Raw genomic sequence first — 57,671 nt, forward strand, 5'->3', positions numbered from 1 at the left:
CAGTAGTTTTTCAAGTCCTGTTTGGTCTTGTGCAAATACAATATCGAGCTGTTCAACTTGGCTTTCAATGCCTTTGTTTGGTGTCACGCTAAAGCCTGCTTCAGTTGCTTTAACTTGGTACTTTTGCCATTGTGCTGGGTCTTTTGAAGTTAACAACACAAACGGTGTTGAATCAATCAAGCTGTTTGTGTTCATGATAGTCACTTGCTCAGCAAAGCTGTCGAAGTAATAGGTTTTATCACCATTTGATATAAACAAGGTATCGTCTGGGCTGGCTTGTTGCCAGCGGATCATCATAGGTTGTTGTAAGGCAATATTGCCCTTCCCTTGCATGATTGACTCACCTTGGTCGTCATTTACTTGCTGTACAAACTGCGCTTGAAAGCTTTTTAATTCGGCAAGTTTGTCTTGTAGTGCTTGGCTGTCACTGGCAATTGCTGTTGTAGATAAAACACAACTTATCGCAACTGCTAAATATTTAAGTTTCTTCATTTAATTTGCTCCACTATTGGGCACTAAAACATCGCGAGCGCCGTTATGTCCTGGTGCACTCACAATACCCGACGTTTCCATTTGCTCGACTAAACGTGCTGCGCGGTTATACCCTACACGCAACTTACGTTGTACACTTGAAACCGACACTTTGCCGGTTTCAATCACAAATGATACGGCTTCATCATAAAGCGGATCTGATTCTTCATCCGCGTTTTCGCTGGCTTCGCCCGGCAGTAAAATTTCTTCTGTGGCATCGCCGTTAAGTATTTCGTCTACGTAGTTTGGTTTACCACGTTTTTTCCAATCATCAACCACCGCATGTACTTCGTGGTCATCTACAAATGCGCCGTGTACACGCACAGGTACGCTGGTGCCTGGCGGTAAGTACAGCATGTCACCCATACCGAGTAGGTTCTCTGCGCCTTGTTGGTCTAATATGGTACGCGAGTCAATTTTACTTGATACCTGAAACGCCATACGCGTTGGTATATTCGCTTTTATTAAACCCGTTATTACATCAACCGATGGGCGCTGCGTTGCCAGTACTAAGTGAATACCCGCAGCACGGGCTTTTTGTGCAATACGTGCAATCAACTCTTCCACTTTTTTACCAACAATCATCATCATGTCGGCAAACTCATCAATCACTACAACAATGCTTGGCAGTTTATCAAGCTCATCGGGGCCTTCTTTCATGCCGTCAGTGTCTTTAAATAATGGGTCTAGAATTGGGTAACCCGCTTCTTTGGCTTCCATTACCTTTTGGTTATAACCTTTTAAATTACGTACACCTAACGCTGACATTAATTTATAGCGACGTTCCATCTCGCCTACACACCAACGTAACGCATTGGCTGCTTCTTTCATGTCTGTGACAACTTCACACAGTAAATGTGGGATACCTTCGTACACTGAAAGTTCCAACATTTTCGGGTCAATCATGATCATGCGCACATCATCAGGGCCTGATTTATACAGTAAGCTTAATATCATCACATTAACGCCCACTGACTTACCTGAACCAGTTGTACCCGCTACAAGTAAGTGCGGCATTTTGCCTAGGTCGGCACAAATTGGCTCACCCGCGATGTCTTTACCAAGTACCATAGTTAGCGGTGATGGGTTTTGCTCAAACTTTGGTGCGTCAATCACTTCAGATAAACGCACTATTTCACGGTGTTTATTTGGCAGTTCAATCCCCACGTAGGTTTTACCTGGGATGACTTCAACAACACGCACGCTCACAGCTGATAGTGAACGGGCTAAATCTTTAGCAAGGCCGGTGATTTTAGACACCTTAATACCAGGTGCTAAATCAAGCTCAAAACGAGTCACTACAGGGCCTGGGTATACCCCGACTACCGCTGCTTGTACATTAAAATCAAGTAATTTGGTTTCAACTAAACGTGATACAGCTTCAAGCTCTTCAGGCGAAATTGGGTTTTTCGCTTTGTCAGGTCTGTCGAGCAAATCAAGGGTTGGGAGCGGCGCACTTGGTGGCTCTTCATCAAGTAATTGTTCAAACTTTTCTTTCGCTGTAGGTGGTGGCTGATACGTGCTTTTTGGCTTAGGCATAGGTCTTGCTGGTGAAACAACCGTTGTAACTGGTTTTTCAGGCTCAGCCACATGGCTTTGATCCAGTGCGTTTAATGCAGCAGCAGTATCCATTGGCTCATCGTCTATGGCGCTAAAGTTAATTTCTTGGTCAAGAATATCATCGAGATCATCAAACGCATTATGCTGTGGCTGGCTCTGCATTTGGTCTGCTGTAAAACGTTTTGGGGATTGCTCTGTTTTGGGAGCATCATTAAATGTAATCGCGTTGGTTTGCGCTTGAGTTTCATCTGCAATTACTTCGTCATCAGCTTCAATGGCTTCACGCTCACGATTTAGCCAACCACTAATTTTAGCCACTATATACTTGTAAATTCGGACCACCCAATCGCCCAAAAAGTCAACGAACTGCACCCAGGATACACCCGTAAGCAATGTTAAACCTGCAAAAAAGAAGCACAGTAACAGTATAGATGTACCGGTGAAGTTAAACGCTGGCATCATAGCGCCCGCAATTACATCTCCTACTACCCCACCCGATGAAAAGTTATAGATATCGTCAAAATTTATACTGCTAATTGCTGTGGCAGAGGTAATAAATAAAGCAAAGCCAATCACTCTTAACGCAAGCGTGGTGTAATCAAGCTGAAAAATTTTGTGAGGTTGTTTAAACAATAAATAGCCAAATACTTGAATTGCAGCAGGCACTAAATAAGCCAACCAACCAAAGGTGAGTAATAAAATATCAGCTATCCAAGCACCTGCGGCGCCTGTTACATTATTTACTTGATGAAATTCACCTGTTTGCGACCACGAAGGATCCGCAGGATCAAAGCTAATTAATGCACATAATATGAATATTGCAGCAAAGCTGCTGATAATTAGCCCTGTTTCTAATAGTCTTTGTACACCGTTTAGGCGCATAATTCCCTATTCCTCATTTTTCTTATTTCAGTATCTTCATTGCCCAGCAATAGAATACCTTAGCAGGAAATACTTTTTGTTGCACTTTATCATATACACTAACTGCTTAGCCGATTATGAACGGCTTTTTCGATTTAAGCGATATAGGGGCGAATGATGACGCCTTGCTCACCTTTTACTTCTTCCATCACAACATATGTACGACTTTCACTGACATTAGGTAACTTCAAAAGTATATCACCAAGCACGCCACGGTATTCTGACATATCATTAACGCGTGTTTTAAGTAAAAAATCGAAATTACCTGATACCAAATGACATTCTATGATTTCATCGTGCTTTTTAACCGCCGCGCTAAATTCATCAAATACATCTGGCGATGTTTTAGTAATGGTCACTTCAACATACACCGATAACCCCTGTCCTAACTTAGCTGGGTCAACAACTGCTTTATATCCTACAATGTAACCTTCGCGTTCAAGTTTTTTTACGCGTTCTAGGCAGGGCGTGGCACTAAGACCAACTCGTCGGGCCAGTTCAACGTTAGAAATACGTCCATCAAGTTGTAATTCCATTAAAATTTTACGGTCAATTCGGTCTAATAATTCATGCATAGGGCTAACTAGTTTTTTACACTGTTTAAACTTTATATTTAGATTATATCACTAGATTGCACCTTAAAAAAGGTGAGACACACTGGCTCATGATGAATATAATAGTGAAAAATTTTATCCCGTTCCAACAAGGCAAAGATTATGATTATTGGTGTACCTAAAGAAATTAAAAACCATGAATACCGTGTAGGTATGGTTCCTGCGAGTGTTCGTGAATTAGTAAATCACGGCCACCAAGTGATTGTTGAAACTAATGCAGGTATGGGCATTGGTTTTACTAATGAAGACTACACCCTTGCTGGTGCTGAAATTCTACCAACAGCTGCTGATGTTTTCGCTAAAGCAGAAATGATTGTAAAAGTAAAAGAGCCACAAGCTGTTGAACGTGCAATGCTACGTGAAGACCAAATTCTTTTCACTTACCTTCACCTGGCACCGGATCTTCCACAAACTGAAGACCTTGTTAAGAGCAAATCAATCTGTATCGCTTATGAAACAGTCACTGATTCTCGCGGTGGTTTACCACTTCTTGCTCCTATGAGTGAAGTAGCTGGTCGTATGTCTATTCAAGCTGGCGCACAAGCACTTGAAAAATCAAACCACGGCCGCGGCATGTTATTAGGTGGCGTGCCGGGTGTTGAGCCTGCTAAAGTTGTTGTTATCGGCGGCGGCATGGTTGGTCGTAGCGCAGCACAAATGGCTGTAGGCCTAGGTGCTGATGTTGTAGTACTTGATCGTAATATCGATGTACTACGTGCACTTGACGCACAGTTTGGTAATAAAGTTAAAGCTATTTACTCAACAGCTGATGCACTTGAAAAACACGTACTAGAAGCAGATCTTGTGATCGGTGGCGTTCTTATCCCAGGTGCTGCTGCGCCTAAGCTTGTAACAGCAGAGCACATCAAAGCAATGAAGCCTGGCGCTGCTATTGTTGATGTTGCAATCGACCAAGGTGGCTGTATCGCAACTTCTAAAGCAACCACTCACGCTGATCCTACTTACATCGTTGATGAAGTTGTTCACTACTGTGTTGCTAACATGCCGGGTGCTGTTCCACGTACATCTACATTTGCACTTAACAATGCAACATTGCCTTTCATCATTAACCTTGCAAACAAAGGTTATAAGAAAGCATTGTTAGATGACGCTAACTTCCTTAGAGGTCTTAACGTAATTAAAGGCCAAGTGACTTACAAAGAAGTAGCTGAAGCATTCAACATGGAATATGTTGACCCACGCACTGCAGTAGAAAATGCGTAACTAGTATTTTACCGCTTATACCTGAGTCATTATTAAGGTATAAGCATTAAAAAAGCAGCTAATTTAGCTGCTTTTTTTATACCTCGCTACCTAAGCTAAGTTAGATAAAGCGCTTAATTATAAAGTCGACTTTTACCCGCTTAGCCTGCCCTAATAACTTTTTAACAGGTTGAGGGTAGTCTTCCATCGTTTCTAAATCTTCAGGCCCATTTAAACGACGACAATGTTTAAGTATTTCTGCTTTTTCATTATCAATCGCAGGCATTAAAGATTGCTGTGGGTCTTCTAAGAAAATGCCATTTTCAATATCTAAGCCCCACGCACGTGGGTTTAGGTTATGCCCACTCAATAAATGATATTGGCGATCAGCACAAATCCCTTTCAGGTGAAATGAGTTACTTTCATGCTTCCATAAATAGACGTTTAAGTTGCCATTTGTAATATGACGCTTCTGAGATTTTAAAAACTTAAGTAAAATAGTCTCATATAAATACGGTAATGCACCAATTTTACTAAAAGGTTCACTAGGGGGCAGATAAAAATCGTTTGCAGTTTTATCGCCCACCACAATTGTTACTTCCTTCCCCTGCTTTAATAAACGCCTAAGCGAACGCATTAATGGAGCAGGAAAATTAAAATATGGGGTATAAAGCACAAGCTCTCGCTCAGCCGTATCAAATAATGCTTTAATTACTCTATTAAGCTCATTGTTACGACGCCCTAGCCCCAAAAATAACCTCACACCCAGTGGTTGATCATTTTCTTTTTCGGCATGTTCATAATGCGTTTGCTTTAATGTACGCATAAGTTGCTTTTGCGCGAGTTTAATATCATTAAATTTAGTCAGTGGTCGCGTGTCAATACGCGGTACGGCTTCTGAACTAAGTAATTCCTGTTCAATAAAATCGACAACGGCATTACATAAAGGAGCTTGCTTCACTAAAAAATAACGATCTAACCTATATCGCTCGCTATGTTGCAAGTACACATTATTTAAGCTTGCGCCGCTATAAAGCAATGTATCGTCAATAACAAAGCCTTTTAAGTGCAGCACACCGAACAATTCTTTGGCTTTTACTGGTACACCATAAACTTGCACATTCGATTGATACTTTTGTTGATAATCACAATATAAACTCGCATTCCCGTCAGACTTTGCAGCGCCAATTAACCCGCGTTGGGCACGATGAAAATCAACAAGTACTTTTATTTCAAGATCCGGATTGGCTAATGATGCTTGATGTAGTGCCTCAAGAACCTCGCGTCCTGCTTCATCGTCTTGCAAATAAAGCGCAGTAATATAAATACGTGTTTGTGCGCTCGCGATTAAAGCAAGTAATTGTGTTCGATATTGTTGTGCATTGGTTAAGACGTTAACGTCTTTTGAAGTCAACCCAAATGCGGGTTTTTCCTGCCAAAATAACATAGTTGCCTATTCATTTAGGTCACCCTACTTTAGGGTCACAAATCAAAATTAGCTAAAACATACCAAAAAAAATCAATTTGGTCATGAATTAACGATAGTAGTTAGATTATTAGTGGTTCAATAGTTTATATTTCATACAAAACCGTCATTTTGTACACACCTAGTACACAATATTTGACAGCTGTGTGATTTGCTCAAAAAAATAATCAGCGCTTTTATTTACTTCCCCCTTGTTTCTCTTAAAATCGGGCACATTAATACGCTATAAAAACGTTTAGGATATAAAACATGAGTGAAGCAAAACATTGTAAGTTATTAATTTTAGGCTCTGGCCCTGCAGGCTACACTGCAGCGGTTTATGCAGCACGTGCTAATTTAAACCCTGTACTTATTACAGGTATGCAGCAAGGTGGACAACTTACAACGACAACTGAAGTTGAAAATTGGCCTGGCGATGCTCATGGTTTAACGGGTCCTGCACTTATGGACCGTATGAAAGAGCATGCTGAACGTTTTGAAACTGAAATCGTGTTTGACCACATCAATAAAGTAGATGTGTCAAAACGTCCATTTACTTTAACAGGTGATCAAGGCACATATACCTGTGATGCGCTAATCATCGCAACCGGCGCGTCAGCTAAATACCTAGGTTTAGAGTCTGAAACAAACTTCCAAGGTCGTGGTGTGTCAGCGTGTGCTACTTGTGATGGTTTTTTCTATAAAGGCCAAAAAGTAGCGGTAGTTGGTGGTGGTAATACAGCCGTTGAAGAAGCGCTTTATTTATCAAATATTGCAGATGAAGTTCATGTTATCCACCGTCGTGACAGCTTCCGTAGTGAAAAAATACTGGCTGACCGTCTAGCTGAAAAAGCAGCAAACGGCAATGTGGTTCTGCATTACAACCGCACACTAGACGAAGTACTTGGCGACCAAATGGGCGTGACTGGTATTCGTATTAAAGATGCAAATTCAGATGCCACTGAGGAACTTGATTTAGCAGGTGTATTCATTGCAATCGGTCACAAACCAAATACCGACATGTTTGTTGACCAACTTGAAATGAAAGACGGCTATTTAGTTGTTGAATCAGGCTTAAACGGCAACGCAACTCAAACAAGCGTACCGGGTGTTTTTGCAGCTGGTGATGTGTCTGACCACATTTATCGCCAAGCAATTACCTCTGCTGGTACCGGCTGCATGGCAGCATTAGACGCAGAGCGCTTTTTAGATAATCTTTAGTTTAGACTCTAAATTTACTAAAGGCTGATTTTTCAGCCTTTTTTATTTCTAAATAAAATTTTTAATTGCCACATTAATTTCACAATGGATATAGCCCAATATACATATTGTAACTTCGGCCATTCACGAGATTTATAGTGAAGATTCATTTTATATAATATAATTAATGGTGGAAGTACGGTAGGATCTAAAGCCGTGCAATGATTACCGTCAAAGTAACGCAAGTAAAACGAACTATAATTATAGTTGGGCATAAAAGCTTTGTTCATTTGGGCATTACTCGTAACTGGAAATCAGTTAAAATGCTCAGCTTCATATCAAGTAAATATACCGAGAGTTTTCTATGAGTTTGTATACACAATATATGGAAGAAATCCAAACCCGTAAAACGGAACTTGGATTAAACCCAAAACCAATCGACAGCGCAGATTTAGTATCTGAATTAATTGCTCAAATAAAAGATACCAATAATGAGCATCGTAAAGATTCTTTGCATTTCTTTATTTTCAATACATTACCAGGAACAACAAGTGCAGCGGGCGTTAAAGCACAGTTTTTAAAAGAAATCATCCTTGGTGAAGAAGTAGTAAAAGAAATCACTCCAGACTTTGCATTTGAGCTTCTTTCACACATGAAAGGCGGTCCTTCAATTGAAATGCTACTTGATTTAGCATTTGGTGATGACGCTAAAATCGCAGCTCAGGCTGCTGAAGTTCTTAAAACACAAGTATTTTTATACGATGCAGATATGGCGCGTATTAAAGCGGCATACGAAGCAGGCAATGCCATTGCTAAAGAATTATTAGAAAGCTTCGCAAAAGCTGAATTCTTTACAAAATTACCTGATATCGAAGAAAAAATTGAAATTGTTACGTACATCGCTGGTGAAGGTGACATCTCAACAGATTTACTATCTCCTGGTAACCAAGCGCACTCTCGTGCTGACCGTGAATTACATGGTAAATGCATGATCACACCTGAAGCACAACAAGAAATTGTTGAGCTGCAAAAGAAACACCCTAATGCTAAAGTAATGCTGATTGCTGAAAAAGGCACAATGGGTGTTGGTTCATCGCGTATGTCAGGTGTTAATAACGTAGCATTATGGGCTGGTAAACAAGCAAGTCCTTATGTTCCTTTCATCAACATCGCCCCTGTTGTTGCGGGTACTAACGGTATCGCACCCATCTTTTTAACCACAGTTGATGTAACCGGTGGTATTGGTCTTGACCTTAAAAACTGGGTTAAAAAAATCGATGCTGATGGTAATACAGTGACTGATGCAAACGGTGATGCTGTTCTTGAAGAAGCATACTCAGTTGCAACAGGTACTGTTTTAACAATCGATACTAAAGAGAAAAAGCTTTATAACGGTGATAAAGAGCTTGTTGATGTATCATCAGCATTTACTCCACAAAAAGTTGAGTTTATGCGAGCTGGTGGTTCTTACGCAGTTGTATTCGGTAAGAAAATCCAAACATTTGCTGCTGAAACACTGGGCATTGATACTCCGCTTGTTTATGCACCTTCAAAAGAAATTTCACATGAAGGCCAAGGTTTAACTGCGGTTGAAAAAATCTTTAACCGTAACGCCGTAGGTGTACTATCAGATACACCTCTTCACGCAGGTTCAAATGTTCGCGTTAAAGTAAACATTGTTGGTTCGCAAGATACAACGGGCCCAATGACATCTCAAGAGCTTGAAGCGATGGCTGCTTCAACGATTTCACCTCTTGTTGATGGTGCATACCAGTCTGGTTGTCATACTGCGTCAGTATGGGATAGCAAAGCGCAAGCAAATATTCCAAAACTAATGGCGTTTATGAATAAGTTTGGTCTTATCACTGCACGTGACCCGAAAGGCGTTTACCATGCAATGACTGACGTTATCCATAAAGTACTAAACGACATTACCATTGACGATCGTGCAATCATCATTGGTGGTGATTCACATACTCGTATGTCAAAAGGTGTTGCGTTTGGTGCCGATTCTGGAACTGTTGCTGTTGCACTTGCAACAGGCGAATCAGCGATGCCAATTCCTGATTCAGTTAAAGTGACCTTTAAAGGCAAAATGGCTAAGCACATGGACTTCCGTGATGTGGTACATGCAACGCAAGCGCAAATGCTGAAGCAATTTGGTGGCGAGAACGTGTTCCAAGGTCGTATCATTGAAGTTCATATTGGTACTTTGATGGCTGACCAAGCGTTTACCTTCACTGACTGGACTGCAGAAATGAAAGCGAAAGCGTCAATCTGTATTTCAAACGACGAAACATTGATCAAGTCAATTGAACTTGCTAAAACACGCATTCAAATCATGATCAATAAAGGCATGGATAACGAAGCACAAACGCTGCAAGGTCTTATCGATTTAGCTGACAAGCGTATTGCGGGCATCCAATCTGGTGAAGAGCCGGCTCTATCTCCAGATGATAACGCTAAATACCACGCTGAAGTTGTGGTTGATTTAGACCAAATCGTTGAGCCAATGATTGCCGATCCAGACGTAAATAACGATGATGTTTCTAAGCGTTATACGCACGATGTGATCCGCCCTGTTTCTTTCTACAATGACAAGCCTGTTGATTTAGGCTTTGTTGGTTCGTGCATGGTGCACAAAGGCGATATGAAAATTATTGCTCACATGCTACGTAACCTAGAAAAGAAAAACGGTTCAATTGAATTTAAAGCACCATTAGTTGTTGCGCCACCAACATATAACATTGTTGATGAGCTTAAAGCTGAAGGCGATTGGGATATCCTAGCTAAGTACGCTGGTTTTGAGTTTGACGATGCAAAACCTAAAACAGCGGCACGTACTAAGTATGAGAACATCTTATACCTAGAACGCCCAGGTTGTAACTTATGTATGGGTAACCAAGAGAAAGCAGAACCAGGCGATACCGTTATTGCAACGTCAACACGTCTTTTCCAAGGCCGTGTAGTAGCCGATACATCTGAGAAAAAAGGTGAATCATTGCTAGGTTCTACGCCACTGGTAGTACTTTCTACTGTGCTTGGTCGTTTCCCTACTATGGAAGAGTATCAGTCTTCAGTTGAAGGCATTGATCTAACATCATTCACACCAGTAGAAGAAGCAATGACAACTAAATATGATGCTGCGCAAGCAGTACCAGTTAAAGTTGTTAGCTAATTAGATTGAGTTAATGGTTAAAGTAAGCGCGTTTTTACAACGCGCTTTTTTTATGTCTAAAATTTGTTGTTTGTGATTTTAAAGCAACAAGTTACAATTTATTTGCTCATGTAATAATTAGAAACGATGATATGACAAAGCAACTCTATCAATTATCCCAAGACCATTTTAATTTTCCTGATCCACAGCATGCTCTCGATGATCCAGATGGCCTGCTAGCTGTAGGAGGCTGTTTATCTGTTGCGCGGTTAAAAAACGCTTATAGTCAGGGGATTTTTCCGTGGTTTAGTGACTACGAGCCAATTATGTGGTGGTCGCCGAGTGAGCGTGGCATTATCGAGCTTACTGATTTTCATGTCAGTAAGAGTTTGCGTAAGCATTTACGTAAAAACCCCGTTAAGGTAACGATTAACACCGCTTTTGATGAGGTGATTGAAGCATGCCAACAACAACGGATTGACGTTGAAGGTACGTGGATCACAGATGATATGCTCAATGCCTATAAACAAGCCCATTTAGACTCTCTAGCCCACAGTGTTGAGGTGTGGGATGACGGCAGCCTTGTTGGTGGTTTGTACGGCATAATGCAAACTGGGGTGTTCTGTGGCGAGTCTATGTTCCATCATCAGGCCAATTGTTCAAAGCTTGCAATGTGGGCGCTGGTGAATTGGCTAAAACGCCACGACGCTCATTTCATTGATTGCCAACTGGAAAACCCCTATTTATTGTCTTTAGGTGAAAAAGTTGTACCTAGATCTGATTTTTTAACTAAACTTGAACAAGCAGCAAGTTACAAAATTCCAACTACTATGTGGCAAGCCCAGGAGCTTACGGCAATTTATGACTGAACATCTTCCAGCACGTTTAGGCTTGAGCCAACAATTTGATTGCAGTTATTTAGGCGACCGCCAAGAGCAATTACTGGTTATTTTAGACCCAAGTTGTTACAGCAGTAGTAAATTTGAATCGTTACTTGGTTTAGGCTTTCGCCACAGTGGTGACCAAATTTACCGCCCTCACTGCCCAGCATGCAGTGCTTGCAAGTCTGTACGTGTTTTAGCTCAGGACTTTTCGCCATCAAAATCGCAAAAACGTAAACTTAATAAAGCAAAAACACGCTTTACAATAAAATATTCAGAGCAAGAGCGCCCCGAATATTATCCACTCTATAGCAAATACATCACCGAACGCCACCAGAATGGTTCGATGTTTCCACCTGAACAATCACAGTATCAAAGCTTTTTATTTTGTCATTGGCTGCCCATTACCTTTATTGAGCTTTGGGATGATGAGACACTGGTTGCGGTTGCGGTAACTGACTGTATGAACAAGGCTATATCTGCTATTTATACTTTTTTTGACCCTGACTATGAGCACTTCAGTGTTGGCACTTTAATGATCTTAGAACAAATAAAGTTCGCAAAAACGTTTAATAAAGAATATGTCTATTTAGGTTACCAAATAGACGAATGCGCTAAAATGCGATACAAAACACAGTTTTTACCTGCCGAAAATAGAGTTGGAGACATCTGGCTGGCCATTTAATTTACAAAAATAGCCGCTGTAGCTTTACTTATTGGTGTATTTTGGGCAAAATCTGCATCGTTTAACTATTAAAGAGGTGTTACGCTAAACATGGCGAAAGAAGACGTAATCGAAATGCAAGGAACGGTCCTTGATACTTTACCAAATACAATGTTCCGAGTTGAGCTTGAAAATGGTCACGTAGTAGTGGCTCACATTTCAGGTAAAATGCGTAAAAATTATATTCGTATTTTAACCGGCGATAAAGTTACCGTAGAAATGACCCCATACGATTTATCGAAAGGTCGCATCGTATTCCGTGCTCGCTAAGTTAGTGCGTTAACGAAATATCAAGTTTTTAGCTAAGTTGATTAAGTAACTTAGTTACTTGCTACATTAGCTTTAAGCGTTTATTAAATGTAATGGAAAGCAACTCGCTGACTATTACATTTAATAAACAAAAAGCCCAGCATATGCTGGGCTTTTTGTTGTCTGCACAATTGCAGTGATTATGCTGGTGTTAAATCGGTTTCAAAATCAAAACGCAATTTTTTATCTTTCAGTGACACTTTAACAGTGCCCCCTTCAATTAACTCACCAAACAAAATCTCATTAGCCAATGGCTTTTTAAGCTGCTCTTGAATAACACGCCCCATTGGTCGTGCACCCATAGCTTTGTCATAACCTTGGTCCGCTAACCATTCACGCGCTTTAGATGTAAGCTCAAGGTTAACCGATTTTTTATCAAGCTGAGCTTGCAGCTCAACAATAAACTTATCGACTACTAATAAGATCACATCACGCTCTAGGTGGTTAAACCAAATAATATTATCTAAGCGGTTTCTAAACTCAGGTGAGAATACTTTGTTGATCTCGCTCATTGCATCATGAGAATGGTCTTGCTCAGTGAAACCAATCGACTTACGCACAGTCTCTTGCACCCCAGCATTTGTTGTCATGACCACCACCACGTTTCTAAAGTCCGCTTTACGGCCATTATTATCAGTTAACGTACCGTGGTCCATTACCTGTAATAAAATGTTGTAGATATCAGAGTGGGCTTTTTCTATTTCATCAAGCAGTACAACTGAGTGTGGGTTTTTAATAACCGCTTCAGTGAGCAGGCCACCTTGTTCAAAACCAACATAGCCAGGAGGTGCACCAATTAAACGGCTAACTGCATGACGCTCTACATACTCAGACATATCAAAACGAATAAACTCAACGCCCATGCATTTAGCAAGCTGTTTAGTGACCTCTGTTTTACCTACACCAGTTGGCCCTGCAAACAAGAACGAACCAACCGGTTTGTCTTCATTTGATAAACCTGAGCGGGATAAGCGAATAGCAGAAGTAAGCGCATCAATTGATTGATCTTGACCAAACACCAACATTTTGAGGTTACGATCAAGGTTTTTAAGCGTTTCTTTATCGCTTGATGACACACTTTGCTGCGGAATACGCGCCATTTTGGCGACAATGGATTCTATATCCGCTACACCAATGGTTTTTTTACGTTTAGAACTAGGCTGTAAACGTTGATTAGCACCAGCTTCATCAATCACATCAATAGCTTTATCCGGAAGATGGCGCTCATTAATGTATTTAGCACTAAGCTCAGCCGCCGCCTTTAACGCTTTTTGTGTATAACGAATACCATGATGTTCTTCGTAACGCTCTTTTAAGCCATTGAGAATTTTGGTGGTATCAGCCACGCTTGGCTCAAGGACATCAATCTTTTGGAAACGACGAACAAGAGCACGGTCTTTTTCAAAGATGTTTTTGTATTCGTTATAAGTTGTAGAACCCATACAACGCAGTTTACCACTTGATAATAACGGCTTAAGTAAGTTAGAAGCGTCCATAACGCCACCAGAGGCCGCTCCAGCACCAATTATGGTATGAATCTCATCGATAAATAAAATTGCACCTGGTTGCGCCTGAAGCTCTTTAAGCAAAGCTTTAAAACGCTTTTCAAAGTCGCCACGGTATTTTGTACCGGCAAGTAGCGCGCCCATATCTAACGAATAAACGACTGCATCAGCTATTACGTCGGGTACTTGTTCGTTTACAATGCGATACGCAAGGCCTTCAGCAATGGCGGTTTTACCCACCCCTGCTTCACCAACTAGTAACGGGTTATTCTTTTTACGACGACATAAAACTTGAACTGTACGTTCGACTTCGTTATCACGACCAACAAGGGGGTCTATGTTTCCTTCCTTTGCCTGCACATTTAAATTAGTGGTGAAGTTATCAAGCTTTGAAGGTTCTTCCCCTTGCACTTCTTGCACTTCTTCGTGAATATCATCTGCCTCTTCGCCACCAATGTCATCGTCTGACTTGCCGATACCATGTGAAATAAAATTCACAATATCTAAACGAGAAACATCTGATTTTTTCAGTAAATAAACAGCCTGGCTTTCTTGCTCGGAAAAAATAGCCACGAGCACGTTTACTCCAGTGACTTCGTTTTTTCCCGACGACTGCACATGGAATACTGCACGTTGTAACACTCGCTGAAAACCAAGAGTAGGCTGCGTTTCACGCTCCTCTTCTAAATCGGGAATTACTGGCGTTGTTTCGTCAATAAATTCTGATAGCTCTGTTTTTAGCGCTGCCATATCAATTGAACACGCATTTAGCGCCTCACTTGCAGACGGGTTATCTAGTAGCGCGAGCAAAAGGTGCTCTACGGTCATAAATTCATGACGGCGAGTGCGTGCTTCACGAAATGCCGCATTTAAAGTTAGTTCTAAATCTTTGTTTAGCATTGGCAACCCCTTAATGAGATATTAATTATATACCGTTGTGATGGGTACTTTGTTCACCCTACCTTGGTATTATTCCTGCTCACAACTACATAGCAGTGGATGCTCGTTATCACGTGCATAACGGTTTACTTGTTCAACTTTTGTTTGTGCTACATCTGCAGTGTAAACCCCACAAATTGCACGCCCGTTTTGATGAACTTGAAGCATCACATCTGTTGCTCTATCGCTATCCATATTAAAAAACGTCACAAGTACTTCTATTACGAAGTCCATTGGCGTGTAGTCATCATTATTTAAAATGACTTTATATTTTCGCGGTGGTTGTAGCTTTTGCTTTTCACTATCGCGAACTGTGTCTAAAACACCTGAATCTTTCATGCCACTCATAATTAAATATAGTCTTGTCTTTGGAACTCAAGCAAACTTGAATAAAAAAATAAATAAAATGTTAAAAAATAGTTTAAATCACTTGACTGATAGTATAAATAAACTACAGTCAGATATAGATTGATTAAACCTTAGTCAGTCTATCAAATTATACGGTTTAGAATAACTAAATTAGTCAACTTATAGAAGGATGTAGAAGTATGGCTTGTGGTAAAGTCAAATGGTTCAATAACGCCAAAGGTTTTGGTTTCATCGTAGAAGACGGCTGCGAGAATGATATTTTCGCTCATTACTCAACGATTGTAATGGACGGATATAAAACACTTAAAGCTGGTCAAGATGTAACATTCGAATTACAGCAAGGTCCTAAGGGCCTGCACGCGACTAATATTGCTCCTAACGAAGAGTTAGCGTAGTTGTTACAGAAGTTCGACACTACAAGCGAGCGTTCTGAAAAGTTCCTCGCTTAACCCCCCTCTTTTTTAATATTCAATTTTGCTATTAACCATTTTTTTTAAACTAACAAAACGGTTAAAACCATCTAAAACTCTTGAATTATTGCCCAATCGCCCCAATAGTGTATTTGTTATGATATTTCAGGCAATGTTGGCTCGCCCTTAACGACGAGTACTCTAGCCCTTTTACGCCAATCTTGGTACACTCTGACAGCTTAAAATTTGCATTTATATGCTATTAAAGCTCATAACACTATGCTAATGGCTAATTTATTTATCGCCAATAAAAGCATATAAATACGCATCCACAGTCCGTCAGGTGTGGTTATTGATTTGCAGTATTAACACCTAACAGACTGATCATTGCCAACAGGTGATGATATTCTTGCATTGTTGAATATGGCTTTATGCCTACTATCTAGGAATGATGATGACATCAAAAATTATCTATACTAAAACAGACGAAGCTCCGGCACTCGCAACATACTCTTTACTACCAATTATTCAAGCATACACGAATGCCGCTGGTGTTGAAGTTGAAACACGTGACATCTCATTAGCTGGTCGCGTAATTGCTAACTTCCCTGAGTATTTAACACAAGAGCAGCGCATTGGCGATGCACTTGCTGAGCTTGGTGAGCTTGCTAAGACACCTGAAGCTAACATCATCAAATTACCGAATATCAGTGCATCTGTTCCACAGTTACGTGCTGTTATCAAAGAATTACAAGAAAAAGGGTATGCGCTTCCAGAATACCCAGCTGAACCAAAAACAGACGAAGAAAAAGCAATTCAAGCGACTTACGATAAAATCAAAGGCAGTGCAGTAAACCCTGTATTGCGTGAAGGTAATTCAGATCGTCGTGCACCAGGCTCTGTTAAAGAGTATGCACGTAACAACCCACATTCAATGGGTGCATGGAGCAAAGAGTCTGCTTCTTATGTTGCAAGCATGAGCGAAGGTGATTTCTTTGGTTCTGAGCAATCAGTAACTGTTGATGAAGCAACAGATGTTCGCATTGAGCACGTTGCTAAAAATGGTGATGTGTCTGTACTTAAGGCAAGTACACCACTCCTTGCTGGCGAAGTCATTGATGCTTCTTCTATCAATGCAACAAAATTACAAGCTTTCTTAGAGGCTGAAATTCAAGCTGCAAAAGAAAAAGGCGTATTGTTTTCATTACACATGAAAGCAACCATGATGAAAGTATCTGATCCAATCATCTTTGGTCACGCTGTTAAAGTATTCTACAAAGACGTATTTGCAAAACACGGTGAGTTATTTGAAGAGCTAGGTGTTGATGTAAATAATGGCCTTGGCGATGTGTATTCTAAAATCCAATCTTTAGATGATGCAAAACGCGCTGAAATCGAAGCTGATATTCAAGCTGTATACTCAAACCGTCCTGCTATCGCGATGGTTGATTCAGACCGTGGTATCACTAACTTACACGTTCCAAGTGATGTGATCATCGATGCATCAATGCCAGCAGCTATCCGTTCAAGCGGTCAAATGTGGAATAACGATGGCAAATTACAAGATACCAGCTTTGTAATTCCAGATCGTTGTTATTCAAGTGTTTACCAAGCAACAATCGATTTCTGTAAAGAACACGGTGCATTCGATCCAACGACTATGGGTAGCGTGCCAAATGTTGGCCTTATGGCGCAAAAAGCAGAAGAGTACGGCTCACACGACAAAACATTCGAAGCTAAAGCTGACGGTGTAATTCGTGTTGTTGATGCTAACGGTAATACGTTACTAGAGCACAGCGTAGAGCAAGGCGATATCTGGCGCATGTGTCAGGTTAAAGATGCACCAATCCAAGATTGGGTAAAACTTGCCGTAAACCGTGCTCGCGCAACAGGTAACCCTGCTATCTTCTGGCTTGATGAAAACCGTGCACATGATGCGCAAATCATCAAAAAAGTAAATGCATATTTACCAAACCACGACACTGATGGTCTTGATATCCAAATTTTAGCACCTCTTGAAGCGACTCTGTTTTCACTAGCGCGTATTAAAGAAGGTAAAGACACTATCTCAGTTACGGGTAACGTATTACGTGATTACCTTACTGATTTATTCCCAATTCTTGAGCTTGGTACAAGTGCAAAAATGCTTTCAATCGTTCCACTTATGAATGGCGGTGGCTTATTTGAAACAGGCGCTGGTGGTTCTGCACCTAAGCACGTTCAACAGTTCGAAAAAGAAAATCACTTACGTTGGGATTCTTTAGGTGAATTCTTAGCCTTGTCTGCTTCACTCGAACATTTAGCAGTGAATGCTGGCAACAAGAAAGCACAAGTACTTGCTGATACGTTAGATAAAGCAACAGGTACTTTCCTTGCTGAAAACAAATCGCCTTCACGTAAAGTAAAAGAAATTGATAACCGTGGTTCTCACTTCTTCTTATCTTTATTTTGGGCTCAAGAGCTTGCTAAACAAGATGATGATTCAGAGCTTAAAGCTCAGTTCACTCAAATTGCTAGTGACTTAGAAGCACAAAAAGAGCAGATCGTATCTGAACTTAATGACGCACAAGGTGTATCTATGAACGTAGGTGGTTATTTCCAACCTAACGACTCATCGGCATTTGATGCAATGCGTCCAAGTGCAACATTTAACGATATTCTATCTAAACTAGTTTAATCGTTAAATAGTATAAAAGGCGCTCAATGAGCGCCTTTTTTGTGCCTAAAATAAATCAGGCACTTTGCAATACGCATAAAAAAAGCCGCTAAAGCGGCTTTTTAAACTAACTAAACACTATTTAGTGTATGCGCGTGGCATCTGTGAATCAGTCGTATAACGCTCACGTAGTTTATCTTGACGTGCTTCAGTTGACACTTCTTCACCATTAATAAACATTTTAGTCACGTGACTGTTCAGCTCAAACGGGTCACCATTCCAAATAACTAAATCAGCCGCTTTACCTACAGTAATGCTGCCTGCATTAATACCAAATACATCCGCCACATTAGCGGTAATTGCTTTTAACGCACCTTCTTGAGTCATGCCATATGATACGGCATTACCAGCATCAAAGCGTAACTGATACACATTGTGGCTGCCATCTCCAGCAATCGAAAGTAGTACTTTAACGCCTGCTTTTTCAAGTAAACCTGCATTCGCTAAATGGGCATTTAATGAATCAAAACTACCTGGTAAGTTGTCCATTGAACTCATTATCACAGGGACTTGCGCTTTTGCTAGCTGCTCTTTAACTACAACAGCATCTTGAGCCCCTGCAATCACTAGGTTAAGCGAAAACTGTTCCTTTACTTTTATAAGCTCGATGATGTCTGATGCACGTGATGCACTTACTAATAGTGGCATTTCACCAGCGAGTACTTTAGTTAAAACTTTCTCTTCTGTACTTGGCTTTGCATCATCTTTTTTGTCCTTTTTCTCAGACTTTTGCTGATGTCCACTCAACTTGTCAATTAACGACTTAAGTGACATTGCACGTGAGCCTTTACGCTGCTCTCCTAAATGAACAACCAATGCAGCTTGTGTTTGTTTAACGCTGTCAAACTCACCACTTAAATCGACTACAGTAGCAAGACCTGCAAAAATGCTGTCACCACCGTGAGGAGTAACTACATCACGAGTAATGCCGCCTTTGCGTGCATATGGGATCAAGCTTGAACGAGGGTTAAACGCAAGGCTTGGATCAAAGTCGATGCCTGCTTTATCATCGCCAGCATCACGAGAACCTGCAACAGCGCCTACTTCAACTAAACCGAGTTGATTCATGCTGCCAATGAAACCAGCTGTGATGATTTGTCCTTTTGCATCAACAATATTATCAGCTTCAACTTTTTCAGGGTTTATTGCTGTAATTTTGCCTTCGTCAAATACAATGCTAGCGCCATTTAATACGCCCTGCTCTGTCGATGTATGCACCGTGGCATTAATAATTGCGAACGATTCAGCATTCGCAGCGGTACTCGCCAATAAACCAGCAGCAACTAGCGAGAGTGAAAATGAGTGTGTTAATTTTGTCATTCTTGTTACTCCTTATTTTTGACCTAACATGAAATCGCTTTGCGCTTGGAACGCCGCATCATCACGGTCATACACTTTGGCGCCATCTATAAATACTTGCTCAGCTTTTGCGTAAACACTGAAAGGGCTTTGGTTCCAAATAACAACATCACCTTGTTTACCTGCTTCAAGCGAGCCTGTTTTATCATCAATACCGAGCGATTTTGCTGCATTTACAGTGATCCACTTAATTGCATGCGCTTCAGAGATATCAAAACCGTTATCATTTGCGCGGAACATTACTTTGCCCGCTTCTTGGTTAAGGCGTTGAATTGTTGTATCTGAATCAGAGTGAACAACCGCACATGAGTTTTTAACTGCATCAACAATCGCAACGTTTTCTTGAATCATGTCGTAGGCTTCCATTTTAAAGCCCCACCAATCTGGCCACAGTGCAGCGCAAGAACCATTTTCTGCTAGTAAATCAGCAATTTTATATGCTTCAATACCATGATGGAATGTACCTGCGTGGTAACCAAACTCTTTAGATAGGTCGATCATCATGGCCATTTCTTCTGCTTTATAGCAGTGGTTATGGATCATCACTTCGCCTTCTAGTACGCCGCGCAATGTGTCGTATTTAATGTCACGATGTGGTACTTCAGGGTTCTTTCCTGCGGCGTAGTCTGAATCGTATTTATCCCACTCACGCTTGTACTCTGCTGCTCCAATCCACGCAGTACGATATCCCGCCATGTTACCCATACGCGTTGATGGTAATACTCCTTTACGACCATAAACGCGTTTAGGGTTTTCACCACATGCCATCTTTAAGCCATAAGGCGCATCAGGAAATTTCATTCCTTGCATTGTATGCGCGGGTACGTTCTTTAAAGTAACGCCACGACCACCAAATAAATTAGCAGAGCCAGGTAGAATTTGTAACGACGTGATACCGCCTTCACGAGCTCGGTTAAAACCAGGGTCTTGTGGCCATACCGAATGCTCAACCCATACTTCAGCTGTATTAGGGCTGGTCATTTCATTACCATCTTGATGGGACTCAACCGACGGGTTTGGATAAGCGCCCAAATGAGAATGCACATCGATTAAACCAGGAGTTACCCACTTGCCCTGCGCATCAATTGTCACGTCAGCGCTGGCAGATAAATCTTTACCCACTTGTTGTACTTTACCATCCACTAATAGCACGTCAGCTTCATCTAAACGCTCACCTGTACCTGTTAAAACAGTAGCATTGGTAATTAAAGTGCTGGTTGATTTAAGAGCTGTGTAGGTACTCGGGTATGGGTTTTTATTTATAGTAACTTTTTCGTCTTGAGGACCGTTATCCTGGCAACCCGCTAAAGCGACACCAAGTGCAACGACCAGCAATGAAGGAGCAAATTTTTGCATCATGTTAGTCTCTGTTGTTTTTTTGTTAATGTATATAAATAAACAGTATAAAGCTAAGAAATAAGCTGGATCTGCATTTATTTAAGATGAATGCCATTCCAATGAGCTCTTAATAAATTCATAGCTTTACTTATTAAAATGACACGCAGATTATTTTTTTACATAGTTAGTATAGAGCTTATCCAACGCAGCTTGCGTTGAAAGGCTCGGGTCCTGATTAATAAAATGCTTTACTGTTCGTGTTACAAAATCTGAATTTTGTTTGTGCTGTTTTGCAAACTCTTTAATCAAGCAGTTACCATCTTTTGCCGCCGTGACTTTATCGTGGCGATGACGATATTGACTTAGTGCTTTGTTAAAATCACCTTGATAATCTTCAACCAAAATTTTATAAAACTCACTTCGCTGTACTTTTAAAGTATCAATACAATAATTTAAGGCTTGTTTGAAATCGTAAAAAACAGTCCCCTCTACATCAAACTCTGGCGTTTTTTCGCGTACAGTCACTTTTGCTTCTTCTGTTGCGTAGCTAAAACCAACAAATGCCATGCGTTCAGAGGCCTCTTTGCCCAGTGCCATCCCCGCTTTTATGCTGTGTGCAAATTCATCGCTCATCTCAGAAAGCTCATTTTCATGCCACATATTATATACACGTAGTGGCTTTGCATATTTGCTTGCTAATTTCTTTTTTAATTTCGTAAAACGTTCGTCAATGGTAAGTAACCGCTCATTATGTAATAGCGCATGACATTCATAACATGCTGCAATACTTATAAAATCAGCATCTTCTCCTAGATCAATCGTGCTTTGTAACATGTGTATAGGGGGGCAATGATCGCGTTCAGTTGCTTCACAACCACAATAAAAACATTGGTTAAAGTTAGTTTGGTTACATGCATAAGCTTGTTGGTAATATTGAGAAACCTTATTACTCACATCATCTCCATTGGGGAGTTAACTATTTATCGCGAATGATAGCAGCCTGAAAAAATATGTCAGCCATCATAAATAATAAAGTGCATTTACTCTAAAGTAAATGGTGTGTAAAACCAATGAAAACAGTATGAAAATAATGCAAAAGCAAACAAAAAAATGAAAAATAATATCCAGAAGATGTTTCAAAATACACATTTAAAAATTAATTAATTCAATTGCTTAATCAAGTATTTCAGGGGTGAAATAGTTACTTACATCTTGTCGATTTTCGTTTACAGCATTCTTTTTAAAATAAGCCAATAATTAAATCGTCAACTAACATCAATACCTGGAGAATGATGATGAACACTTTAACAACTACACTTACTACGATTCTTTTAATCGGCGCGGCAACACTTGCATCTACTACAACTCAGGCGGCAGAATTTATTGCAGCAGATAACACACCTGGTACTCAAGTTTGTATGGCTGTGGTAGCAAATAGACCGATTACACTTTCAACAACGATGCGTGACTTACGTATGAATAAAAATACAGCAGTCAATAAATTACGTTGTAATGATATGCAACTGGCTCAGTTTGCAGGTAAATATGGCTTTAATAAATCAGCTAAATTTTTAAATTTAGACTCTAGTACAAAAACGAGCATTCAAGATTTAGCTAAAGTTAATGATGACACTATTTTGGTTGTTTCGGGCTCTAAATAGTTATGAATAGTGTTATTTATGTTTAAGCAGGCGAGTCGTTGGCCTGCTTAAGTTTTTCTCACTATAAAATGGCAGCAATTAAACCAAATAAACCACCAAAAACTCCACCCCATACAACAAGCCAACCCAAGTGCTCACGTATCATGGTCTGAATAATATCTTTCACCATAGCAGGTGTCAGTTCATCAAGCCTATCATCCACCAGCCCTAACACTGTATTGTACAAAGCATCTGAAGACATCGTTTTTTGAGTGAGCTTTTCATTAACAAGTTGCTTAAACTCTGCAGTTTCGCTCATAGTTATCAAAGACGCTTTCATTTTAACTATAAATGATTCGCGCATAGGTTCAACAGCTTGCGTGCCACCCAACATGGCAAGCATACTGCCAAACTGAGATTGCTCAATTACTTCAAGTAAACTATCAAAAGCAGGGTCTAGATTTACATCTTCAATAACCGGTTTTAAATCTATTTCTGGCTTCTTGCTTTGCAATAAATTGGCTATTTTTTCCTTGGAGAAAAACTCTGTTATAACCAATTCTTTGATGGCTTCTTTAAAACGTCCAAACTTGACTTGTATAACCCCTGAACCATATAAAAAAGGGACTTTTTCAAACAGCATATGCACAGCAAGCAAATTTGTGAAAGCGCCAGAAAGCGCAAATAAGCCAATTGACAGCACAATAGCTTGATCTAAAAAATAACCAATCAACACCAATATCACTGCCGTTAAATTTGTAAGCATACTTTTGTTCATATTCTCTCCAGGCGCTATAGCGTAGTCACTTAAAACTGGTTTATGAATTTTACATACAAGAGTTTGTTTATTTAACTACTTTTTGCCATAGTTTAGTTATCTGTATAAAAGTTGAGCATTATTATGTGGAATACCGTTAATGAGCAGATCAGCCAAGCAATGCACTTTGATTTTAAACACACCTACAAACGCCAGCTACAAAATACAAATGACATTAAATTGTATGAAATTAGCGACGGGATCCACCAATATTTAGTTAAAGTTGGTCACCATTCATATTTAGAACATTTTGAATGCGAAGCACATAGCTTAAAATTGCTAACTCAAGAAAGCCTATTTATGGTGCCAGACTGTATCACGTTAGGCGCGAATATAGAGTTTTCATTTTTAGTACTTGAATGGCTTACATTTGATCAACAACCACATACCGATTGGCAAACAATGGGCAGTCACTTAGCCAGTCTTCATCACAAGCATCAACAAGTAATGTTTGGTTTTGATCACGATAATTTTTTAGGCTCTACTGTTCAACCTAATCGATGGCATAAAAAATGGGATGTATTTTTTGCAGAAGAGCGCATTGGTTGGCAACTGCAATTGCTCGAAGAAAAAGGCATCACTCTAACTGATAAAGAAAACTTAATTGGGTTAGTCAAAGATTTACTGCATAGCCATACAGTCCAGCCATCACTATTACATGGTAACTTTTGGCGCGGCAATATGGGTTTCATAAATACAATACCCAGTATTTTTGACCCCGCAAGTTATTATGGTGATCGGGAAGTAGATATAGCGATGAGTGAATTGTTCGCCCCACTACCCGACGATTTCTATCAAGCTTATGATCACCTGTACCCTTTAGCCACAGGCTATGAAAAACGCAAACATATCTATCAATTGTATCCAATACTTAATAATGCAAATATTTTTGCAGGTCACTATCTAACTGAAGCAAAACAACAAATCGAACGGCTTATAAAATAACAGCCATTTTATTGTAAAGGGAATGTCATAAACGGCTAATTGAGACTATATTTAAGATAGGATTTTTAAACAAGACACCACCACAAAAGCACTCCAGACGCGTTATAAAGACAAGAGCTGCTTTTGTTGATTTGAAGGTTGGAGTATTTATGAAAAATCATCTATCACAACGAATTTGTTGCCCGCACTGTGGGCACCATATCCACGTAACCCTTGATGCCAGTGAAGGGGACCAAGATTACTTTGAAGACTGCAGCGCCTGTTGTAACCCTATTCATTTTAATATGCACATAGATCACGCATACAACAAAATAGAGTTACATATTGACAGCGATAACGAGCAAGTATTTTAAAGAGCTTGTTTAGCTAAGTAATTTTCAACAGTATTAATAATCGTGTACGTTTGTTGGTCTACTTCTATATTTAGGCGATCTTCAGCTTGAGCGTTACCAAGATTAGTTATTGCGAGGGTTTCGGGAATTAAATGAAGCCAAAAGCCAGTATCGTCTGTTTCTCCAACAGTTAAACTCGCTCCATTAATTGCTACGAACCCTTTATATAAAACGTATTTTTGCCATTCAGATGGTAATGTAAGCTTCATTTTACAATTGTCTTTGGTATGTATTATTTGCTCAATCACGGCGCAGCAGTGTATGTGGCCAGAAATAATATGCCCACCTAATTCTGCACCAAAAGTCATAGAACGTTCAAAATTAACTTCATCACCGTTTTTTAAACTTCCTAAATTTGTTAGTTTTAGTGTTTCATCAATTACATCAAAATAAACATGTGCTAATTGGTTTTCAGCCTGACTAAATTTAACCAGAGTTAAACAACAACCATTTATGGCAATGCTTGCACCAATTTCTAGCTTTTCAATATATTGTAAGTCTATTGAGAGTGTTAAGCGCAATACACCTTCACGCTGCTCTGTAGATAAAACGCTTGCTTTGCTTTGTACTATTCCCGTGAACATATGTTTAAATAACCTTATGAGCCTACATTTCTATAGTTTATAGAATAGTTTATCACTTTAGGATCAGTGAATCATCGCTGTTAACTTTTATTCTGCTATAAATCAATTACACTAGCGTTCATTTATTTTTATTTTTTGCGCACTCTATGAATTTTTGTAATTGGGAAGCTAAACGCCTTATTTCACTTGCGATCCCAGTATTTTTAGCTCAAGTAACACTCGTTCTGATGTCTGTGGTTGACACCATTATGGCAGGTCAAGTGAGTCCGACCGATTTAGCAGCCTTATCAATTGCTACAGGTGTTTGGAATCCTGCAATGCTTGCTCTACAAGGTATTCTACTCGCTTTAACGGGGATCATTGCGCAGTTCTCTGGTGCCAACGATAAAGCAAATATCAGCCATTATTTCCAGCAAGGGCTTTACCTCGCTATTTTATTAAGTGCTATTGGTTTTTCAATCGCTTTTTTTGCCGATATGATAATTCTAAGACTCAATACTAGCCAAGAAATTGCTGATATGGCTTTTGATTATATTCACTTTGTAAAGTGGGGGATTGTCGGTTTTTTAGTATTCAGTGTTTATAGAAATATCACTGAAGGTATGGGAATGACTAAGCCCGCTTTTTACATCAGTCTTATTGGCCTTGCAGTGAATGTACCCGCTAACTATATATTTATATATGGAAAATTAGGTATGCCTGCTTTAGGAGGAGCCGGTTGCGGAGTTGCAACTGCCCTTGTGTTTACAGCCATGGCAATTGTACAAGTAATATACTGCCAGTTTAGTAAAAAGATAGATGCGAAAGCTTTACTCGCTAATTTCAAAGCACCAAAGCCTTCAACAATGTGGGTCATCACTAAAGTGGGTATTCCTATCTCATTGGCCACCTTTTTTGAAGTTACTTTGTTTGCTTGTATACCACTGTTTATTGCGCATCTTGGCGCCGTGGCTGTCGCCGGACACCAAATAGCAGCAAGTGTAACGACACTGTTATTTATGATGCCACTGAGCTTATCTATTGCCATTAGTATCCGCATAGGAAATTTATATGGTCAACATCACCTTAAGCAACTGAAAGAAGCTGTTTCAACCAGCTACATACTGGCAATAATGATTGCCCTATTACTTGCAACAATCACATTTTTTGGTCGTAACCTGATTAGTCAGCTTTATACGGACGATGCACAAGTAATAGCGTTAGCGACCTCTATTATGGTTTTAGCGTGCATCTATCAGCTTCCTGATGCGTTACAAGTGTCTGCAAACGGCATTTTACGAGGCTTAAAGCATACAACCCCTATTTCGTACATTACGTTTATTTCTTATTGGCTTATTGGGTTTGCTTTAGGTTATGTTTTAGCACGAACAGATTTAATAGTGCCAGCAATGGGGCCTCATGGTTTTTGGATAGGTATTATTGTAGGCTTATCAGTAGCCGCTATACTTTTAATGTTAACAGTAACAAGACGATTTAAACGTGAACCATTCACTTCATAAAAGATTGTACCAACAATACAAACAGATTTTTTGTGCTACTAAGCTGTTTATATTTATTCTCCTGATACTAATGACGGGTTGCACTGAGCAACCCCGGGATATTCATCTAGAGTATCAAAAGCGCTTATCTCATACTGTAGATAAGCCATTAGTAAAAGCTGAAAAGCTAAGCAATATTCCTCAGACTGTGTTTTCGCTATTAAATGAAGACAAAATAAGTGTTGGTGTTTTGCAACTAGCACAACTTAATAAGTGCGCTTTAAGCACGCTAATCGCAGAACACAATTCTCAGCTTGGAAAACTCGCTACTCCTGCAAGTAGGCTGATTTATCAAATAGAGTTTATTAAAGCTGCACCTGCATGCTTAAAACTACTCGATGAAACATCAAATACATATCAACAAATTAGCGCTGCGTTATTAGATAAAAAAACTTTATTAGCTCATCATTTCAAACATTTTCTATATAATGATGTGGAACTAAAAAAAACATGGCAGCTTACTCATTATGAATTGGACACCAACTTTAATGGCTTAGTTGAAACAGAGCTTGCGCTTGAGCGTATAGCTACGATTAAGCAGCAAATAGATGTGGGTAACTATGAGAACATAAATACTCAGCACATTTATAAAAGTTTAGAGCAATTAAACCGTTTCAATTTTAATCAGGCATTAATAACAGCGAGTAGAAACCAAACTTATTTAAATGAGTTAGCAACTGATTTTTTAGAAAGTAACATCGAGCTAAGCGCACTTTGCGATCCACTTAAAAACAAAAAACAAGCAAAGATAATCAGTAACATATTTAAAAAGTTTTATCTTGAACAACTACAGCCCTATCAGTCTCAGCTTACAGGAGCGCTTGAGCGATTAATGCCCTACTACCAAACGTTATGGGGCGGTAGCATTGATAATCAAGATGCCTTAAGCAATTTGCTGTTAGATACAAGTACAAATAATTTACTCAACCGATTAAAAAAATCAGCTAAACACCATGTTGTTTGGTGGCAGGGTTTTTATAAACAGTGTGAAATCAGCCCAATATGAATAAAAAAACGGCAAACAAACCAAAAATGAACAATCGAGCTTGATTCGCCCGTAAACACGCTATATATTAGCTCCCGTTGTTAAGTATTAAGTACTTAACAATACTTAAATTTATGATACGACCGTAGCTCAGTTGGTTAGAGCGCTACCTTGACATGGTAGAGGTCGGTGGTTCGAATCCACTCGGTCGTACCAAATTTATTACTCCCGGTGATAAATCTAATTTAATTATTCATATTGTACGACCGTAGCTCAGTTGGTTAGAGCGCTACCTTGACATGGTAGAGGTCGGTGGTTCGAATCCACTCGGTCGTACCAACCTATTACTCCCATTGATATTTCTAGTTTAAATATACTTAATGTAAGCCCGTAACTCAGTTTCTTAGAGCGCTACCTACTCTTTATCCCCCGCGCCAGCATCGGTGGTTAAAATTAATTCAGTTGTACCAAATTTATTATCCCCGAAGATGAATCTAATTTAAGTATTCATATTGTAAGCCCGTAGCTCAGTTTCTTAGAGCGCCACCTACTCTTTATGCCCCGCGCCAACATCGGTGGTTTACATACACTCGGTCGTACCCGTTCTAATATACTTTGTTGTTCTTTAGCTTAAATTATACCTTTGTGTTTCACTCATACTTTTCAAACAAAAATAAGCAAACTTACGCGAGAACTTGTTATAAGCCGATTTCAGTCTAAAATTTAAATAGTGAGTTGATAGTTAAAATTAAGGGTTAAAGTGATAAAAAGCTTATGGTGTTTACTTTTATTTTCCAGCTTTACTTATGCATCCCCCCCAGCGATTAGTTTCATACAAGATAATGAGCTCATAACTGTAAAGGGACAACAAACCGATTATGGATATGGATACAATTTAGATGCCGATGAGGTGCTTAGGTTAGTAACCTTAAACTGGCCACCCTATATTGACGAATCTCTGTGTGATTTTGGCTGGGTTTTTCAAGTTACTGTTGAAATGCTTATCTCACAAGGATATGGCGTAGATGTTGAGTTTTACCCTTGGGCACGTGCAGTAAGAGAAGCAGAGTTAGGTAAAGCTGATATTTTATTCCCAGAATATTTTATTGATGATTCAGCTAAATCTGATAACGTACCAAATAAAACACGTAATGAAGTACTGGCTTTATCTGCACCAATTCCCGGTGGGGATCTATCTCTTATTACGCTAAAAGATAACAACATCCAGTATGACGGCTCACTCAATTCGATTAAAAACGAAGTCATAGGCGTTGTTAGAGCCTATAAAAACACTATTGAACTAGATAAATTCATTGATAACAATCAAATTGCAACGATTGTCGTAAATAATGAATTTCAACTCGCTAGATTATTATTAAGTAAACGAGTTACCTTGATTGTGGCTGATCTTGACTCACTGCTAGCCAGTGTTGACAAATCACCTATGTCTGCCAATCAAAAACAAATTATTAACAGCTCGTTAGTAGCCTTAAAGCCCAGCTTAGAATACAAATATTTGCATTACTCCGTTAGTAAGAAAAAAGCAAACTGGAGGTCAATATTACAAGCTATAGATTCAAAAATTGAAACTATGAATAAAGAAAGAACATTTGAGCAACAAATAAAAGAATCAAGTAGAAGATGTAAGTAGATCACTTAATAACTTAAGTGATCTACTTGTTATATTAAAATAAAGATTCAAAAGTACCATCAGGGAATAAAATGCCAGGGGCCCCTCTTACTGCGGTAACATCAGCAATTTGCGTGTCACCAAAGTAAAGTCCACCACTAAAATTACGCCCTTTTTGCTTAATATCAAGCCATCGGCCGTGTTGCCCTTTTATAACGGCATTGGTATTTTCACCTACCTGACGAATAGCAATATCTAATGGCTGTTGGTCTAGCGTAACAAATATGTTTGCATTGTTAAGCTCATCCAATTTATTCATATCTCCAGCATAGGCCATTTTAAACCCAGGCGCACCATTTAGAGGCATATCTAGCAGTAAAGAAAATGCAATATTTGCCGTCTCTTCGTTTATAAAAGGTGTTTTTTCAATTGCTTGAAAAGTAATTCCTGTCGTTTGAATATCTGAAGAAATTACACCTTCAAAATCAAAACCTGATATGACAGTCAACAATTCCTCAAATGGACTAACAAACCTATCAATATTAGCTGTAAGCTTACCTTGTACTTGGCTCCCCTCTTTCTCAAGCATCATTGTAGTTGCCACTTTTGCAATGCCAGTTACTTCATCTTGATTAAAATTAAAGGGGTCATCAGTTCCATCGAAATCTAAAGTTAACTCAGAAACGTCAACGGTAAGCTCTGTCATGCCTCGGGTCACCTTAGCACTTACTTCACCATTGATTTGATTACCTAATACGCTGCTTATTTGCCACTTTGGAACATTAATATCTATTTGTACTTGGTGATCATCATATTCACCCGATATTTGCCATGTGAAAGGAGACTCTGCATAAATAACATCTAATTTACCAATCTTGTATATGCCAGATTCTGTATTGGAGGCGGGTGAGAAATTTGATAAAACATCAAACATGGCATTCGTAAAAGCCAACACTGTTTGTTGCGAATCATCATTTAGTAATGTCTCAGCCTGCGTTAACTTTTGCGTTAGTTCATCACTATACTTTTGCTCTTGAAGCCTAATTACAGCAAGTGCGTCTCGTACATCATCCAATAACTGGCGTGAGTCCAGCGCAGGTACTGTTTGCTCTGTGTCTTTTAAGCCTTCTGCGTTTGCCAGTGAAAAAATGCGTTGCTTTACTTGACCCGCAACCGTTTGTACTAGTTGGTTGCCTTTTACATTCAGTAAGTTTTCAGCTAAATATTGTTGCGCATACCGCTCATAAGCCTCTATGCTCACTTTAAATCCAGTAATTTCCTCAATTTGCGGATTTTCTGAATTGAGTTGTGCTTCAATCTCCTTAGCCTTTTGAAGAACCGCGCCGAATGTTAAGGCGTTTGTCAGTACCTCGGCTTCTAAATTATCATTTAATTGGCTATGTGTAAGATGAAAGAACTCAGTTGCACTCAAACTTGCTAAGGTAAGGTCTAAGTTTTCGGCATTGCTTAGTGCACTTACCGGTGAAAGATAGACATTGTTATTTCCCGGTGCGGCTAAAAATTTAGCAGCATAATCCAAAGGTATATCCATCATTTCTTGATAATCAAGTCGTCGGTTACCATTTTTATCATTTGGATTATCACGACCTGTTCTGCCACACCCATCAAAACTTGGGCACGGAATTGATGTAGAGTCTGATATAAACTCAACCTGATGAAATTCCAGGCTCGTTAAATCCAGAGTTACTGAGTTGATATCATCAACCTGCAGCGTTGTTACTTGTGCTGTTTGCTCGTTTTTAATTTTTAATGTACCAGCTGGGCTCTGCCAAGGAGCAATATAAAAACTAACCTTAGACGTTGTTTGAGGTAATGACATAGCATCTGTTGAAGCAGCATCATCAGATGAACTACCACACCCTACAAGCACTGACAGCAAGCACATAGGAATTATTTTTTTTATCATACTCGCCTCTTAAAATGCAAATTTCACATACCAACTTACATTCGCGTAGTATGCTTTGTCGATATCTAGTTGATCTGTTTGTACGGTAAAACCTAAGTAGTCGTTTTCTACTCCCACTAATACCGCTTCACTATTTGTTTCATATCCGGTGTATGCTGACCAATGATCCCAAAAATGAACAGCAGCTTTTAATTGAACAAATGTATCTTTGTCATAACGCTTGAATCTAACTTGCGTAGAATATTTATCATTCAGTCTATAATCGATATACGCTTTAAAACGCGTCGCCATTTCAAAAGTATGTGTTTTCTCATGGCCAAGCTCTGAGGTAGATAAACGAATAGTTGGTTGAGACACGATTCCACCGTCTGCAGCTTCACTAAATGGCACCTCGGTGGTATAGCCATTTACAAATCCACTTTTTTCGTATTCCGTTTCATAGAGTAAATCTTGGATAAGTAAACTAACTGATAAATCTTGATTGATATCCCAACTTGCGGCTAAGTCTAAACTGTAACCCATGCCTGATGGATTTTCGTCTGGTGTAAAACGTTTGAATAAAATATCTTTGGAAAAGAAGTAATCCACTTCTAAAGCGCCTTGTATTTCATTACTGTAAACAGTACCTTGTACATGTGCGTCCTGAAAGTGTGTGCTAGCAAATACTGTCAACTTAGGAGTGATACTAAGTGCATCAGACTCTAAAAATTTAAAATCATAAGACAAAAATAAACCATTGGTTGTTGACTGTTTGCCATTTAAATCATAAATATAATCTCTTTCTTCAAAAGCCAAATCATTTTTTTCTGTGTGTAAATAGCGCGCAGTATCTGGGTCAAAACTTAATACATAATCGAAACGGCTTTGATAACCTACTTTAAAATTGCCATAGCCTACACCCAACTCAAAAACATTATAAGTAAAGGCACTGTCGCCAGATGTGAGTGGCGCATCAAAATCGTCGATAAATGCTTTAACCGGTTGTGCTTCAGTGTAAACTTCTGAATCTAATGTTGAGAAAAATTGGAAATCATTATTTGCGTGGATGAATGGGGAAGTTAATAATGTTGAAAATCCTAACGCGAGAATTTTTTTTTTCATACTTTTACCACTTGTTATTATTTTAGTTAAGAGGGAGCAAGTCACTCCCTCTTATTGTTACTTTTACTTAGACGAATCTAAGAAAGTAATATCTGTATAATCGATGACTTCGCCATCAAAATATTTAACAGATATACCATTTGTTATTTCTGTAACCTGTCCGAATTCCATTGCCATACCGTTAAAATCAGCATTCACGAACCCTGAGAAATCTTCACCATCTGGAGCGCCAATGAACATCTGGTAACCAAACCCTGTATGTAATTGAATTTCTAATCCGTAAAAGTCTTCTTCATAGTTACCGTCAATTGAAATAGTTGCGGTAAAATCAAGGTCTGAAGTTATTCCAGAAGCCGTGATTGCAGCTAAGTTATATGAGTCAACTCCTACTAACGAAAGTGTACCCACAAAACCAGAATCACCATCAATAATTTCGACTCGGCTCCAACCATTTACAGCCAATACAGTCCCGTCAATCGCCGTATCAGAGTTAACTTCTTCTTCAAAGTCAATTGCTAAACATGAGTCAGATTGCTCTTTAGAGATGGCACCATAATAAGCATCAACACAATCTTCTAAAGCATCACTCATGTTCGGTAGTGTTTCGATCTCAATAACTGCACCATCTTCACTTTTTATCATACCGCCAAAAGCAAAAATGAGTGCTTTATTATTAATAGAGCCATTCACACTTACCGACTCACCTGTTACCGAGTTTTCTAAATCAAGCTCTAAATCGTCCTTATCGAAACTATAAGTCCAATCAGGGTAACGAGTAGAAACAACATCAGTACCTTCATCGCCGTAATCCCATGCTTCTGTTAGCACATCATAGATGACTTCTGAGATATCGAATAATGCCTGACCACCTGTTTTTGTGACTATTGTTGCACTACGTGCTTGGTCTGTTCCAAGTTTAACTTCAACAAGTAGATTGAACTTATCAACTGTCATTTGCGCATTTGATTTAAGTTCTAACGCTGCCGCTAAACCAGAGCTTGCTTCATTTGACACCAAAGTCGCTAAATCAGAGCTATCACTCGCAGCTTCAATTAATGATTGCGCTAAATCTTTGTCAGACTGTTCTGTAGCAATCTCCAAAAGTGCATTTGCAGCAGTATCTGCTTGAGTAGCCGCTAAAGATAGACCTTGAGAAGCTAATGTAGCTGCATTTGCAGAAGTAATTGCACTTTCAGCCGACTGCATAGCAATCTCAGCATTTTCCTTTGTATCTAGCATCGCAGCTTCCACTGCGATTAGTGATGTTTGTAGCGTAGACTGTGATGATAAAACAGAAGTTCTAGCTTGTCCTAAAGCTGTATCTGCAGCAGATACATTATTTTTAGCTACTTCAATAGCAATACCTAAAGCTTCAACTGCTTCATCAGAGCGAGTTACTTCCGCCTCAACGCCAACTATAACTGCGTTAATAACATCTAATTGAGTTCGTGCTGAAGCAGCAAGGGCAGCTGAATTATCAATTAACTGCTGGTACTCATCACCTAGATCTGAAGCTGTAGACTCAATACCAACTGCAGTATTCACTAACGCGTTAAGCTCAGTCTGAAGTGTAATATAACCCTCTTTTTTACCAGAAAGTGCAAATACACTTTCACTGTATGTAATCACTTGATCAGTCGTTTCAAGCCCTGCATCACCAAGCTCTTTTACTTTTGCAACTTCTGATACTCCAGCTTCAACAGCCAAAGTAGCAGTTTCTAATATGGTCGTTTGTTCTGTAAGCGAGGCTTCTAATTCCGCAGCAACTTTAGCAATTAAATCATCACCCACATCACAGTTTTCTTCACAACCAATTTTTTCAAGAGAATCTTTAACTTCTTTAGCTGTTTCTTCTAAATCTTCATCAAGGCCAGCTTCTTTTGCTTTAGCTTTAACTTCTTCAACCGCTTTTGTCGCATTTTCTTTTAATTTTGCAATGGCTTCAGGGTCTGTGATACCCAAATTCTCAGCAACTTTCGCAAATGCTTCATCAACGCCTTCACCTGTCACAACGGCTGCAAAAATGAGACTTGTATTTTCGACTGCTTTTTGTAATTCAGCTGCAATTTGTTTAACGGCATCGTTATCACTGTTTCCGACTTTACCTTCCTGCACAGCTGAAGAAAGGTTTGAAATCATATCACTTAATGAACCATTAGCACCCGCTCCAGCAACAGACTGAAGTGAAACCGCTGTTTGAATTAATGCAAGTGTTCCTGCATCTAACGAATCACCCTCACCGATATCAGTAAAGTCAACTGCACCACCTAATGAAATATCGCCCAGTAACCCTGCTGCTTTAACTGCTGCATCAGGTCCAATTACTTGAATAAGAGTTTTTAAACTCGCCGCAGCAATCGATTCATCTGAAACAGCATTACCGCTTTTAGCATCATCAACTAGTAGCTTCGCTGCAATACTTGTATACAAAGTCAGGTTTGCTAAGTATGTGCCATTAGAAGCATCATCACCTTCAGCAAAACGAGGGCCAGATGCTTTACTTTCTGCTGAAGCCTCAGGTGCTTTGATAAACTTAACTACTTGAAGAGCTAGGTCATCTTTATACCACTCACCAAAATCGATTGCGGTATCACCATTATTCATCATTGAAGCTTCTTCAGAAGCATCCGGCGCAGTATCATAAGAACCACAACCAGTAAATGAATCACACTTAACAAAGCTATCATCACCTTCTTTTGCCGTTGTTACGGTGATATTCAGAGGCCCAGTAAAAGTATCTTCGATGAACAGTGTGTAACCACCATTTGCAGAGGTCATGACTTGTTCTGGGTTAGAAGCAACTATTTTTTCTAATGCACTCGCATCAGCATCTGCTTGAGACGTTGTAGACTCAGCCGAGAAGCTTTCATCGGCAGCCGCTAAACGGTAAGCAACGGGCACAGTTTCACCGGCTTCATTAAGCGTACTAACGGTTAGCTGTGCATTTTTTAAAGAACCCTTTACTGCTTTACCCGAAACTTGGGTATTAAAGCTTGTTGTCACTTCAGCATTGTAAACAGTTACAGGATCCGGCTTTGTGTATTTATTATCATTATCCGAACCACAACCTGCCAAGCTAAGTGTGAATACAACAGAAGCCGCAATTGGGGTGTATTTTATTATTCTATTCGCCATGTAAATCTCCTTGAGCGCTTGTTAGCAATTAGCATTACTTAAGCTAAGAATACATTAATACAGCTTAACGTTTAAGTTAATATTTTGTATCAAACTGTACATATTAATGTAATGAGCTGTTTAAAATTTTAGTTTCATAAACTTAACATTAATATATGACAATTTACTGTAAATTGTAATTTTTATTACATTATTGGGTTAAGTAAATTTAAATACATGTTTATAAATATTAAATTTATATATATCAGTGAGATATAAAATTAAGAGGATGGAAATATCATCATAAACATTTAGATAAACCACTTATAATAGACTTATAAGTCAAGATTAACCCTTTCCGTTTACATTCATTAACAGTTGTAACAAGTGCCCAAGGGATTCTTAGGCACTTTTAGTCATTATTTTATAGGAACGTGAACTACCCCTTGCATGATAATTCTTGCACTTCGACTCATACTGGCTTTGGTAACTTGCCACTTATTATTGACTAACTTAGCCTGTGCGCCGACTTTTAAAGTACCCGATGGATGACCAAAAGTAACTTCGCTTAATGCGCCGCCACCAGCGGCTAAGTTAACTAAAGTACCGTCAATAGCAGCAGCGGTGCCTATTGCAACCGCCGCGGTGCCCATCATTGCATGATGAAGCTTACCCATCGACATAGCGCGTACCACTAGATCAATATTAGAAGCCGATATTTCTTTTGCGCTTGATGCAGTGTAAGAGATTGGCTTGTTAACAAAGGCTACTTTTGGTGTGTGTTGACGCCCTACCGCTTCATTAATATTATTGATCAATCTCATCTTAACTGCTGCATGAGCACGAATAGACTCAAGCTTTTTAAGCGCAGCGTCGTCGTTGTTTATAGCATCCTGTAGCTCTGTGCCGGTATAGCCAATATCCTGTGCGTTAACAAACACAGTAGGAATACCTGCATTGATCATTGTTGCTTTAAGTACGCCAAATTCAGGCACTTCAAGCTCATCAACTAGATTGCCTGTTGGGAATAATGCCCCATCGCCGTCTGCTGGGTCCATAAACTCAAGTTTTACTTCTGCTGCTGGAAATGTCACACCATCGAGCTCAAAATCACCGGTTTCTTGGACTTCACCATCAGTAATTGGCACATGCACTAAAATAGATTTTTTAATATTAGCTTGCCACACTCGCACTATCGCTATTCCATTTTTTGGGATACTTGCCCCATCAACTAGCCCGTTACTAATTGCAAAAGCACCGACCGCTGAGGTGAGATTGCCGCAATTACCGCTCCAATCTACAAAAGGTTTATCAATCGCGACTTGGCCAAATAAGTAATCAACATCGTGATCGGGTTGCTCACTTTTACTTAAGATAACCGTTTTACTCGTGCTTGATGTTGCTCCGCCCATGCCATCAGTTTGTTTGCCATAAGGATCAGGGCTACCAATTACACGAAGTAATAACTCATCACGAGCAGAGCCCGCCACTTGGGCGGCCTCTGGTAAATCCGTTAAATTAAAAAACACGCCTTTACTGGTGCCACCACGCATGTATGTCGCTGGCACTTTAATTTGTGGTTTAAACATAAATGTGCGTCCTTATGATGCTTGCGTAGCTTCTAAAAAGTCTTGCGCAAAGCGTTGTAACACACCGCCTGCAGCATAAATAGAAAGCTCTTCTTGCGTGTCTAATCGGCACTTCATTGGCACAGTTAACACTTCACCATTTTTACGGGTGATCTGCAATTCTAAGGTTGCTCCTGGTGCAGGTTCGCCCTTAACATCATAGCTTTCGCTACCATCTAAGTTAAGTGTTTTACGCGTTGTGCCTGGCTTAAACTCAAGCGGCAAAACGCCCATGCCAATTAAATTAGTACGATGAATACGTTCAAAGCCTTCAGCTGCAATAACCTGAACACCAGCAAGCCTTACGCCTTTTGCTGCCCAATCGCGAGACGAACCTTGACCGTAGTCAGCACCGGCAACAATTATAAGCGGTTGCTTACGTTGCATGTAGGTTTCGATGGCTTCCCACATACGCGTGTTTTCACCTTCTGGCTCTATGCGCGCGTACGATCCTTGCTTCACTTCACCGTTTTCATCCAATACCATTTCATTCAATAGTTTAGGATTAGCAAATGTGGCTCGTTGCGCGGTTAAGTGATCGCCTCGATGCGTTGCGTACGAGTTAAAGTCTTCTTCTGGCACGTTCATTTTAGTTAAGTATTCACCTGCAGCGCTGCTTGCCATAATCGCATTAGAAGGTGATAAATGGTCGGTTGTAATGTTATCGCCAAGTACTGCTAATGCACGCATACCACTCATACTGCGCTCACCTGCTAATGCCCCTTCCCAATAAGGAGGGCGACGAATATAGGTACTTTCAGAGCGCCAATCGTATAGTGGGTCGTTATCTTCGCCGTAATCAACGGTTAAGTTAAACATTGGCTCGTATACTTTTCTAAACTGCTCAGGCTTAACACTTTGCTTGATCACCGCATCAATTTCTTCATCAGATGGCCATAAATCTTTTAAGGTTACATCGTTACCTTGCTGATCTTTACCAAGGATATCTTTTTCTATATCAAAACGAATGGTACCAGCAATAGCATAAGCTACTACAAGCGGTGGAGACGCTAAAAACGCTTGCTTAGCATACGGGTGAATACGACCATCAAAGTTACGGTTACCCGAAAGCACCGCTGTTGCGTATAAATCGCGATCAATCACTTCTTGTTGAATTTTAGGGTCTAGTGCACCACTCATACCGTTACAGGTAGTACAAGCAAAACCAACAATACCAAAACCAAGCTGTTCAAGCTCTGGTAATAAGTTTGCATCTTCAAGGTACGATTGTACTGCTTTAGAACCCGGTGCCAATGAGGTTTTAACCCAAGGTTTACGCATTAAACCTTTTGCATTGGCGTTACGCGCCAATAAACCTGCCGCAATCACATTGCGCGGATTACTGGTATTAGTACAGCTAGTAATAGCGGCGATAATACACGCGCCATCTGGCATTAAGCCCTCTTCGTTTTCAACAACGCCCGAAATACCTTCTTTAGCTAAATCGCTAGTTGATACACGACGATGCGGATTTGAAGGCCCTGCAATGTTGCGCCCTACACTTGATAAATCAAATTTAAGTACACGATCGTAATGCGCTGTTTTTAAGCTGTCGCTCCATAGCCCTGCTGTTTTGGCGTAGTTTTCTACGAGTGCAATTTGCTCTTCATCACGACCTGTTAAACGTAAGTAATCAATAGTTTTATCGTCAATGTAGAACATAGCGGCGGTTGCGCCAAATTCAGGAGTCATATTCGAAATGGTTGCTCTATCACCAAGAGTTAGTGCATCAGCCCCTTCACCGTAAAATTCGAGGTAAGTCGATACCACACGTTGCTCGCGTAAAAATTCGGTAATAGCCAATACAATATCGGTTGCAGTAATGCCCGGTTGGCGTTTACCGGTAAGCTCTACGCCAACAATATCGGGTAAACGAATGTACGATGCGCGCCCAAGCATTACACTTTCGGCTTCAAGGCCGCCCACACCAACAGCAATAACACCTAATGCATCAACATGCGGTGTATGGCTGTCGGTACCTACTAGCGTGTCTGGGAATGCAATACCATCACGGTTTTGAATAACCGGCGACATTTTTTCAAGGTTAATTTGATGCATGATGCCATTGCCCGGCGGGATCACATCAATATTTTTAAACGCAGTTTTAGTCCAGTTTATAAAGTGAAAACGGTCATCGTTGCGTCTATCTTCAATAGCGCGGTTTTTCTCAAACGCTTCAGGGTCAAAGCCTGCATGCTCAACAGCTAATGAATGGTCAACAATCAGTTGAGTAGGTACAACCGGGTTTACTTTTGCAGGATCGCCGCCTTTCGCAGCAATAGCATCACGCAGGCCCGCTAAATCAACTAGAGCGGTTTGCCCTAAAATGTCATGACACACAACGCGTGCCGGATACCACGGAAAGTCTAAATCTTGTTTACGCTCAATAATTTGGCTAAGCGCATCGTTAAGCATACCGGGTTCACAGCGGCGTACTAAATTTTCGGCAAATACACGCGAACTGTAAGGCAGTGTGGCGTAAGCGCCTGGCTTAATGGCATCAACCGCAGCTTGAGTATCGTAGTAATCTACATTTGAGCCTGGTAAAGGCTTACGGTATTGGGTGTTATTAATAATGGTCATAATAAATTCGCTAATTTGGTGACGGGGTTAATCAAGACAGGCTTTAGATTTGAAGGTGTATTGTTTGCATAATTTGCTAAAGCCGTAAAAGGTGAGTTGGTAACTCACCTTTGTATGGACTATATGTTTATCTTGATTCAATTGGCGTGTAGCTACGCGCATCTGGCCCTGTGTAGTCAGCACTTGGGCGAATAATACGGTTATTTGCACGTTGCTCTTTTACGTGAGCTGTCCAACCAGTTACTCGGCTCATTACAAAGATAGGCGTGAACAACTTAGTAGGAATACCCATAAAGTGGTACGCCGATGCATGGAAGAAATCGGCATTACAGAATAACTTCTTCTCACGCCACATAACTTCTTCGCAGCGAACAGACACTGGGTAAAGCACATCATCACCCACTTCTGCGGCTAATTTTTCAGACCATTTTTTAATAATAACATTACGTGGATCTGACTCGCGGTAAATAGCGTGGCCAAAGCCCATAATTTTATCTTTACGCTCAAGCATGCCCATTAGCGCGTCTTCAGCTTGATCAGCACTGCTAAAGCTTTCAATCATATCCATTGCGGCTTCGTTTGCACCACCATGCAGTGGACCACGTAAAGTACCAATTGCGCCAGTGACACAAGAATGGATATCAGAAAGCGTTGATGCACATACGCGACCAGTAAAGGTAGAGGCATTAAACTCATGCTCTGCGTACAAAATTAGTGATACATTCATCACTTGTGCAAATAATTCACTTGGCGCTTTATCGTGTAATAGCGTTAAAAAGTGTGCGCCTACTGAATCATCATCAGTTTGGGTTTCAATGCGAACACCGTCATGAGTAAAACGATACCAGTAACAAATAATACTTGGGAAAATTGCCACCATGCGGTCAATCGCATCGTTTGCTTCACTAAAGTCATTTTCCATTTCAAGGTTACCTAGCATAGAACAACCTGTGCGCATTACATCCATTGGGTGTGCGTCTTTAGGGATGTTCTCAAGTACTGTTTTTAGCGACTCAGGTAAACCACGTAAACTCTTAAGTTTAGCTTTGTACTCTACCAGTTCGCTTGATGTTGGTAACTCGCCGCGCGAAAGTAAAAACGACACTTCTTCAAACTGCGCTTTTTCGGCCAGTTCGCTAATATCGTAACCACAGTAAGTTAAACCTGAGCCTGTTTGCCCTACTGTACATAATGCCGTTTGTCCTGCTACTTGCCCACGTAAGCCTGCGCCACCTAATGCTTTATCTACCATGATTTGTCTCCTGTTGAATTTTTATTATTTGTCAGATTTTGCTGAAAAAAGGTTATCTAGCGTGTTTTCGTACGAGTGATAATCTAAAAAGTCGTAAAGCTCTGCACGCGTTTGCATGTTTTCAATTTGGCTTTGTTGCGACCCTTCATTCAAAATAGCCGAGTACACATTGAGTGCTGCTTTGTTCATAGCTCTAAACGCACTTAGTGGGTAAAGCACCATTTCTACACCCACATCGCTTAACTGCTCTTTGGTGTAAATAGGTGTTTGGCCAAACTCGGTAATGTTGGCTAAGATCGGCACGTTAATCGCTTTGCTAAATGCTTGGTAATCAGCAAGGTCGTGAACGGCTTCTGCAAAAATGGCATCGGCCCCCGCCTCAACACAGGCTGCTGCGCGGTCTATTGCTGCATTTAAACCTTCTTTTTGAAATGCATCAGTACGCGCCATAATGTAAAAATCGCTATCGGTTTTAGCATCAACTGCCGCTTTAATACGGTCTACCATTTCAGCTTGAGTAACTATTTCTTTATTAGGGCGATGGCCACAACGCTTTTGCGCTACTTGATCTTCAATATGAAAGCCTGCTGCACCTGCTTTAGTCATTTCTTTAACGGTACGGGCAATATTAAACGCCCCGCCCCAACCTGTATCGGCATCAACTAATAATGGTAAATCGCTAGCGCCGGTAATACGGCGAATATCTTCAAGCACGTTATCAAGGCTAGTCATGCCTAAATCTGGCATACCAAATGAGGCATTAGCCACACCCGCACCCGATAGGTAAATAGCTTGATGGCCCATTTTTTCAGCCATCATTGCGGTATACGCGTTAATAGTACCCACAACTTGTAACGGATGGTTATTTGCAATTGCCTGTTTAAATTTTAATCCTGCTGACATTGCTGTCTCCTTTGAACGGTAGCTGCTCGAGGCAGAGTTTATTTTTAAATACTTACTATGACAGTTTGACTGTCTGAATTACTGCGCAGCCTTCTTTTGAGCTGCTTTTAATATCTATATTGATTTGTATCTTTCAAATTTTGCTTGGATATTGGATTGTGATGCGTTGATATGGCGCTTCATTAGCATTTCGGCCAGCTCACCATCATGATTTTCTATGGCGTTAATAATGGCTAAATGTTCGTCAAACGCTTTCGATACCCGTGGCCCAACCATACCCATTTGTACACGGTACATGCGAATTAGTTGGTATAAACCGTTACTTAGTAAATGAATAAGGTGCTCGTTCTTACTTGCTTTGATAATGCGGTAGTGAAAATCTAAATCGCCCGCTTCTTGATAATAAGACTCGCCCTCTTTTACTCGCTGTGTTTGTAAATGCTGGTTGAGTAGTTGTTTTAAGCTTTGCACTTCATCCGCAGCCATATTGTCGGCAGCCAATCTGCACGCTAACCCTTCAAGTGCACTACGAACTTGATATACTTCGATTAAGCGCTCTGCGGTAAGTGCCACTACTCGGCATCCTACATTGGCTTTTCGTTCAATTAGATAGCAACTCTCAAGGCGGTTCAGTGCTTCCCGAAGCGTTGCACGACTTACACCATAGCGCTTTGCCAACTCAGGCTCTGAAATTTTACTGCCTTGGGCAATACTGCCTTCAACAATCTCTCGGCGCATATCAACAAACACCTGATCCGATGCGGTAGTAATAAGCGTTTTGCTAAAAGCGTCTTGGGTCATTGGGTACTTCTTTAAGATTGTCGACAATTTATGGTTACACTATGGTCTTTATGTGAAATAGTGTCAACCCAAAATTAACAAAAACAGGGCTTAAAACCAATTATTGTCGACATAAATAAAGTAAATACTACTTCAAACACCTAAAGGTTAGATTTTAACCGCTAAGTGTCGACAAGTCTTGAGTCTAAATTTATGTTTATAGGTGTACGGTGAAAATGATAGAATACACCTTTATTTTTCTTCGCGAGCATAGCCTTGAACGCCAACACGTTTATTCCTCAACACTTTATAGATGACGTAGCTAGCTACTTACCTGCGCACCTAACACTAGCTGACTTTATTAACGCGTGTCGTAAGCCACTTCGTAAGTCCGTACGTGTTAATACATTAAAAATGTCGGTTGAAGAGTTTAAACTCGCGGCAAAACAAAAAGGCTGGCAATTAACTCAAATTCCTTGGTGTGAAGAGGGTTTTTGGCTAGAGCGCCCAGAAAATGAAGAAAATGCCCTTGCCCTTGGTAATACTGACTTACATTTAAGCGGCGCAATGTATGTACAAGAAGCCAGCTCAATGCTACCCCCTATGGCACTTAAACAGTCACTTCTTGATGCCGCCCATGTACTCGACATGGCCTCAGCACCTGGCTCAAAAACATCACAATTAGCGGCACTAATGAATAACCAGGGGGTTCTCGTTGCCAATGAGCTATCGTCATCTCGTTTAAAAGTGCTCAGTGCTACGTTAAAGCGTATGGGTGTGGGTAATTGTGCCCTTTCACATTTTGATGGCGTTGTATTTGGTGATTACATGTTCGAGTGTTTTGACAGCATATTGCTAGATGCGCCATGCTCTGGTGAAGGCACAGTACGTAAAGACGCTGATGCTTTAAAGAATTGGTCAATCGAGTCCAATATTGATATTGCTAAAGTGCAAAAAGCGTTGATAAAGAGTGCTTTTTACGCACTTAAACCTGGCGGCACGCTAGTATATTCTACCTGCACCTTAACCCCGCTTGAAAACCAACAAGTGTGTGATTACCTACTTGAACAATTTCCTGATTCTATTGAAGTTCAAAGCCTAGCCAACTTATTTCCAAATGCAGAGCAAGCAACCACTGAAGAAGGTTATTTGCACGTTTGGCCGCAAACGTTCGACAGCGAAGGCTTTTTTATTGCTAAGTTTAAAAAGGTGGCAAGTGTTGATAACCCGAATCAAAAAATAAAAAAAGGGGCTTTCCCCTTTCAGTCATTTGATAAAAAAGTCAGCCAGAATTTTATCACGGCTATAAAAAAGCAGTTTGGTATAAGTTCACTACCTGGGACCTTGATGCAGCGTGATAAAGAGCTTTGGTTATTCCCTGACGGGTTTAACGAAATTGAAGATAAAATCAAATATTCACGCTTAGGAATTCAGTTAGGTATGATCCATAAAAACGGTGTACGGCTAACGCACGAATTTGCCACTGTGTTCGGTGGACATTGTGTTAAAAATACCTATGCCTTATCTGATCAGCAAGCAAACGACTACTTCCAAGGTAAAGATATTCGCTTAGCTGAGGTAACAAACGCAACCGATGAGGTGGTATTAACTTTGTGTGGTTGCCCCATTGGCTTAGGTAAATGGCAAAAAAACAAAATTAAGAACTCACTACCACGAGATTTGGTACATAATAGTCAACTAATCATTTGGTAGGCATAAGCTGTGAGTAAGTTGATTATAAATTATGCATTAAAATTCAAATTAGCTTATTTTTCAACCAAGCCATTGTTTTTAAAACAGTATAAAAATCCAACAATTATTGGGGGTTTTTACATTTGTTAACTACACTTACTAATACTTTCTACTTCTCCCTTAACGAATAGAAGGTGCTTTTTAAAGTTAGCGCAGGCTCGCCAAGAGCCACCCCTAAGCCCAGAACAATGCGGATTCGTTCTGGGCATTTTTTTGACTTAAATATCCTTAAGTAGTATTTCTTTCACCCAATTAATTTGTTTCCATAAAAGAAAAAAGGAAACAAATATGTTTAAAAAGTTACTCTTAATATCCTCTGCACTTTTTTGTGTTAATAGTGTAGCCGCCGCAAATAACTATGTTGGCTTTAAATACCCTAATCAAGCCCAAAACGCGATTAGCATCACGTTTGATGATGCCCGCCACAGCCAAGTTGACACAGGTTTAGCAATTTTAGATGAGCATAATGTAAAAGCCACGTTTTATGTGTCACCTTTTAATGTCAAAGAGCGGCTTAAAAAATGGAAAAAAGCAGTGGCCTCTGAACACGAAATTGCCAATCATACAAGTTCACATTTATGCACAGGTAATTTTGAATGGTTACGACAACAAAACCTTTCCCTTGAACAAACCACATTAAAATGGCTAGCAAAAGACATCCTCGATGCGCAAGTATATATAAAGGCTAATTTAGGGGTTACTCCTCGCGCATTCGCCTACCCCTGCGGTAACACCTTTGTTGGCCGTGGTATAAACACGCAAAGCTATGTTCCGCTGATAGCAAAACACTTTGATACCGGCCGTACTTGGCTAGATGAAACAGCAAACAACCCAAATTTCACCGACTTTGCTCAATTAACGAGTCTGAAAATTGATGGCCTGCGTTTTGATGAAATCATAGCAATGTTAGAGCAACTTCGAGGTAATAACAGCTGGTTGATTCTAGCAGGTCATGAGATAGGTGAAGGCGACCAATACACCACTGATAAAAAAGTGCTTGAGCAACTAATTCGCCATATCAAAGACCCTAAGAATGGCTATTGGTTAGGCACAGTGAGCGAAGTTGCTGATTATATTAAACAGCACAGAGATGAGGTTTAATGCTCTAAATCGAATTCTGTGATATGACCATCACCATGAATGAGCTCATATTTATCAAGGTTACCTTGCTCTAAGCTAATTAAGCTTATTGCGGAGTCGCTTACTAAATACTTTTGACCCTCGCCTACTGTTTGGTGTTTATCAACTTCCATTTGCCAGCGTTTGGTAAAAAAGTTGAGAGGGCTTTTTGGCGCATATAGAATTGAATCGAGCTTATCGAGAATATTAATTAACTTACGCGGGAATTCATTTTTAATCCCGCTGGCAGTGAGCTGCCAAATTCGGTTAGGGTGTTTGCCAAAACGCTTTTGCACTGAAAAACAAAATGAGTAATGAACGTCGCCTGATAAAATAAGCGTTTCTTTGGGTGTGTCGTCGCGGCGAAAGGTATCCAGCAGCTTCTTCGCCGAGCCTTCATGTGCCATCCAGTTCTCAACATCAACAAGTAAGGGCTGGCCGCAGATATTAAACATTGCTTGAATAGCTTCTATCGATTTAACCCCAAAAACCGGCGCAGGCGACACGATAATCACTTGCTCATGAGTTAATAAGCTGTCTTCAAGCTCAACTAAGCGCTCCCAATCCAATAAGCCTGAAGGCTCATTAAAGTTTTGCTCATTGCGCCAACGATGGGTGCGCGTATCGAGCACCACGACTTTAGGCACGGTATTGAGCTCATAATGCCAATGATTAAACTCTAAAATGGTTTTATCAAAGGCTTGAAATTGCCAGAGCTTATCCTTAGTAAAGCTTTGTTGAAATGATGTAAGAAGGCTCTTAGTTTTATGCCCTGCATCGTTACCAAACCCTTGAAATAGCCAATAACTAATTAAACCATTATTAACAATTCGCCTACTTACTGGGTGCTGGTAGATAACTTGCTCCCACCCTGCGGTTAGGTTCCAATCATCGGTTACATCATGATCATCAAACATCATAAAGCTAGGTATGTTGGCAAATAAAACTTGTGCGTCATTCAAGCCGTCTTTAAAAACTGATAAGGCCGCTTTCTCAGTATCGAATATTTGTTGGCACTTTGTTGTGCTAGCTTGATAGTGAATGCTCTCAAAATCAGCTAACTGCCAAACTGACGGACTAAAGTTTAATAAGTAAAGCGCAATAAACTCTTCAAAAAAAACGAGGTGGTTATCTGCTTTTAAACTTGAAAAATGTGGGACATCTTTTTTCAGCCAATACCCTACCCCAATTTTATTGCGTTTCTGCCACGGTACTTTGGGCAAATATAAATGGCGCTGGTATAGCTGTTGATGTAAATCTTCAGGTAACTCTATATCAAGCGGTTGCTCTTTATAAATACCCAACACATCGATTAAGCGCGAGATTGCGATTAGCATGGCGCCGGCCACATCATCGGCATAAACTTGATCCCCCGATAGCAGTAAAATATCGGCGCCTATTTTATTCTCACTACGCTTAGCTTGTACAAAGTCATTAGCTGCAACGAGGCTGTCTTTTGCTGGGTGATGTGGGTTTCTACACGAGCCGTGCAAAATTTGGCTTAGCGTATTGGGAACTGCAAATTCTGGGGTCGCTTTATTGGGGTAGCAAAAAGCGCTGAGATCAATTTCTTTGTCGTTATCAAACAATCGGTAACTAATTAACTCATCAAAAGGAAATTCAATACCGATAGGTTTTATAATAACGAAATGTAAGAATAACTGCTCCCCTAAACGAACAGGCTCATGTTCACAATAGGTATCATAATGAGCAATTTCGATACGACAGTTAATTGGGCGAGAGGTTGCAAATTGAATGCAAACCTCATTTATATCAGCGCGGCGCACCATTGGCCCCATTAAAAGTAGAGGAAGTGGTGCTTGGCTCATAAAGTGTTAACCCTGCTTTGCTAAATTGAATAAAGAATAGAAGTTGGCTGTGGTCGCAGTTGCGAGCTCTTTATAACTAATTCCTTTAAGTTCACTGATATAATAAGCCACATCTTGCACATACGCGGGCTGATTAGTTTTACCACGATAAGGCACTGGCGCAAGATAAGGTGAATCTGTTTCGATAAGAAGCCTATCAAGTGGTATTTGTTTAACGACGTCTTTAAGCTCGACAGCATTTTTGAAGGTGACAATGCCGGAAATAGAAATATAAAAACCTAAATCGATGGCTTTTTTGGCCATGTCCCAGTCTTCAGTAAAGCAATGTAAAACACCACCGCATTTTTCAGCGTTGTGCTCACGCATTAAATTAATCGTGTCTTCGCGGGCATCACGGGTGTGGATAATTAGTGGTTTTTGTAATTGATTTGCCACCTCAATATGGCCAACAAAGCTCTCTTGCTGAATTTTATGCGTGTCTTTTGCGTAATAATAGTCAAGCCCAGTTTCGCCAATCGCAACCACTTTGTCGTGACTAGCTAAATCAATTAAGCGCTGCTTATCAAGGGCATCTTTTTGATCAAGTGGGTGTACACCGCACGAGGCCGATACATCGTTATAATCTTTAATTTTATCAAGCATGCTCGGAAACTGATCTAACGTGACACTCACACATAAAAAGTGCTCTACTTGTTTAGCGCGTGCGCTATCAAGTACTTGGTCTAGGTTTAAATCGAGTTTATCAAAATCAAGTCGGTCTAAATGGCAATGAGAATCTACAATCACGGTTACTGCTTACTACATGGTATAAGTTGGATTACCAGAGTTTAACATAGTCCCTAGTAGTTTTTCGATCTTCGCATTAAGGTTAGTTTTATCATCTAAAAAACTAATGCCTATGCCTGGTGGGTTCGAACTTTGTGCGCCTTGTGGTGTGATCCAGGTTACTTTACCTGTTATTACATCATCTTCAAGAGCATCGGGTAATGTTACTTTTAATGCCAATGAGTGGCCCATTTCGTAACGCATATTGGTACGTACAAATAAACCGCCCGTTTTGAGGTATGGCATGTAGCAACGGTATAGCTCATCTAAATCTTCAAAGTCAACAAGTAACTCTTGCATAAAACATCCTAATTATTGTTATCTACGAAGTGAATACGCTAACTTCGAAACAGCTAAAGACAAATTGAGTCCTAACACTTGAGTACAATTTTGATAAAAATCGTTTAAAGAATTTTGCGCCTGTTGATACGCATCAAATTCCATGCCAGCGATTAATTGCTGCTTTAGTTGCTCTGTCAAAAATAAACAAAAAACTCGAACCAGATCGTTATCTTTACTAATAATATCCACTAACGCACTGAAATTATGACCTTGTTTTAGCTCAGTTGCAAATTTATAGAGTTGGTCAATTGTTTCTAGTTGATCCTTTTGCTGCCATGTTTGCACTAACAAAGGTTGTTGAAAAAACAGGTGAAGCCATGGATAGTCAATAATTTGTAACGATGCTAGCCAATGTTTGGCCTCCTGAGCTTCGCCAACCTGGACATCGATTCTAGTACAGCGACTTAAAATTGTTGCTGGCAGTTGTGATGCTGCATTAGTCGTTAATAATAAAAAACGCTGTGAACTTGGCTCTTCAAGCGTCTTTAATAAGGCATTTGCTGCGGCTGTGGTCATTTTGTGGCAATCTTTTATGATCACCACTTTATTGCCGTTTTGCGCAGCTGAATGACTCATAAAGTGGCTCACCGTACGAATATCATCAACGCCAATACTCTGCCCATCAATTACCACATTAAATTTGTCGGGGTGTGTGCCCGCTTGATTCAACTGACAGCTCTTACATTGCCCACAAGGTTGAACACCGCTTGGGTGTTGGCATAATAATGCATTTGCAAGTTGTTCAACTAAGGCTGTTTTACCAACACCTTGTTGGCCATTAAATAATTGACCATGATGAAACCGCCCAGCAGCAAAGCTGGTACTAAGTTGTTGTTCAATATTGTTCAGCCATGGGTAAGTCATATTAATTATTACTTTGTAAAAACTGCTCTAACACCGCAATGATATCATTATGAACTTGCGCCATTGTTTGATTTGCATTGACGGTTTTAATAGAGTCATCACTATTTGCTAGCGCTAGGTAGCGTGCACGAGTGCGTTCAAAAAAACCCAGTGCTTCTTGCTCAATTCTATCTAGTTCTCCACGGCCTTTTGCTCGCGCTAAACCAATTGACGGCTCAATATCTAAGTAGATTGTTAAGTCAGGTTTTAGCCCTTTTAAAACGATATCAGAGAGTGCTTTTAAGGTTGTTTGTTCGATTTCGCGCCCACCACCTTGGTAAGCTTGTGATGATAAGTCATGACGGTCGCCAAGCACCCACTGATCATTATCAAGCGCAGGGCGGATAACATTATTAACTAACTGAGAACGTGCGGCATACATGATCAACAATTCAGTTTCGCTTGCTATCGTCTCTTGGTGATTGGCTTTTACCAAACTACGAAGTTGCTCAGCAAGCGGTGTTCCTCCTGGCTCTCGCACATTGACAAAATCAACATTATGCTGGGTTAAAAACTGCTGACAAATTGAAATAGCAGTTGATTTACCCGCTCCTTCTAGCCCTTCGATCACAATAAATTTTGCTGTCATGGTATCTCTTTTAATTATTCAGATTGCAACTGTTCAGTTACTTAACTGTTTTTGATAACGTAAGTAATCTTGCACAGCTTTATTATGTGCTTTGAGTGTTTTTGAAAATTGATGGCTGCCATCGCCTTTCGCAACAAAATACACATAATCAGACTCAGGTGGGTTTACTGCTGCTAGAATTGCCGCCTTCGAAGGCATCGCAATAGGCGTTGGCGGTAGACCATTTATTCTATAGGTATTATACGGTGTGTAACTAGTTAGGTCTTTGCGTTTTATATCACCATCATACGCAGTACCTAAGCCATAGATTACAGTAGGGTCAGTTTGTAGACGCATTTTTGAGTTAAGACGATTAGTAAAAACAGACGCTATCATAGGTCGTTCACTGGCAAGGCCGGTTTCTTTTTCGATAATTGAGGCCATAATCAACGCCTCGTAAGCAGTATTTATTGGCAAATTTTTAGCACGTTGCTGCCAAGCATCAGTTAAAACCTGTTTCATTAAAATATGTGCACGCTTAAGCAATAAACTTGCACTATCACCAGCATGGTAGTGATATGTATCTGGGTATAACCAGCCTTCCAAATGCTGATCTGATCCTATGATTTGTTGGCTCAAATTATCAAGAGTTAAATCTTGGTTTAATTTAGTGGCATTTTTAATTGCAGCGAGCACATCCCGCAATGTTTGCCCTTCAATAATAGTGAAACTAAAGCTAACTTGTTCACCCTCATTTATGCGACGAATATTATCAATTACACTACCTTGGTTTAGCTCATATAGGCCAGCTTTCAAATCAGTGAGGCTAGGGTCTAACTTTGCCACTATCTGATACTTAAAGCAGCTATCCAGCCATTTTTTTGCCTGCCACTGCTGACATAGCTTATTAAACCCCGTGCCATTTTTTACTTCAAATTGGGTATTCTCAGGAACGGCTAATGTACTATTAATGGTTGCTTGCAACTGTTGATAGCCAACCCCTGTCGTTAACAAGGCTAAAACTATAATACCTATTATCACTTTTAACACGTAAACTCCTTGGCGGTTAAACCATTTAATACGCTTAAACTATTCTTAATATCAAAGTAAGCATCATCAATCGCTTTTACTGGTATAACGCCCATTAGGCTATTGCAGATAAACACTGCATCCATTTGTTTTAATTGTTCTATTGTTAAGTTTTCAAACTCAATGGGTAATTTAGCACATAACGATTGCAGGTAAACTCCTTTAATTCCACACTCGTTTAGCAAAGGGCTAAAGAGTCGTCCGCCTTTAATTGCAAATACGTTGGCAGCCGAAGTTTCTATAACATTGTTTCGATAATCAAGAACCAGTACATCATCACTATCCTGTGTTTGCATGGCTTGCTTAATCATGACTTGCTCTAGCCTGTTCAATGTTTTAAGCCCAGCAAGTAATGGTTGAGATGCTAATTTAATGGGGCTAACAGCTAAGCTAAGGCCTTTTGAACCCAGTGCATCATATTGTGTTGGAAAATCCACAACACTGATCACAATGTTTAATAACGGCTGCTGTGGTAGGCCGTACCCACGTCCGCCTTCACCGCGCGTAACGAGTACTTTAAGGACTGCACATTTTTGTGTTGCAATAAGCTGATTGATTACGGCTTCAAGTTCAATAAACTCTATTTCAGGAAATGCTAAACGGCTTGCGCATTCAATTAATCGCGCACGGTGCAGTGACCAATGTTCTACATTGCCGTCAATAATCTTTGCTGTAGTAAAAAAGCCATCACCATAGTTTAAGCCGCGATCACGACTACTAACAACTCCAGGTTGTTCAGTGATTATGTTTTGTTGTATTCGCTGTTTATTCTGCATATAAAAAAGCCCAGTCACAACTGGGCTATTATTCTGTCTCGTTGTTTAAAAAGATTATACCTTTTTAAATAGCAACGAGCCATTAGTACCACCAAAACCAAACGAGTTACATAATGCGTAGTCTAATTTCGCATCACGTGCCGTATGAGGAACATAATCCAAATCACAGCCTTCGTCTGGGTTATCAAGGTTAATTGTTGGGCTTACTTTTTGATCTTGTAAGGACAAGATTGTAATTATTGACTCAACAGAGCCTGCAGCACCTAACAAGTGACCCATCATTGATTTAGATGAACTCACCATGACATCTTTTGCTGCATCACCAAAGATAGATTTAACCGCAGAGGTTTCAGCCTTGTCACCTGCGTTAGTTGATGTGCCGTGGGCGTTAATGTAACCCACTTGCTCAGCATTAACACCTGCATCGTTTAACGCATTTTCCATCGCAAGGGCTGCACCTGCACCATCTTCAGGTGGTGAAGTCATATGAAATGCATCACCGCTCATACCAAAACCAACCAGTTCTGAGTAAATTTTAGCACCACGGGCTTTAGCATGTTCGTATTCTTCAAGTACGATCACACCTGCACCGTCTGCAAGTACAAAACCGTCACGATCTTTATCCCAAGGACGCGACGCCGCTTGTGGGTCATCGTTACGAGTTGAAAGTGCGCGAGCCGCGTTAAAGCCACCCATACCAATAGGTGTCGAGGCTTTTTCAGCGCCCCCTGCTACCATGGCATCTGCATCACCGTAAGCAATCATACGAGCTGCATGGCCAATATTATGTAAACCTGTAGTACAGGCAGTTACAATCGAAATATTTGGACCACGTAGACCGTGCATTATCGATAAATGACCTGAGATCATATTGATAATAGTCGACGGCACGTAAAAAGGAGAAAGCTTACGTGGGCCACTGTTTAATAATTTTATGTGGTTTTCTTCGATTAACGTTAAACCACCAATGCCTGAACCAACAGCAACACCAACGCGCGGTGCGTTTTGCTCTGTGATCTCAAGGCCAGAATCTTGTAGTGCTTGAACACCCGCCGCTATGCCATATTGGATAAACAAATCCATTTTTTTAGCATCTTTAGGCGACATATTATAGTCAGACGCATTAAAATCATTCAGCAAGCCAGCGAACTTGGTACCAAAACTTGAAGTATCGAAATGCGTGATAGTTTGAATACCACTTTTGCCATTTAACAAGCCTTGCCAGGTTGATTCAACATCGTTACCTAGCGGTGTCAACATTCCTAAGCCAGTTACGACTACTCGACGTTTAGCCACGGGTTGCCTCCAATAAGGGAATTATTATTTTAGGTGGGGTGTGTACTAAATTAATTAGTATCATATTACGGATAGATTAAGGGCAGCGAATGCTGCCCTTAATTTGCGATTGATTACTCAGCGTGAGCTGTAACGTAATCGATTGCAGCTTGTACTGTAGTGATCTTTTCAGCTTCTTCGTCTGGGATCTCAGTGTCAAACTCTTCTTCAAGAGCCATTACTAATTCAACAGTATCAAGTGAATCTGCGCCTAAGTCATCAACGAAAGAAGCTTCGTGCTTTACTTCTTCTTCTTTAACACCTAGTTGCTCAATGATGATTTTCTTTACGCGTTCTTGGATGTCGCTCATTCTTCTTTCCTTTATTAAAAACGCCAATGCGTTATTTTCAGATTGCGGCGTAGTTTACGGCGCATAATTCTGTGATTCAAGGATTTGCTGATAATTATTTATCTGGTCAAACCTCTTGAGGGTTATTTGTGTCTTTTATCGCTTATTTTCACAGCGAATTCAAGTATGTTTAAAGCAAGATCACAAAAAATTCAACATTTTTCGACAAACTCGCTGAAAACTAATTAGGAACAAAGTTCCTTAAACCATGTACATTGCGCCGTTAACGTGCAGCGTTTCGCCCGAAACGTAAGCCGCAGCATCTGATGCTAAGTAACAAACAGCAGCCGCAATTTCATCTGGTTGACCTAAACGCCCTGCAGGCACATTAGCTAGCGTTGCTGCTTTTTGCTCTTCTGTCAACTCGTCTGTCATATCGGTTTGGATAAAACCAGGTGCAACGACATTGACTGTTATACCACGTGATGCAACTTCACGCGCTAATGATTTAGAAAAACCAATTACGCCAGCTTTAGCTGCAGCGTAGTTCGCTTGCCCAGCATTACCCATAGTGCCCACTACTGAGCCTATGTTAATAATACGGCCATTCTTTTTCTTCATCATTGGGCGTAATACCGCTTTCGATAAACGGAAAATAGAGCTTAAGTTGGTATCGATTATGTCGTCCCACTCACCCTCTTTCATGCGCATTAATAAATTATCACGGGTAATACCGGCATTATTAACTAAAACGTCAATATCACCTAAATCTGCTTTTATCGCCGCAAGTGTCGCTTCAATCGATGCAGGATCGGTTACGTTTAACGCATAACCTTTACCATTATCATCTAAATACTCACTGATTTTAGCAGCACCTGATTCGCTTGTAGCAGTACCTGCTACTTTCGCACCTTGTGCAACCAGTGTTGTTGCAATCGCTTTACCAATACCACGGCTTGCACCAGTAATAAGGACTACCTTGCCCTCTAATGAAAATAAATTTGCCATTCCTATCCTACTCTTATTTAGCTTCATCAATGGCAGCTTGGCTATTTACCGAACCACATACCATTGCTTTGTCAATACGTTTTGCTAACCCCGTCAATACTTTACCTGGGCCAAATTCATAGCTTTGGGTAATACCCTGCGCTACCAATGCTTGTACTGTTTCAGTCCAGCGTACTGGGCTATATAATTGACGTACTAATGCATCTTTAATTGCATCAGCTGCATTTTCTGCAATAACATCAACATTATTTATTACATCACACTTAGGTGTATTAAATGTTAAAGCAGCTAAATCAGCTGCTAATTTATCAGCGGCTGGCTTCATAAGCTCACAATGTGAAGGTACACTAACGGATAATGGCAATGCACGTTTAGCACCTGCTTCTTTACACGCTTGTGACGCTCTATCTACTGCCGCTTTATGTCCTGCAATAACGACTTGTCCTGGTGAGTTATAATTTACCGGTGCGACAACTTCACCTTGTGCTGATGCGCTACAGGCAGCTTTAATTTCATCATCACCAAGACCGATGATTGCAGCCATAGAACCCACACCCGCAGGTACAGCTTCTTGCATATATAAACCGCGGTTTTCAACAAGTTTCACTGCCTGAGCAAGGCTCAGTACATCTGCACATACTAATGCAGAGTATTCGCCTAAACTGTGACCTGCCATCGTCACCTCTGCGTCTGGGTTTGCAGCTAACCACTGACGATAAATAGCAACCGAAGCGGTCAATAAAGCAGGTTGAGTACGGTGGGTTTGGTTTAGTTCTTGTTCTGGACCATTCAGTACGAGTGCTGCTAAGTCGTAACCAAGTGCATCTGATGCCTCAGCAAATGTTGCTTTTACAATGTCAGACTCTGCAAGTAACTCACTTAACATACCCACAGATTGTGAGCCTTGACCTGGAAAAACAAGTGCGATTTTTTGTGCCATACTTTGCTCTTTTAATTAAACAAATAAAAAATATTTAAGCATGCGCCTGACAACATAAGTCACTCGTCAGACGTTACTTTTTTAGTTGAATGTGTTTGCTCGAAGATAGCGGCTATTTTTTCTGGAAGTTGACGTTCTACTTCTCTGGCGGCTTCATCGATAGCAGCATGAAATGCTTTAGCTGATGCATTTCCATGGCTTTTTACAACAATACCGCGCAATCCTACCAGACTTGCGCCGTTATACTGGTCGGGGTTCACCCTTTTATATAGTTTTTTTATGACAGGGCGTAGCATAAAAGCCATGCATTTATAGAAAAAGTGCTTTCTTAGCGCTTTTGTTAGCTTAAACATAATAAGCTTAGCGATACCTTCGCAGGTTTTAAGGGCAACGTTACCGACAAAACCTTCACAGACGATGACATCAGATTTACCAGTAAATATATCGCTGCCTTCGCTGTAGCCGGTGTAATTTAAGTAATCACATTGCTGCATCAACTGCGCGGCTTGCTTAATATCTTCATGACCTTTTATGTCTTCTGAGCCGATATTTAATAGGCTTACTTTCGGGTTATCACAACCGAGCGCTTGTCCTGCGACGACTGAGCCCATAATGCCAAATTGATATAAGGTTTGTGCATCACAATGCACATTGGCACCTAAATCAAGTAAATAGACAGGGTGCTTTTGCTCAGTCGGAACCGCTGAAATCAGTGCAGGACGCTTAACGCCGGGCAACATTTTCAATACGTAATGCGCCATAAAAAGTAAGGCGCCGGTATTACCAGCGCTTACGCACGCTTGTGCCTCACCTGACTTAACTAAATCAAGGGCTACACGCATTGAAGAATCTTTTTTAAAACGAACAGCTAAAGCCGGTTCACAACCATTAGTAACAACTTCACTGCAATGACGAATAATTAATCTTGGATGAGATAAAGAATCGAGGGAATCGAGTTCATTAGATATTACTTGCTCGTTGCCACATAAGATGAGTCTTAAGTTGGCATTAGCATTTACCGCGTTAACGGCTGCGGGGATAGATGAACGGGGGCCATAATCGCCCCCCATCATATCTAACGCAATGGTTAGATTAGTCAGCATATAAGCAATCTCTTAGTTAGAAATTACTTGAACGCCTTTGTAGTAACCATCTGCAGTCACGTGGTGACGACGATGAGTCTCACCAGATGTTTGGTCTACAGTTAAAGTTGGACCACTGATCGCATCGTGTGAACGGCGCATGCCGCGTCTTGCACGAGACTTTTTGCTTTTTTGTACAGCCATAGTCTTCTCCTAAGAATCTTTCTTAAGTTGTTTCAAAATATCAAATGGATTTGGTTTATCATCTTCCGCCTTTAATACACCAAAGCTGGCAGGCTTTGCTGAATAACTGCATGAAGCTTCGTTGTGTGTAGGCACTAATGGAACTGCTAAAAGTAGTTCGTCTTCGATTAAATCAAACACGTCTATTTCACCATTTTCATCAAGTGCTACTTCATCGTAGTCTTCTGGAAGATCATCTGACTCTGCATCCAAACCGACTGGCGAATACACAAAGTCTTGATCCAAATCCAACCCTAAATCACCATTACAACGTTGACAAGTTACAGTTACGTGTGTCGACAAATTGCCGCGAACCACAACAAAACCTTGCTCATCGTTTTTGCAATGAATTTTTACCGCTATTTCACCTACTTCTTCCTGGATAACTTCTCGTAAACGAGTCAGTTTTTCAAGCTGAACAATACCGTCATAACTTAAACGGTGCTGAGCTGCTTTGCCTGGATGAAGAGTGATGGGAATTTTCACCTTTTGCATAGGGGCTGCATCATATAGATAGTTACTTGGTTAGTCAAAGTAAAAAACCATTTTA

At 40.3% G+C, this 57,671-nt stretch carries 49 protein-coding genes and 2 tRNA genes (1 of these 51 only partly in view); 18 read left to right on the forward strand and 33 right to left on the reverse strand.

The genetic code is table 11. The features are described from left to right. The 3 genes from lolA to lrp all read right to left on the reverse strand — a co-directional run. A protein-coding gene (lolA, locus tag CSC79_RS03515) for an outer membrane lipoprotein chaperone LolA (protein ID WP_099294101.1) crosses the window boundary here: on the reverse strand, nt 1-492 show its 5' portion. It extends 135 nt beyond the left edge of the window; only the first 492 of its 627 coding nucleotides appear in the window; its start codon is at nt 490-492; the stop codon falls past the left edge of the window. Beyond that, nucleotides 493-2,973 (reverse strand): DNA translocase FtsK 4TM domain-containing protein, encoded by a 2,481-nt coding sequence (locus CSC79_RS03520; RefSeq protein ID WP_099294103.1) that lies wholly within the window; start codon nt 2,971-2,973, stop codon nt 493-495. A 134-nt stretch (nt 2,974-3,107) separates the two neighbouring features. Then, nucleotides 3,108-3,587 carry a leucine-responsive transcriptional regulator Lrp gene (gene lrp / locus CSC79_RS03525; RefSeq protein ID WP_099294105.1) on the reverse strand — a complete coding sequence of 160 codons (480 nt, stop codon included), beginning with the start codon at nt 3,585-3,587 and terminating at the stop codon, nt 3,108-3,110. A 141-nt stretch (nt 3,588-3,728) separates the two neighbouring features. Between lrp and ald the strand changes: the two genes are divergently transcribed. Beyond that, nucleotides 3,729-4,850 carry an alanine dehydrogenase gene (gene ald, locus CSC79_RS03530; RefSeq protein WP_099294107.1) on the forward strand — a complete coding sequence of 374 codons (1,122 nt, stop codon included), beginning with the start codon at nt 3,729-3,731 and terminating at the stop codon, nt 4,848-4,850. 100 nt (nt 4,851-4,950) lie between these two features. Here ald and pssA read toward each other — a convergent pair whose 3' ends face one another. Further along, a complete protein-coding gene (gene pssA, locus CSC79_RS03535; protein WP_099294109.1) occupies nt 4,951-6,276 on the reverse strand; it encodes a CDP-diacylglycerol--serine O-phosphatidyltransferase in 1,326 nt (441 codons plus the stop codon). A 288-nt stretch (nt 6,277-6,564) separates the two neighbouring features. Between pssA and trxB the strand changes: the two genes are divergently transcribed. From trxB to infA, 5 genes are all read left to right on the forward strand, one after another. Further along, nucleotides 6,565-7,515: a thioredoxin-disulfide reductase gene (gene trxB, locus CSC79_RS03540; protein ID WP_087533738.1), complete on the forward strand. Its 951-nt coding sequence runs from the start codon at nt 6,565-6,567 to the stop codon at nt 7,513-7,515. Nucleotides 7,516-7,858: 343 nt separating this feature from the next. After that, nucleotides 7,859-10,672 carry a bifunctional aconitate hydratase 2/2-methylisocitrate dehydratase gene (locus CSC79_RS03545; RefSeq protein ID WP_099294111.1) on the forward strand — a complete coding sequence of 938 codons (2,814 nt, stop codon included), beginning with the start codon at nt 7,859-7,861 and terminating at the stop codon, nt 10,670-10,672. A 131-nt stretch (nt 10,673-10,803) separates the two neighbouring features. Then, nucleotides 10,804-11,520 carry a leucyl/phenylalanyl-tRNA--protein transferase gene (aat, locus tag CSC79_RS03550; protein ID WP_099294113.1) on the forward strand — a complete coding sequence of 239 codons (717 nt, stop codon included), beginning with the start codon at nt 10,804-10,806 and terminating at the stop codon, nt 11,518-11,520. Next, complete coding sequence (locus tag CSC79_RS03555; RefSeq protein ID WP_099294115.1) at nt 11,513-12,217, forward strand: arginyltransferase; 705 nt, start codon at nt 11,513-11,515, stop codon at nt 12,215-12,217. Before aat ends, CSC79_RS03555 begins: the two co-directional genes overlap by 8 nt. 90 nt (nt 12,218-12,307) lie before the next feature. Then, nucleotides 12,308-12,526 (forward strand): translation initiation factor IF-1, encoded by a 219-nt coding sequence (infA, locus tag CSC79_RS03560; protein WP_002962494.1) that lies wholly within the window; start codon nt 12,308-12,310, stop codon nt 12,524-12,526. Nucleotides 12,527-12,705: 179 nt separating this feature from the next. On the opposite strand, the gene clpA is transcribed toward infA, so the two are convergent. Continuing rightward, nucleotides 12,706-14,970, reverse strand: coding sequence for an ATP-dependent Clp protease ATP-binding subunit ClpA (gene clpA, locus CSC79_RS03565; RefSeq protein ID WP_099294117.1), 2,265 nt, complete (start codon nt 14,968-14,970; stop codon nt 12,706-12,708). A gap of 69 nt (nt 14,971-15,039) precedes the next feature. Continuing rightward, nucleotides 15,040-15,348, reverse strand: a complete 309-nt coding sequence (clpS, locus tag CSC79_RS03570) for an ATP-dependent Clp protease adapter ClpS (protein ID WP_180270382.1) — start codon at nt 15,346-15,348, stop codon at nt 15,040-15,042. A gap of 209 nt (nt 15,349-15,557) precedes the next feature. On the opposite strand from clpS, the gene cspD reads away from it, so the two are divergent. After that, the gene (gene cspD / locus CSC79_RS03575) at nt 15,558-15,773 is read left to right on the forward strand and encodes a cold shock domain-containing protein CspD (protein ID WP_099294119.1); all 216 of its coding nucleotides are present in this window, start codon (nt 15,558-15,560) and stop codon (nt 15,771-15,773) included. A 469-nt stretch (nt 15,774-16,242) separates the two neighbouring features. Next, a complete protein-coding gene (locus CSC79_RS03580; RefSeq protein ID WP_099294121.1) occupies nt 16,243-18,465 on the forward strand; it encodes an NADP-dependent isocitrate dehydrogenase in 2,223 nt (740 codons plus the stop codon). A 117-nt stretch (nt 18,466-18,582) separates the two neighbouring features. On the opposite strand, the gene CSC79_RS03585 is transcribed toward CSC79_RS03580, so the two are convergent. From CSC79_RS03585 to CSC79_RS03595, 3 genes are all read right to left on the reverse strand, one after another. Next, nucleotides 18,583-19,824 (reverse strand): amidohydrolase family protein, encoded by a 1,242-nt coding sequence (locus CSC79_RS03585; protein WP_099294123.1) that lies wholly within the window; start codon nt 19,822-19,824, stop codon nt 18,583-18,585. A 12-nt stretch (nt 19,825-19,836) separates the two neighbouring features. Continuing rightward, complete coding sequence (locus CSC79_RS03590; RefSeq protein WP_099294368.1) at nt 19,837-21,219, reverse strand: amidohydrolase; 1,383 nt, start codon at nt 21,217-21,219, stop codon at nt 19,837-19,839. A 150-nt stretch (nt 21,220-21,369) separates the two neighbouring features. Then, on the reverse strand, nt 21,370-22,155 hold the full coding sequence (locus CSC79_RS03595) for a hypothetical protein (protein ID WP_099294125.1): 786 nt from the start codon (nt 22,153-22,155) through the stop codon (nt 21,370-21,372). 341 nt (nt 22,156-22,496) lie between these two features. On the opposite strand from CSC79_RS03595, the gene CSC79_RS03600 reads away from it, so the two are divergent. Then, the gene (locus CSC79_RS03600) at nt 22,497-22,862 is read left to right on the forward strand and encodes a DUF3718 domain-containing protein (protein WP_099294127.1); all 366 of its coding nucleotides are present in this window, start codon (nt 22,497-22,499) and stop codon (nt 22,860-22,862) included. 61 nt (nt 22,863-22,923) lie between these two features. On the opposite strand, the gene CSC79_RS03605 is transcribed toward CSC79_RS03600, so the two are convergent. Further along, nucleotides 22,924-23,619, reverse strand: coding sequence for a DUF445 domain-containing protein (locus CSC79_RS03605; protein WP_099294129.1), 696 nt, complete (start codon nt 23,617-23,619; stop codon nt 22,924-22,926). A gap of 123 nt (nt 23,620-23,742) precedes the next feature. Here CSC79_RS03605 and CSC79_RS03610 point away from each other — a divergent pair, with 123 nt between their 5' ends. Both CSC79_RS03610 and CSC79_RS03615 read left to right on the forward strand, forming a co-directional pair. Then, nucleotides 23,743-24,603: a fructosamine kinase family protein gene (locus tag CSC79_RS03610; RefSeq protein ID WP_099294131.1), complete on the forward strand. Its 861-nt coding sequence runs from the start codon at nt 23,743-23,745 to the stop codon at nt 24,601-24,603. 149 nt (nt 24,604-24,752) lie between these two features. Next, the gene (locus CSC79_RS03615) at nt 24,753-24,956 is read left to right on the forward strand and encodes a CPXCG motif-containing cysteine-rich protein (RefSeq protein WP_099294145.1); all 204 of its coding nucleotides are present in this window, start codon (nt 24,753-24,755) and stop codon (nt 24,954-24,956) included. Here CSC79_RS03615 and CSC79_RS03620 read toward each other — a convergent pair. Continuing rightward, nucleotides 24,953-25,579, reverse strand: coding sequence for a riboflavin synthase subunit alpha (locus CSC79_RS03620; RefSeq protein ID WP_099294147.1), 627 nt, complete (start codon nt 25,577-25,579; stop codon nt 24,953-24,955). The two genes, CSC79_RS03615 and CSC79_RS03620, sit on opposite strands and share 4 nt — an antisense overlap. A gap of 146 nt (nt 25,580-25,725) precedes the next feature. Between CSC79_RS03620 and CSC79_RS03625 the strand changes: the two genes are divergently transcribed. From CSC79_RS03625 to CSC79_RS03645, 5 genes are all read left to right on the forward strand, one after another. Continuing rightward, entirely contained in the window at nt 25,726-27,078 is a 1,353-nt protein-coding gene (locus CSC79_RS03625; RefSeq protein WP_099294149.1) for an MATE family efflux transporter, read from the forward strand. Nucleotides 27,079-27,148: 70 nt separating this feature from the next. Beyond that, a complete protein-coding gene (locus CSC79_RS03630) occupies nt 27,149-28,123 on the forward strand; it encodes a DUF3080 family protein (RefSeq protein WP_099294151.1) in 975 nt (324 codons plus the stop codon). A 118-nt stretch (nt 28,124-28,241) separates the two neighbouring features. Continuing rightward, nucleotides 28,242-28,318: transfer RNA gene (locus tag CSC79_RS03635), tRNA-Val, on the forward strand. 46 nt (nt 28,319-28,364) lie between these two features. Continuing rightward, nucleotides 28,365-28,441 (forward strand) — tRNA-Val (locus CSC79_RS03640). A 421-nt stretch (nt 28,442-28,862) separates the two neighbouring features. Then, the gene (locus CSC79_RS03645; RefSeq protein WP_237113949.1) at nt 28,863-29,753 is read left to right on the forward strand and encodes a transporter substrate-binding domain-containing protein; all 891 of its coding nucleotides are present in this window, start codon (nt 28,863-28,865) and stop codon (nt 29,751-29,753) included. Between the two features lie 34 nt (nt 29,754-29,787). Here the strand turns inward: CSC79_RS03645 and CSC79_RS03650 are convergent, their stop codons facing one another. The 8 genes from CSC79_RS03650 to CSC79_RS03685 form a co-directional block, all read right to left on the reverse strand. Continuing rightward, nucleotides 29,788-31,659, reverse strand: coding sequence for a hypothetical protein (locus CSC79_RS03650; protein ID WP_099294153.1), 1,872 nt, complete (start codon nt 31,657-31,659; stop codon nt 29,788-29,790). Between the two features lie 9 nt (nt 31,660-31,668). After that, a complete protein-coding gene (locus CSC79_RS03655; RefSeq protein ID WP_099294155.1) occupies nt 31,669-32,760 on the reverse strand; it encodes a hypothetical protein in 1,092 nt (363 codons plus the stop codon). Between the two features lie 63 nt (nt 32,761-32,823). Beyond that, a complete protein-coding gene (locus CSC79_RS03660) occupies nt 32,824-35,895 on the reverse strand; it encodes a hypothetical protein (RefSeq protein ID WP_099294157.1) in 3,072 nt (1,023 codons plus the stop codon). A 398-nt stretch (nt 35,896-36,293) separates the two neighbouring features. Next, nucleotides 36,294-37,463: a 2-methylaconitate cis-trans isomerase PrpF gene (gene prpF, locus CSC79_RS03665; RefSeq protein WP_099294159.1), complete on the reverse strand. Its 1,170-nt coding sequence runs from the start codon at nt 37,461-37,463 to the stop codon at nt 36,294-36,296. A gap of 12 nt (nt 37,464-37,475) precedes the next feature. After that, entirely contained in the window at nt 37,476-40,085 is a 2,610-nt protein-coding gene (gene acnD / locus CSC79_RS03670; RefSeq protein ID WP_099294161.1) for a Fe/S-dependent 2-methylisocitrate dehydratase AcnD, read from the reverse strand. 127 nt (nt 40,086-40,212) lie between these two features. Then, nucleotides 40,213-41,337, reverse strand: a complete 1,125-nt coding sequence (prpC, locus tag CSC79_RS03675) for a 2-methylcitrate synthase (protein WP_099294163.1) — start codon at nt 41,335-41,337, stop codon at nt 40,213-40,215. 24 nt (nt 41,338-41,361) lie between these two features. Beyond that, nucleotides 41,362-42,240, reverse strand: coding sequence for a methylisocitrate lyase (gene prpB / locus CSC79_RS03680; RefSeq protein WP_008109898.1), 879 nt, complete (start codon nt 42,238-42,240; stop codon nt 41,362-41,364). 114 nt (nt 42,241-42,354) lie between these two features. Further along, entirely contained in the window at nt 42,355-43,041 is a 687-nt protein-coding gene (locus CSC79_RS03685) for a GntR family transcriptional regulator (protein WP_099294165.1), read from the reverse strand. Nucleotides 43,042-43,296: 255 nt separating this feature from the next. Here CSC79_RS03685 and rsmF point away from each other — a divergent pair, with 255 nt between their 5' ends. Next, on the forward strand, nt 43,297-44,733 hold the full coding sequence (gene rsmF, locus CSC79_RS03690) for a 16S rRNA (cytosine(1407)-C(5))-methyltransferase RsmF (RefSeq protein ID WP_099294167.1): 1,437 nt from the start codon (nt 43,297-43,299) through the stop codon (nt 44,731-44,733). Between the two features lie 327 nt (nt 44,734-45,060). Beyond that, on the forward strand, nt 45,061-45,873 hold the full coding sequence (locus CSC79_RS03695) for a polysaccharide deacetylase family protein (protein WP_099294168.1): 813 nt from the start codon (nt 45,061-45,063) through the stop codon (nt 45,871-45,873). On the opposite strand, the gene CSC79_RS03700 is transcribed toward CSC79_RS03695, so the two are convergent. The 14 genes from CSC79_RS03700 to yceD form a co-directional block, all read right to left on the reverse strand. After that, complete coding sequence (locus CSC79_RS03700) at nt 45,870-47,720, reverse strand: metallophosphatase (protein ID WP_099294170.1); 1,851 nt, start codon at nt 47,718-47,720, stop codon at nt 45,870-45,872. The two genes, CSC79_RS03695 and CSC79_RS03700, sit on opposite strands and share 4 nt — an antisense overlap. A 6-nt stretch (nt 47,721-47,726) precedes the next feature. Beyond that, nucleotides 47,727-48,506: a YchF/TatD family DNA exonuclease gene (locus CSC79_RS03705; protein ID WP_099294172.1), complete on the reverse strand. Its 780-nt coding sequence runs from the start codon at nt 48,504-48,506 to the stop codon at nt 47,727-47,729. Between the two features lie 12 nt (nt 48,507-48,518). Further along, nucleotides 48,519-48,845 carry a PilZ domain-containing protein gene (locus CSC79_RS03710; protein WP_099294174.1) on the reverse strand — a complete coding sequence of 109 codons (327 nt, stop codon included), beginning with the start codon at nt 48,843-48,845 and terminating at the stop codon, nt 48,519-48,521. A gap of 18 nt (nt 48,846-48,863) precedes the next feature. Beyond that, on the reverse strand, nt 48,864-49,751 hold the full coding sequence (holB, locus tag CSC79_RS03715) for a DNA polymerase III subunit delta' (RefSeq protein WP_099294176.1): 888 nt from the start codon (nt 49,749-49,751) through the stop codon (nt 48,864-48,866). Nucleotide 49,752: 1 nt separating this feature from the next. Beyond that, nucleotides 49,753-50,379 (reverse strand): dTMP kinase, encoded by a 627-nt coding sequence (gene tmk, locus CSC79_RS03720; protein WP_099294178.1) that lies wholly within the window; start codon nt 50,377-50,379, stop codon nt 49,753-49,755. Between the two features lie 33 nt (nt 50,380-50,412). Next, nucleotides 50,413-51,408 (reverse strand): endolytic transglycosylase MltG, encoded by a 996-nt coding sequence (gene mltG / locus CSC79_RS03725; protein ID WP_099294180.1) that lies wholly within the window; start codon nt 51,406-51,408, stop codon nt 50,413-50,415. Next, nucleotides 51,402-52,223 (reverse strand): aminodeoxychorismate lyase, encoded by an 822-nt coding sequence (pabC, locus tag CSC79_RS03730; RefSeq protein WP_099294182.1) that lies wholly within the window; start codon nt 52,221-52,223, stop codon nt 51,402-51,404. Before pabC ends, mltG begins: the two co-directional genes overlap by 7 nt. A 54-nt stretch (nt 52,224-52,277) precedes the next feature. Continuing rightward, nucleotides 52,278-53,519, reverse strand: a complete 1,242-nt coding sequence (gene fabF, locus CSC79_RS03735) for a beta-ketoacyl-ACP synthase II (RefSeq protein ID WP_099294184.1) — start codon at nt 53,517-53,519, stop codon at nt 52,278-52,280. A 113-nt stretch (nt 53,520-53,632) separates the two neighbouring features. Further along, entirely contained in the window at nt 53,633-53,869 is a 237-nt protein-coding gene (gene acpP, locus CSC79_RS03740) for an acyl carrier protein (protein ID WP_016707440.1), read from the reverse strand. Between the two features lie 240 nt (nt 53,870-54,109). Beyond that, nucleotides 54,110-54,856 carry a 3-oxoacyl-ACP reductase FabG gene (gene fabG / locus CSC79_RS03745; protein ID WP_099294186.1) on the reverse strand — a complete coding sequence of 249 codons (747 nt, stop codon included), beginning with the start codon at nt 54,854-54,856 and terminating at the stop codon, nt 54,110-54,112. Nucleotides 54,857-54,869: 13 nt separating this feature from the next. Continuing rightward, on the reverse strand, nt 54,870-55,796 hold the full coding sequence (gene fabD, locus CSC79_RS03750; protein ID WP_099294188.1) for an ACP S-malonyltransferase: 927 nt from the start codon (nt 55,794-55,796) through the stop codon (nt 54,870-54,872). A 59-nt stretch (nt 55,797-55,855) separates the two neighbouring features. Next, on the reverse strand, nt 55,856-56,899 hold the full coding sequence (gene plsX, locus CSC79_RS03755; RefSeq protein WP_099294190.1) for a phosphate acyltransferase PlsX: 1,044 nt from the start codon (nt 56,897-56,899) through the stop codon (nt 55,856-55,858). A gap of 12 nt (nt 56,900-56,911) precedes the next feature. After that, nucleotides 56,912-57,082 carry a 50S ribosomal protein L32 gene (gene rpmF, locus CSC79_RS03760; protein WP_008109865.1) on the reverse strand — a complete coding sequence of 57 codons (171 nt, stop codon included), beginning with the start codon at nt 57,080-57,082 and terminating at the stop codon, nt 56,912-56,914. 9 nt (nt 57,083-57,091) lie between these two features. Beyond that, entirely contained in the window at nt 57,092-57,616 is a 525-nt protein-coding gene (gene yceD / locus CSC79_RS03765) for a 23S rRNA accumulation protein YceD (protein WP_099294192.1), read from the reverse strand. Between the last annotated feature and the right edge of the window lie 55 nt (nt 57,617-57,671).

This window comes from Pseudoalteromonas sp. 3D05 (assembly GCF_002723455.1).
Lineage (GTDB): Bacteria > Pseudomonadota > Gammaproteobacteria > Enterobacterales > Alteromonadaceae > Pseudoalteromonas.

What these genes read in the sequence shown, in the direction of transcription:
- CSC79_RS03695 (WP_099294168.1), top strand. Translation starts at nt 45,061, where the DNA reads ATGTTTAAAAAGTTACTCTTAATATCCTCTGCACTTTTTTGTGTTAAT.
- CSC79_RS03630 (WP_099294151.1), top strand. Translation starts at nt 27,149, where the DNA reads ATGACGGGTTGCACTGAGCAACCCCGGGATATTCATCTAGAGTATCAA.
- rpmF (WP_008109865.1), bottom strand. Translation starts at nt 57,082, where the DNA reads ATGGCTGTACAAAAAAGCAAAAAGTCTCGTGCAAGACGCGGCATGCGC.
- CSC79_RS03620 (WP_099294147.1), bottom strand. Translation starts at nt 25,579, where the DNA reads ATGTTCACGGGAATAGTACAAAGCAAAGCAAGCGTTTTATCTACAGAG.
- clpA (WP_099294117.1), bottom strand. Translation starts at nt 14,970, where the DNA reads ATGCTAAACAAAGATTTAGAACTAACTTTAAATGCGGCATTTCGTGAA.
- CSC79_RS03650 (WP_099294153.1), bottom strand. Translation starts at nt 31,659, where the DNA reads ATGATAAAAAAAATAATTCCTATGTGCTTGCTGTCAGTGCTTGTAGGG.
- pssA (WP_099294109.1), bottom strand. Translation starts at nt 6,276, where the DNA reads ATGTTATTTTGGCAGGAAAAACCCGCATTTGGGTTGACTTCAAAAGAC.
- fabD (WP_099294188.1), bottom strand. Translation starts at nt 55,796, where the DNA reads ATGGCACAAAAAATCGCACTTGTTTTTCCAGGTCAAGGCTCACAATCT.
- CSC79_RS03585 (WP_099294123.1), bottom strand. Translation starts at nt 19,824, where the DNA reads ATGACAAAATTAACACACTCATTTTCACTCTCGCTAGTTGCTGCTGGT.
- acpP (WP_016707440.1), bottom strand. Translation starts at nt 53,869, where the DNA reads ATGAGCGACATCCAAGAACGCGTAAAGAAAATCATCATTGAGCAACTA.
- CSC79_RS03625 (WP_099294149.1), top strand. Translation starts at nt 25,726, where the DNA reads ATGAATTTTTGTAATTGGGAAGCTAAACGCCTTATTTCACTTGCGATC.
- prpC (WP_099294163.1), bottom strand. Translation starts at nt 41,337, where the DNA reads ATGGTAGATAAAGCATTAGGTGGCGCAGGCTTACGTGGGCAAGTAGCA.
- acnD (WP_099294161.1), bottom strand. Translation starts at nt 40,085, where the DNA reads ATGACCATTATTAATAACACCCAATACCGTAAGCCTTTACCAGGCTCA.
- tmk (WP_099294178.1), bottom strand. Translation starts at nt 50,379, where the DNA reads ATGACAGCAAAATTTATTGTGATCGAAGGGCTAGAAGGAGCGGGTAAA.
- CSC79_RS03590 (WP_099294368.1), bottom strand. Translation starts at nt 21,219, where the DNA reads ATGCAAAAATTTGCTCCTTCATTGCTGGTCGTTGCACTTGGTGTCGCT.
- CSC79_RS03685 (WP_099294165.1), bottom strand. Translation starts at nt 43,041, where the DNA reads ATGACCCAAGACGCTTTTAGCAAAACGCTTATTACTACCGCATCGGAT.
- CSC79_RS03605 (WP_099294129.1), bottom strand. Translation starts at nt 23,619, where the DNA reads ATGAACAAAAGTATGCTTACAAATTTAACGGCAGTGATATTGGTGTTG.
- CSC79_RS03615 (WP_099294145.1), top strand. Translation starts at nt 24,753, where the DNA reads ATGAAAAATCATCTATCACAACGAATTTGTTGCCCGCACTGTGGGCAC.
- CSC79_RS03555 (WP_099294115.1), top strand. Translation starts at nt 11,513, where the DNA reads ATGACTGAACATCTTCCAGCACGTTTAGGCTTGAGCCAACAATTTGAT.
- CSC79_RS03660 (WP_099294157.1), bottom strand. Translation starts at nt 35,895, where the DNA reads ATGGCGAATAGAATAATAAAATACACCCCAATTGCGGCTTCTGTTGTA.
- trxB (WP_087533738.1), top strand. Translation starts at nt 6,565, where the DNA reads ATGAGTGAAGCAAAACATTGTAAGTTATTAATTTTAGGCTCTGGCCCT.
- CSC79_RS03700 (WP_099294170.1), bottom strand. Translation starts at nt 47,720, where the DNA reads ATGAGCCAAGCACCACTTCCTCTACTTTTAATGGGGCCAATGGTGCGC.
- clpS (WP_180270382.1), bottom strand. Translation starts at nt 15,348, where the DNA reads ATGAAAGATTCAGGTGTTTTAGACACAGTTCGCGATAGTGAAAAGCAA.
- CSC79_RS03520 (WP_099294103.1), bottom strand. Translation starts at nt 2,973, where the DNA reads ATGCGCCTAAACGGTGTACAAAGACTATTAGAAACAGGGCTAATTATC.
- pabC (WP_099294182.1), bottom strand. Translation starts at nt 52,223, where the DNA reads ATGCAGAATAAACAGCGAATACAACAAAACATAATCACTGAACAACCT.
- fabG (WP_099294186.1), bottom strand. Translation starts at nt 54,856, where the DNA reads ATGGCAAATTTATTTTCATTAGAGGGCAAGGTAGTCCTTATTACTGGT.
- infA (WP_002962494.1), top strand. Translation starts at nt 12,308, where the DNA reads ATGGCGAAAGAAGACGTAATCGAAATGCAAGGAACGGTCCTTGATACT.
- yceD (WP_099294192.1), bottom strand. Translation starts at nt 57,616, where the DNA reads ATGCAAAAGGTGAAAATTCCCATCACTCTTCATCCAGGCAAAGCAGCT.
- lrp (WP_099294105.1), bottom strand. Translation starts at nt 3,587, where the DNA reads ATGCATGAATTATTAGACCGAATTGACCGTAAAATTTTAATGGAATTA.
- aat (WP_099294113.1), top strand. Translation starts at nt 10,804, where the DNA reads ATGACAAAGCAACTCTATCAATTATCCCAAGACCATTTTAATTTTCCT.
- holB (WP_099294176.1), bottom strand. Translation starts at nt 49,751, where the DNA reads ATGACTTACCCATGGCTGAACAATATTGAACAACAACTTAGTACCAGC.
- CSC79_RS03655 (WP_099294155.1), bottom strand. Translation starts at nt 32,760, where the DNA reads ATGAAAAAAAAAATTCTCGCGTTAGGATTTTCAACATTATTAACTTCC.
- cspD (WP_099294119.1), top strand. Translation starts at nt 15,558, where the DNA reads ATGGCTTGTGGTAAAGTCAAATGGTTCAATAACGCCAAAGGTTTTGGT.
- CSC79_RS03600 (WP_099294127.1), top strand. Translation starts at nt 22,497, where the DNA reads ATGAACACTTTAACAACTACACTTACTACGATTCTTTTAATCGGCGCG.
- CSC79_RS03545 (WP_099294111.1), top strand. Translation starts at nt 7,859, where the DNA reads ATGAGTTTGTATACACAATATATGGAAGAAATCCAAACCCGTAAAACG.
- ald (WP_099294107.1), top strand. Translation starts at nt 3,729, where the DNA reads ATGATTATTGGTGTACCTAAAGAAATTAAAAACCATGAATACCGTGTA.
- prpB (WP_008109898.1), bottom strand. Translation starts at nt 42,240, where the DNA reads ATGTCAGCAGGATTAAAATTTAAACAGGCAATTGCAAATAACCATCCG.
- prpF (WP_099294159.1), bottom strand. Translation starts at nt 37,463, where the DNA reads ATGTTTAAACCACAAATTAAAGTGCCAGCGACATACATGCGTGGTGGC.
- CSC79_RS03610 (WP_099294131.1), top strand. Translation starts at nt 23,743, where the DNA reads ATGTGGAATACCGTTAATGAGCAGATCAGCCAAGCAATGCACTTTGAT.
- CSC79_RS03710 (WP_099294174.1), bottom strand. Translation starts at nt 48,845, where the DNA reads ATGCAAGAGTTACTTGTTGACTTTGAAGATTTAGATGAGCTATACCGT.
- plsX (WP_099294190.1), bottom strand. Translation starts at nt 56,899, where the DNA reads ATGCTGACTAATCTAACCATTGCGTTAGATATGATGGGGGGCGATTAT.
- CSC79_RS03580 (WP_099294121.1), top strand. Translation starts at nt 16,243, where the DNA reads ATGACATCAAAAATTATCTATACTAAAACAGACGAAGCTCCGGCACTC.